Source organism: Pseudomonas sp. NBRC 111124, assembly GCF_001320245.1.
In the GTDB taxonomy this organism is placed as follows: domain Bacteria; phylum Pseudomonadota; class Gammaproteobacteria; order Pseudomonadales; family Pseudomonadaceae; genus Aquipseudomonas.
Window position 1 is genome coordinate 55,317 of sequence record NZ_BCBA01000053.1, and the last position, 57,671, is coordinate 112,987.

49 protein-coding genes (2 of these 49 cut by a window edge) are annotated in these 57,671 nt (G+C 61.6%); 21 read left to right on the plus strand and 28 right to left on the minus strand.

Features of this window, described 5'->3' with window-relative positions; translation table 11 throughout:
- Positions 1-2, minus strand: a 2-nt sliver of a protein-coding gene (locus APH28_RS20280; protein WP_060512310.1) for a LysR family transcriptional regulator. Its footprint begins 898 nt before the window's first position; just 2 of its 900 coding nucleotides fall inside the window; the start codon is cut by the window's left edge — 2 of its three bases fall inside, at positions 1-2; the stop codon falls past the left edge of the window.
- A gap of 118 nt (positions 3-120) precedes the next feature.
- On the opposite strand from APH28_RS20280, the gene APH28_RS20285 reads away from it, so the two are divergent.
- The 5 genes from APH28_RS20285 to APH28_RS20305 all read left to right on the plus strand — a co-directional run bounded on the left by APH28_RS20285 (position 121) and on the right by APH28_RS20305 (position 7,821).
- Positions 121-474: a hypothetical protein gene (locus APH28_RS20285; RefSeq protein ID WP_060512311.1), complete on the plus strand. Its 354-nt coding sequence runs from the start codon at positions 121-123 to the stop codon at positions 472-474.
- Positions 475-710: 236 nt separating this feature from the next.
- Positions 711-2,084: a hypothetical protein gene (locus APH28_RS20290; protein WP_156340930.1), complete on the plus strand. Its 1,374-nt coding sequence runs from the start codon at positions 711-713 to the stop codon at positions 2,082-2,084.
- Positions 2,085-2,365: 281 nt separating this feature from the next.
- Positions 2,366-4,783: a glucose/quinate/shikimate family membrane-bound PQQ-dependent dehydrogenase gene (locus APH28_RS20295; RefSeq protein WP_060512313.1), complete on the plus strand. Its 2,418-nt coding sequence runs from the start codon at positions 2,366-2,368 to the stop codon at positions 4,781-4,783.
- 127 nt (positions 4,784-4,910) lie between these two features.
- The gene (locus APH28_RS20300; protein ID WP_060512314.1) at positions 4,911-6,179 is read left to right on the plus strand and encodes a carbohydrate porin; all 1,269 of its coding nucleotides are present in this window, start codon (positions 4,911-4,913) and stop codon (positions 6,177-6,179) included.
- Between the two features lie 139 nt (positions 6,180-6,318).
- The gene (locus APH28_RS20305; RefSeq protein WP_060512315.1) at positions 6,319-7,821 is read left to right on the plus strand and encodes an amino acid permease; all 1,503 of its coding nucleotides are present in this window, start codon (positions 6,319-6,321) and stop codon (positions 7,819-7,821) included.
- A 53-nt stretch (positions 7,822-7,874) separates the two neighbouring features.
- Here the strand turns inward: APH28_RS20305 and argE are convergent, their stop codons facing one another.
- Positions 7,875-9,035 (minus strand): acetylornithine deacetylase, encoded by a 1,161-nt coding sequence (argE, locus tag APH28_RS20310; RefSeq protein ID WP_060512316.1) that lies wholly within the window; start codon positions 9,033-9,035, stop codon positions 7,875-7,877.
- Positions 9,028-9,705: a DUF1028 domain-containing protein gene (locus tag APH28_RS20315; RefSeq protein WP_060512317.1), complete on the minus strand. Its 678-nt coding sequence runs from the start codon at positions 9,703-9,705 to the stop codon at positions 9,028-9,030. Before APH28_RS20315 ends, argE begins: the two co-directional genes overlap by 8 nt.
- A 293-nt stretch (positions 9,706-9,998) precedes the next feature.
- Here APH28_RS20315 and APH28_RS20320 point away from each other — a divergent pair, with 293 nt between their 5' ends.
- On the plus strand, positions 9,999-11,318 hold the full coding sequence (locus APH28_RS20320; protein WP_060512318.1) for an NAD(P)/FAD-dependent oxidoreductase: 1,320 nt from the start codon (positions 9,999-10,001) through the stop codon (positions 11,316-11,318).
- Positions 11,318-11,734 carry a RidA family protein gene (locus tag APH28_RS20325; protein WP_016499337.1) on the plus strand — a complete coding sequence of 139 codons (417 nt, stop codon included), beginning with the start codon at positions 11,318-11,320 and terminating at the stop codon, positions 11,732-11,734. Before APH28_RS20320 ends, APH28_RS20325 begins: the two co-directional genes overlap by 1 nt.
- Before the next feature lie 105 nt (positions 11,735-11,839).
- On the opposite strand, the gene APH28_RS20330 is transcribed toward APH28_RS20325, so the two are convergent.
- Positions 11,840-12,745: a LysR family transcriptional regulator gene (locus APH28_RS20330; protein WP_060512319.1), complete on the minus strand. Its 906-nt coding sequence runs from the start codon at positions 12,743-12,745 to the stop codon at positions 11,840-11,842.
- 245 nt (positions 12,746-12,990) lie between these two features.
- On the opposite strand from APH28_RS20330, the gene APH28_RS20335 reads away from it, so the two are divergent.
- Together APH28_RS20335 and APH28_RS20340 are read left to right on the plus strand one after the other, a co-directional pair.
- On the plus strand, positions 12,991-13,377 hold the full coding sequence (locus APH28_RS20335) for a VOC family protein (RefSeq protein WP_060512320.1): 387 nt from the start codon (positions 12,991-12,993) through the stop codon (positions 13,375-13,377).
- Positions 13,378-13,452: 75 nt separating this feature from the next.
- Entirely contained in the window at positions 13,453-14,022 is a 570-nt protein-coding gene (locus tag APH28_RS20340) for a hypothetical protein (RefSeq protein ID WP_060512321.1), read from the plus strand.
- A 66-nt stretch (positions 14,023-14,088) separates the two neighbouring features.
- Here the strand turns inward: APH28_RS20340 and APH28_RS20345 are convergent, their stop codons facing one another.
- The 3 genes from APH28_RS20345 to APH28_RS20355 form a co-directional block, all read right to left on the minus strand.
- Positions 14,089-15,762, minus strand: coding sequence for an MFS transporter (locus tag APH28_RS20345; RefSeq protein WP_060512322.1), 1,674 nt, complete (start codon positions 15,760-15,762; stop codon positions 14,089-14,091).
- 278 nt (positions 15,763-16,040) lie between these two features.
- A complete protein-coding gene (locus tag APH28_RS20350) occupies positions 16,041-16,460 on the minus strand; it encodes a VOC family protein (protein ID WP_060512323.1) in 420 nt (139 codons plus the stop codon).
- Positions 16,461-16,522: 62 nt separating this feature from the next.
- Entirely contained in the window at positions 16,523-17,449 is a 927-nt protein-coding gene (locus APH28_RS20355) for an alpha/beta fold hydrolase (RefSeq protein ID WP_060512324.1), read from the minus strand.
- A gap of 176 nt (positions 17,450-17,625) precedes the next feature.
- Between APH28_RS20355 and APH28_RS20360 the strand changes: the two genes are divergently transcribed.
- Entirely contained in the window at positions 17,626-22,491 is a 4,866-nt protein-coding gene (locus APH28_RS20360) for an NEL-type E3 ubiquitin ligase domain-containing protein (protein WP_371263101.1), read from the plus strand.
- A 7-nt stretch (positions 22,492-22,498) separates the two neighbouring features.
- Here APH28_RS20360 and APH28_RS20365 read toward each other — a convergent pair whose 3' ends face one another.
- Positions 22,499-25,015, minus strand: a complete 2,517-nt coding sequence (locus tag APH28_RS20365) for a UvrD-helicase domain-containing protein (protein ID WP_060512325.1) — start codon at positions 25,013-25,015, stop codon at positions 22,499-22,501.
- A gap of 175 nt (positions 25,016-25,190) precedes the next feature.
- On the opposite strand from APH28_RS20365, the gene APH28_RS20370 reads away from it, so the two are divergent.
- Complete coding sequence (locus tag APH28_RS20370; RefSeq protein WP_060512326.1) at positions 25,191-25,889, plus strand: pirin family protein; 699 nt, start codon at positions 25,191-25,193, stop codon at positions 25,887-25,889.
- A 118-nt stretch (positions 25,890-26,007) separates the two neighbouring features.
- On the opposite strand, the gene pgm is transcribed toward APH28_RS20370, so the two are convergent.
- From pgm to APH28_RS20400, 6 genes are all read right to left on the minus strand, one after another.
- Positions 26,008-27,645, minus strand: a complete 1,638-nt coding sequence (gene pgm / locus APH28_RS20375; protein ID WP_060512327.1) for a phosphoglucomutase (alpha-D-glucose-1,6-bisphosphate-dependent) — start codon at positions 27,643-27,645, stop codon at positions 26,008-26,010.
- 86 nt (positions 27,646-27,731) lie between these two features.
- Positions 27,732-29,993 carry an ATP-dependent DNA helicase gene (locus APH28_RS20380; RefSeq protein WP_060512328.1) on the minus strand — a complete coding sequence of 754 codons (2,262 nt, stop codon included), beginning with the start codon at positions 29,991-29,993 and terminating at the stop codon, positions 27,732-27,734.
- Positions 29,990-31,639, minus strand: coding sequence for a VRR-NUC domain-containing protein (locus APH28_RS20385; RefSeq protein WP_060512329.1), 1,650 nt, complete (start codon positions 31,637-31,639; stop codon positions 29,990-29,992). The genes APH28_RS20380 and APH28_RS20385 overlap by 4 nt, the downstream gene beginning before the upstream one ends.
- Before the next feature lie 85 nt (positions 31,640-31,724).
- Positions 31,725-33,038: an aminotransferase class I/II-fold pyridoxal phosphate-dependent enzyme gene (locus tag APH28_RS20390; protein ID WP_060512330.1), complete on the minus strand. Its 1,314-nt coding sequence runs from the start codon at positions 33,036-33,038 to the stop codon at positions 31,725-31,727.
- Positions 33,038-34,402 carry a hypothetical protein gene (locus APH28_RS20395; RefSeq protein WP_060512331.1) on the minus strand — a complete coding sequence of 455 codons (1,365 nt, stop codon included), beginning with the start codon at positions 34,400-34,402 and terminating at the stop codon, positions 33,038-33,040. Before APH28_RS20395 ends, APH28_RS20390 begins: the two co-directional genes overlap by 1 nt.
- Positions 34,403-34,855: 453 nt before the next feature.
- On the minus strand, positions 34,856-35,878 hold the full coding sequence (locus APH28_RS20400) for a zinc-dependent alcohol dehydrogenase family protein (RefSeq protein WP_060512332.1): 1,023 nt from the start codon (positions 35,876-35,878) through the stop codon (positions 34,856-34,858).
- A gap of 206 nt (positions 35,879-36,084) precedes the next feature.
- Between APH28_RS20400 and APH28_RS20405 the strand changes: the two genes are divergently transcribed.
- On the plus strand, positions 36,085-36,999 hold the full coding sequence (locus APH28_RS20405) for a LysR family transcriptional regulator (RefSeq protein ID WP_060512333.1): 915 nt from the start codon (positions 36,085-36,087) through the stop codon (positions 36,997-36,999).
- 95 nt (positions 37,000-37,094) lie between these two features.
- On the opposite strand, the gene APH28_RS20410 is transcribed toward APH28_RS20405, so the two are convergent.
- Positions 37,095-37,808 (minus strand): DUF72 domain-containing protein, encoded by a 714-nt coding sequence (locus APH28_RS20410; RefSeq protein ID WP_060512334.1) that lies wholly within the window; start codon positions 37,806-37,808, stop codon positions 37,095-37,097.
- A 138-nt stretch (positions 37,809-37,946) separates the two neighbouring features.
- Positions 37,947-38,243 (minus strand): hypothetical protein, encoded by a 297-nt coding sequence (locus APH28_RS20415; RefSeq protein WP_060512335.1) that lies wholly within the window; start codon positions 38,241-38,243, stop codon positions 37,947-37,949.
- Positions 38,244-38,532: 289 nt separating this feature from the next.
- Between APH28_RS20415 and APH28_RS20420 the strand changes: the two genes are divergently transcribed.
- The gene (locus tag APH28_RS20420) at positions 38,533-39,372 is read left to right on the plus strand and encodes an MBL fold metallo-hydrolase (protein ID WP_060512336.1); all 840 of its coding nucleotides are present in this window, start codon (positions 38,533-38,535) and stop codon (positions 39,370-39,372) included.
- A 194-nt stretch (positions 39,373-39,566) separates the two neighbouring features.
- On the opposite strand, the gene APH28_RS28245 is transcribed toward APH28_RS20420, so the two are convergent.
- Positions 39,567-39,809, minus strand: a complete 243-nt coding sequence (locus APH28_RS28245; protein WP_082432353.1) for a hypothetical protein — start codon at positions 39,807-39,809, stop codon at positions 39,567-39,569.
- A gap of 555 nt (positions 39,810-40,364) precedes the next feature.
- Between APH28_RS28245 and APH28_RS20430 the strand changes: the two genes are divergently transcribed.
- Positions 40,365-40,718 (plus strand): general stress protein, encoded by a 354-nt coding sequence (locus APH28_RS20430; protein WP_060512338.1) that lies wholly within the window; start codon positions 40,365-40,367, stop codon positions 40,716-40,718.
- A 144-nt stretch (positions 40,719-40,862) separates the two neighbouring features.
- Positions 40,863-41,657 carry an OBAP family protein gene (locus tag APH28_RS20435; RefSeq protein ID WP_060512339.1) on the plus strand — a complete coding sequence of 265 codons (795 nt, stop codon included), beginning with the start codon at positions 40,863-40,865 and terminating at the stop codon, positions 41,655-41,657.
- 60 nt (positions 41,658-41,717) lie between these two features.
- On the opposite strand, the gene APH28_RS20440 is transcribed toward APH28_RS20435, so the two are convergent.
- The 3 genes from APH28_RS20440 to APH28_RS20455 all read right to left on the minus strand — a co-directional run bounded on the left by APH28_RS20440 (position 41,718) and on the right by APH28_RS20455 (position 48,290).
- On the minus strand, positions 41,718-42,110 hold the full coding sequence (locus tag APH28_RS20440) for an NUDIX domain-containing protein (RefSeq protein ID WP_060512340.1): 393 nt from the start codon (positions 42,108-42,110) through the stop codon (positions 41,718-41,720).
- Between the two features lie 726 nt (positions 42,111-42,836).
- On the minus strand, positions 42,837-46,979 hold the full coding sequence (locus tag APH28_RS20450) for a CheR family methyltransferase (RefSeq protein WP_060512342.1): 4,143 nt from the start codon (positions 46,977-46,979) through the stop codon (positions 42,837-42,839).
- A gap of 234 nt (positions 46,980-47,213) precedes the next feature.
- Complete coding sequence (locus APH28_RS20455; protein WP_060512343.1) at positions 47,214-48,290, minus strand: peptidase M42; 1,077 nt, start codon at positions 48,288-48,290, stop codon at positions 47,214-47,216.
- Between the two features lie 304 nt (positions 48,291-48,594).
- Here APH28_RS20455 and APH28_RS20460 point away from each other — a divergent pair, with 304 nt between their 5' ends.
- Positions 48,595-48,804, plus strand: coding sequence for a general stress protein (locus tag APH28_RS20460; RefSeq protein ID WP_060512344.1), 210 nt, complete (start codon positions 48,595-48,597; stop codon positions 48,802-48,804).
- Positions 48,805-48,904: 100 nt separating this feature from the next.
- On the opposite strand, the gene APH28_RS20465 is transcribed toward APH28_RS20460, so the two are convergent.
- The gene (locus APH28_RS20465) at positions 48,905-50,248 is read right to left on the minus strand and encodes a sodium:proton antiporter (protein WP_060512345.1); all 1,344 of its coding nucleotides are present in this window, start codon (positions 50,246-50,248) and stop codon (positions 48,905-48,907) included.
- 166 nt (positions 50,249-50,414) lie between these two features.
- Here APH28_RS20465 and APH28_RS20470 point away from each other — a divergent pair, with 166 nt between their 5' ends.
- Entirely contained in the window at positions 50,415-50,822 is a 408-nt protein-coding gene (locus APH28_RS20470) for a low affinity iron permease family protein (RefSeq protein ID WP_060512346.1), read from the plus strand.
- A gap of 75 nt (positions 50,823-50,897) precedes the next feature.
- Here the strand turns inward: APH28_RS20470 and APH28_RS20475 are convergent, their stop codons facing one another.
- The 3 genes from APH28_RS20475 to APH28_RS20480 are packed head-to-tail and all read right to left on the minus strand — an operon-like array spanning position 50,898 to position 51,628.
- Positions 50,898-51,122 (minus strand): DUF2188 domain-containing protein, encoded by a 225-nt coding sequence (locus APH28_RS20475; protein WP_060512347.1) that lies wholly within the window; start codon positions 51,120-51,122, stop codon positions 50,898-50,900.
- A 16-nt stretch (positions 51,123-51,138) separates the two neighbouring features.
- Complete coding sequence (locus APH28_RS28880; protein ID WP_177334281.1) at positions 51,139-51,297, minus strand: hypothetical protein; 159 nt, start codon at positions 51,295-51,297, stop codon at positions 51,139-51,141.
- A gap of 37 nt (positions 51,298-51,334) precedes the next feature.
- Positions 51,335-51,628: a DUF6555 family protein gene (locus APH28_RS20480; protein WP_060512417.1), complete on the minus strand. Its 294-nt coding sequence runs from the start codon at positions 51,626-51,628 to the stop codon at positions 51,335-51,337.
- Positions 51,629-51,847: 219 nt separating this feature from the next.
- Here APH28_RS20480 and APH28_RS20485 point away from each other — a divergent pair, with 219 nt between their 5' ends.
- A complete protein-coding gene (locus APH28_RS20485) occupies positions 51,848-52,387 on the plus strand; it encodes a type 1 glutamine amidotransferase domain-containing protein (protein ID WP_060512348.1) in 540 nt (179 codons plus the stop codon).
- A 60-nt stretch (positions 52,388-52,447) separates the two neighbouring features.
- Here the strand turns inward: APH28_RS20485 and APH28_RS20490 are convergent, their stop codons facing one another.
- Positions 52,448-52,972 carry a hypothetical protein gene (locus tag APH28_RS20490; RefSeq protein WP_060512349.1) on the minus strand — a complete coding sequence of 175 codons (525 nt, stop codon included), beginning with the start codon at positions 52,970-52,972 and terminating at the stop codon, positions 52,448-52,450.
- A gap of 194 nt (positions 52,973-53,166) precedes the next feature.
- Between APH28_RS20490 and APH28_RS20495 the strand changes: the two genes are divergently transcribed.
- Entirely contained in the window at positions 53,167-54,024 is an 858-nt protein-coding gene (locus APH28_RS20495) for an SDR family oxidoreductase (protein WP_060512350.1), read from the plus strand.
- Positions 54,025-54,081: 57 nt separating this feature from the next.
- On the opposite strand, the gene APH28_RS28885 is transcribed toward APH28_RS20495, so the two are convergent.
- Positions 54,082-54,243 (minus strand): hypothetical protein, encoded by a 162-nt coding sequence (locus APH28_RS28885; RefSeq protein ID WP_177334282.1) that lies wholly within the window; start codon positions 54,241-54,243, stop codon positions 54,082-54,084.
- A gap of 222 nt (positions 54,244-54,465) precedes the next feature.
- Between APH28_RS28885 and APH28_RS20500 the strand changes: the two genes are divergently transcribed.
- Positions 54,466-54,969 (plus strand): CinA family protein, encoded by a 504-nt coding sequence (locus APH28_RS20500; protein ID WP_060512351.1) that lies wholly within the window; start codon positions 54,466-54,468, stop codon positions 54,967-54,969.
- A 136-nt stretch (positions 54,970-55,105) separates the two neighbouring features.
- On the opposite strand, the gene APH28_RS28890 is transcribed toward APH28_RS20500, so the two are convergent.
- Positions 55,106-55,246, minus strand: coding sequence for a hypothetical protein (locus APH28_RS28890; RefSeq protein ID WP_177334283.1), 141 nt, complete (start codon positions 55,244-55,246; stop codon positions 55,106-55,108).
- Between the two features lie 283 nt (positions 55,247-55,529).
- Between APH28_RS28890 and APH28_RS20505 the strand changes: the two genes are divergently transcribed.
- Complete coding sequence (locus APH28_RS20505; protein ID WP_060512352.1) at positions 55,530-57,347, plus strand: glycoside hydrolase family 15 protein; 1,818 nt, start codon at positions 55,530-55,532, stop codon at positions 57,345-57,347.
- 56 nt (positions 57,348-57,403) lie between these two features.
- On the opposite strand, the gene APH28_RS20510 is transcribed toward APH28_RS20505, so the two are convergent.
- Positions 57,404-57,671 carry the 3' portion of a glutathione-independent formaldehyde dehydrogenase gene (locus APH28_RS20510; protein ID WP_060512353.1) on the minus strand. The gene runs 872 nt beyond the window's last position, so only the last 268 of its 1,140 coding nucleotides appear in the window; the start codon falls outside the window, past its right edge — the gene reads right to left on this strand; it ends in the stop codon at positions 57,404-57,406.

Below are 57,671 nucleotides of genomic sequence, written 5' to 3' on the forward strand. Positions count from 1 at the left end.
ATACGTACCCCGATTCTCAAATCTCGGAACAGTCCTACAAACGACGAGGCCGGTCAAGAAGCGCACAGCAGAGCGATCAGGTCCATAGTGGAAGCACCTTCACCCGAGCGAGAACTTCCAATGACGATTACCAATCTGCTCAATGCCCTGCCCCTCTGCGACCCAGCGGCTGCCGAGCGGGTCGATGAACTGCTGCAACGCCCTGGCCTGCGCATCGAACGCATCGTCTCCTGCGGCCAGGCCAGCCCGCCCGGCTACTGGTACGACCAGGCCGAAGGCGAATGGATCCTGTTGCTGACCGGCAGCGCCGGGCTGCGCCTTGAGCATGAGAACCACACCCGCTTGCTGGTGCCTGGCGACTGCCTGGACATTCCGGCGCATTGCCGGCATCGGGTGGAATGGACTGCCCACGGCACCTCAACCCTCTGGCTGGCCGTGTTCTACGACCGCAGCGCGCCATGGCCCACGTCCTGACATCCTGGCTCTTTCTTCACACCAGCCCGCTGCATTACTTGCAGCTACCTGGTATTTCTGCCAGTTGTCGGTCCCGAATCGCGCCTCAATACTGCGCCAGCGTGCCAAAAAGGCGCTTAGAACATGGCAAAAACATCCGCCTTCGCCAATTGCGCATGCCTTAACAGGCTTCGAGTGGGCAATGATTCAACTGCATGACTCAAGCCACACGCTGTGGATCGATTGAGGCATTGAACATGCGCATCGCAACACTATTATCTCTTCTACTGCTGTCATCGGGATGCATGCCCAGCCCCCCCAGTCATGACCGCAGCAACAGCGCCACGCCTACCCAACCGGCACAAGTACGCATCAGCCAGATCACCGGCCAGCCATGGCAGCTACCTGGGCAACTGGCGAGCAAAGGGCCGGCCGCGGCCCGTCAGCTGAAGGACTGGTACGACGCCACGCCAGCACAATGCGGTGGCCCCGACAAACCCGCACACCTGTGCAGCGGCATCATGTTGCGGGCCACCGATAGTAACCCGGATTTTCTACCCTGGGACCCCAGTCCCGGCGCGATTACCTTGGGCGGGGTTTCATTCTCCTGGTTACGCAGCGATCAAACCTTCACTTCGACCTGGGAAAACTGGAACGGCTTTATCCTGTATCCAAACCAGACCATTCCAGAAGACAAGATCCGAGACATCAAGGTTCTCTGCAGCTTCCCGACCAATGCCTTGACCTGGAACCGGCCCACCCTGCAAGGCTGTGGTCCGCTCACAGGTGTTGCCGACACCGATACCTGCCAGAACCTTGGCATCAACGATGCCCCAACCTGGCTGAACAAGTACCAGCAAGGCCCGATGGAAAACATCTGTGGCTGGGACGTGCGAGACGGTGCGGGCCCGACGGCGTCCTGGTTCAAGGCATCGATTGATGCTCACCAAGGCCGTACCGGTTCGGCCCGTGCAGTATTCAACGAGTTGATGCTTTCAACGTGGGAAATCGGTAAAGGCGCTACGCTGCCTATCCACTCCTTTTTCTATCCGACCAAAAACCTTCAGTCTCGGGCCAAAGCCAGATACGACCAGGCCCGCTACCACGAGCAATACGGGGAAGTACTGCCACTGATACGTCTGGCGCTGCCTCGCACTCCGGACTCAACGACCGTGATCAGTTACCTGGAAGGTGACCAGGCAGTCGGCCCGGGCATTGCCCATTACCGTGTGGACTTCGAAGACCTGCCAACCGGGCAACCCCTTGATGTGGTCTCTGGCGGGCTTGGCTTTTCTACCGCGCTGTCAAAGCACGTCGAAATCAGCAACGTCAGGCATGACACTGAGCAGGTTGCCGGCAATTATCTACTCGTCAACCTGGCCGTGGACATTCCTGTGGATGCCGTCGAAGGTTCGAGCGGCAAACGCAAGCTGGCGTTCTCCTGGGGTTGCGATGCGACATGCGCTGTAGTCGACCTGAACACCGGGCATGAGACCCAGCTGCTTGAAGACGATGACAGCGGCCCTCTGCGCTTCGGCCGCGTGGAGATCGAGGTGGATGCGCCTAGTATCCTTAGGGTCCAGGGAGGCTGGGGAGACCAGATCATCATTGACAACCTGACTATTGACTGAGGCCTGCAACCGGCATGGCAACTGGACTTGAGACTGCCAGCTGTGCAGGTACGTCCAAATGCCACGCCCGCCTCTTGGAACAAAAGTCGAAAATCGCAGGTAAATCCAAACAACGCTTAACCGCCTATTTACTGCAAATTTCCTAGCACGATCTAGGCTTATAGCCACGTTCCGGCAAGTTCGGCCCTGCGACAATCAGCCCCACAAAATTATGTACCAACTTGTTAATTAGCAAGCTAAGGGCTTAAACTGCGCGCATTCCACCTGCTGAGATCCCTGGCATGAACGAAACACCGCGCGCCTCTGGCGCCACAAACATCATCCTGGTCGGCCTGGGCGTCATCGTCGCTCTGCTTGGCCTCCTCCTGGCTGCTGGCGGCATCAAGCTCGCCGGCCTGGGCGGTTCCTGGTACTTCCTGATCGGCGGCCTGGCCATGGCCATCGCCGGTATTCTCATCGCCCGCCGCAAAAAAGCCGGCGCTTGGCTTTACGCCGCGTTCCTGCTCGGCACCGCCATCTGGGCACTGATCGACGCCGGCCTGGTGTTCTGGCCACTGTTCTCGCGCCTGTTCATGTTCGGCGCGATCGGCATGGTGGTGGCGCTGGTCTACCCGATGCTCGCCCGTGCCAACGGCGCCAGCGCCGGCCGCGGTGCCTATGGCATCGCCGGCGCGCTGGCCGTGGTGCTGGTGATCGCCGCCGGCAACATGTTCGTCGCCCACCCAAGCGTTGCCCCCACCGGCAAAGGCCCGGGCATGACCCCGGTCGAAGCCGGCAAGGAGCAGAAGGACTGGGCCCACTACGGCAACACCGAAGGTGGCAGCCGCTTCGCCGCGCTCGACCAGATCAACCGTGACAACGTCAACAAGCTCAAAGTAGCCTGGACCTACCACACCGGTGACGTCGCCATCAGTGACGGCAACGGCGCTGAAGACCAGTTGACCCCGCTGCAGGTCGGCAACAAGGTGTTCATCTGCACCCCGCACAACAACCTGATCGCCCTCGACGCCGACACCGGCAAAGAGCTGTGGAAGAACGAGATCAACGCCCAGTCCAAGGTCTGGCAGCGTTGCCGTGGCATGGCGTACTTCGACGCCACCGCCGCCATCGCCCAGCCGACCCAGCCGAACAGCTCGCCAATCACCGGCGGTAGCGTTGCAGCCGGTGCCAACTGCCAGCGTCGCCTGCTGACCAACACCATCGACGGCCGCCTGATTGCGGTCGACGCCGACAACGGCGAGTTCTGCCAGGGCTTTGGCAACAACGGCCAGGTCAACCTGATGGCTGGCCTGGGTGACGTGCCGGACTCCTTCTACCAGCTGTCCTCCGCACCATTGATGGCCGGCACCACCGTGGTGGTTGGCGGCCGCGTCGCCGACAACGTCCAGACCGACATGCCAGGCGGCGTGATCCGTGGTTTCGACGTGATCACCGGTGAAATGCGCTGGGCCTTCGACCCGGGCAACCCGGAAGACCGCAAGGCGCCAGCCGATGGCGGCACCTACGTGCGCAGCACCCCGAACAGCTGGGCACCGATGTCCTACGACCCGGCGATGAACACCGTGTTCCTGCCAATGGGCTCGTCATCCACCGACATCTATGGTGTTGAACGCAACAAGCTGGACCACACCTACGGCGCGTCCGTATTGGCCCTGGACGCCACCACCGGCAACCAGAAGTGGGTATTCCAGACCGTGCACAACGACCTCTGGGACTTCGACCTGCCGATGCAGCCGAGCCTGATCGACTTCACCAAGGACGACGGCAAGTCCGTGCCTGCGGTAGTGATCGGCACCAAGGCCGGGCAGATCTACGTGCTTGACCGCGCCACCGGCAAACCGCTGACCCAGGTCGACGAAGTGCCGGTCAAGCCAAGCAACATCCCTAACGAGCCGTACTCCCCGACTCAGCCAAAATCGGTAGGCATGCCACAGATCGGCGCGCAGACGCTGAGCGAATCGGACATGTGGGGTGCCACTCCGTATGACCAGCTGCTGTGCCGCATCGACTTCAAGAAAATGCGCTACGACGGCCTGTACACCGCGCCGGGCACCGACCTGTCGCTGAGCTTCCCAGGTTCGCTGGGTGGCATGAACTGGGGCAGCCTCTCCACCGACCCGGTGCATGGCTTCATCTTCGTCAACGACATGCGCCTGGGCCTGTGGATCCAGATGATCCCGTCGCAGAACAAGGGCGACGCAGCCTCCGGTGGTGAAGCACTGAACACCGGCATGGGCGCTGTACCGCTCAAGGGCACCCCCTATGCGGTGAACAAGAACCGCTTCCTGTCGGTGGCTGGCATTCCGTGCCAGGCTCCGCCATTCGGCACCCTGACCGCGATCGACATGAAGACCCGCCAGATCGCTTGGCAGGTACCGGTCGGCACCGTTGAGGACACCGGCCCGCTCGGCATCCGCATGCACCTGCCGATCAAGATCGGTCTGCCAACCCTCGGCGGTACCCTGTCGACCCAAGGCGGCTTGGTATTCATCGCTGGCACCCAGGACTTCTACCTGCGCGCCTACGACAGCAGCAACGGTAATGAAATCTGGAAAGCCCGCCTGCCTGTCGGCAGCCAGGGTGGCCCGATGACCTACGTTTCGCCGAAAACCGGCAAGCAGTACGTGGTGATCACCGCTGGCGGTGCGCGCCAGTCGACTGATCGTGGCGACTATGTGATTTCTTACGCCCTGCCGTAAGACCGCGTCGCTCCGTTCGCGGGTGAACCCGCTCCCACAGGACCTACGCTGCCCATGCTGATGGTGCAGCCCTTGTGGGAGCGGGTTCACCCGCGAATAGGCCCCAAAAACAACACGAGACACAGCAATGCCATCCGTTATCCGCATCACCCCAACCCTGCTGCTGGCCCTGGCCTGCACCCCTGCCCTGGCCGACGGCGACCTGCTCAACCGCAGCACCATGACCGGTGACTGGGGCGGCCTGCGTCATCAGCTCGAAGAAGACGGCGTCAAGATTACCGGCGACTACAGCGGTGAAACCGCCTACAACGCCCACGGCGGCCTGCACCGCTCGGCGCGCTACTCGCAGAACATCAAGCTCGGCGCGCAGTTCGACCTGTCGAAACTGTACGGGCTGGAAAACGGCGGCAAGGTCCAGCTGACCATCAACGACCGCCGCGGCAACAGCGCCTCGGAAGACCTGGTCGGCAACCGCCTGCCGATCCAGGAAAACTACGGTGGCCTGTACACCCGCCTGACCGAGCTGAGCTACGAGCGCACCCTGTTCACCCCGGCACTCAACGTGAAGCTCGGCTACATGGCCATGGGCAACGACCTCGGCGGCCTGGACAGCGGCATCCTTTGCAACTTCATGAACGCCGGTTTCTGCGGCCACCCGCTGAACATGTCCGGCGGCAGCGGCTGGACCAACTACCCCAACGCCCACCTCGGTTTGCGCGTGAAGTACGACCTGTCACCGTCCTGGCAGCTGCGCGTGGCGGCGTTCAACGTCGACCCCGAAAGCAACGGCAACTCCAGCCGTGCCTGGCACCTGGGCCCCAAGCACACCACCGGTACCGTGGTGCCCGTGGAACTGGTGTACAAGCTGCAGGGCGAACTGCCGGGCGAGTACAAGCTGGGTTACTACTACGACAGCTCCGACGTGAAGCGCGTCGACAGTGACAAGAAAGTGTCCGGTCGCGGTGGCCACTACCTGCTGGTCGATCAGGCCGTATGGAATGACGCCGGCTCGCCGGGCCGCAGTCTGCATGCCTTTGGCCAGTACTCGGCGTCGAGCGAGGCCGCCTCGCCGTTCACCAAGTGGTATGGCGCCGGCGTGGTGCTGTACAAGCCGTTCGAAGGCCGCCCGCGCGATACCGTGGCCCTGGGCTATGGCCGCGCCGTGCCGAACCCGCGTAGCCGCGATGTACAGGAGGATGCCGCCTTCAATGCCGGGCAGCCATTCCCCAACATCGACAATGCCGAGCAACTCATCGAACTGAGCTATGGCTACCAGGCCACGCCGTGGCTGAACCTGCGCCCGGATGTGCAATACATCATCGAACCGGGTGCGTTCTCCGGGAAGGACATCGACAACGCGCTGGTGGTTGGCCTGCAGGTCAAGGCCACTTTCTAACATTGCTGGGGGCCGCGCTGCGGCCCCTTCGCGTCGGTTCGACATCCCGATAATTCCGCACCTACAGCCCACGACCCGCTGGCACACCCTCTACCCTCGGTCTTTACTCAACCCTTCAGCGCAACGGAGGGCGAGCCCGATGACCACCGCAACAGAAGGCAAACTGAACGTTTGGGCGCTCACCGCCCTGGTCGTCGGCTCCATGATAGGTGCGGGCATCTTTTCCCTCCCGGCCACCTTCGGCCGTGCCACGGGCGGGCTGGGCGCAATCATCGCCTGGTGCATCGCCGGCTTCGGCATGCTGATGCTTGCCTTCGTGTTCCAGACCCTGGCCCGCCGCCGTCCCGACCTCGATTCGGGAATTTACGCCTATGCCAGCGCCGGCTTCGGTAGCTACCTGGGCTTTGCCTCGGCGTTCGGCTTCTGGGCCGGCACCTGCATTGGCAATGTTTCCTACTTCATCCTCATCAAATCCACCCTCGGCGCCTTTTTCCCGGTGTTCGGCGAAGGCAACACGGTGGCCGCCATCGCGGTCTCCTCGGTGCTGCTGTGGGCCTTCCACTTCCTGGTACTGCGCGGCGTACAGCAGGCTGCGGTGATCAACAGCATCGCCACGGTGGCGAAGATGATCCCGATTCTGGTGTTCCTCGTGGTGATCATTACCGCCTTCGATACCGAGCTGTTCACGCTGAATTTCTGGGGTACTGCAGGCGCAGGCCCGGCCGTAGACCTGGCTCACCTGGATGACTATGGCCGGGTCGGGCATGCCGCCGCCGAGATGCTCCCGCCAACGGAATCGCTGTTCGAGCAGGTGCGCAGCACCATGCTGGTCACCGTGTTCGTGTTTCTCGGCATCGAAGGCGCCAGCGTGTATTCGCGCTATGCACGCAATCGCCGTGATGTCGGCATCGCCACGGTGCTTGGCTTCATCGGCGTACTGTGCCTGCTGGTGCTGATCACTCTGCTCAGTTACGGCGTGATGCTGCGCCCGGAGCTGGCCGGCTTGCGCCAACCGTCGATGGCTGGTGTGCTGGAGGCCATCGTCGGGCGTTGGGGGGCGATCTTCATCAGCATCGGGCTGATCATTTCGGTGCTCGGTGCTTATCTTTCGTGGACGCTGCTGGCCGCCGAGGTGCTGTATAGCGCAGCCCACGACCAGGCCATGCCGGCCTTTCTCACCCGTGAGAACCCGCACCAGGTACCCTCGGCCGCGCTATGGCTGACCACCTTGTTCGTGCAGCTGTTCCTGTTGCTGACCTGGTTTACCGAGTATGCCTTCACCCTGGCGCTGGAGCTCACCAGCTCGCTGACGCTGATCCCGTATCTGCTGGTGGCGGCCTATGCGTTGAAGTTGGCGTCGAGCCGGGAGACCTATGAGAACGATGCACGGGAGCGTGGCAAGGATCTGCTGATCGCCGTGCTGGCGACGGCCTACGCGCTGTTGATGGTCTGGGCAGGAGGGATGAAGTATCTGCTGCTCTCGGCCGTGATCTATGGGCCGGGGACGCTGCTATACATCAAAGCGCGCAGGGAGCAGCAACGTCAGGTGTTCAACGGCTTCGAGCGGGCTGTGTTCGCGGTGGTAGTGCTGGGTGCCATCATCGCGGTGTATGGGTTGGTCAGCGGGGCGATTGAAATCTGACACTACCAGCTGAGGGCCTCTTCGCGGGCGTACCCGCGAAGAGGCAAGCACCCTCATGCCTGCCTGAGGTGATCCACCAACCTCAGCAACATCGCATCACAACCTTGCATTTGTTCGACACTGACGAACTCATCTGGCTTGTGCCCCTGGTCCATGCTGCCCGGCCCGCAAACCACGGTCGGAATGCCCGCCTGGTCGAACAGACCACCTTCGGTGCCAAACGCCACGGTGCCAAATTCATCGGAGCCACTGAGCAATGCCACCAAGCGCGCCGCCTCGCTATCGGCCGGCGTGGCCAGCCCCGGATACGCACTCAACGGTTGCAGGCGGATTGCACTGCCAGCGTTGACCTTGCGCATGCGTGGCAGCAACTCGGCCTCGGCGTAGGTCAGCAACTGGTCGGCCACTGCCTGGGCTTCGAACCCCGGCAGCGCACGCACTTCGAAATCGAACGCACATTCCTCCGGCACGATGTTCAGTGCCCTGCCCCCCTTGATCACCCCGGTCTGCACCGTGGAGAACGGCGGATCGAAGCGTTCGTCGTGGTGCGCCGGCGAGGCCAGGGTCTCACCGATCTCACCCAGCTTGCCGATCAGCTTCGCGGCGTATTCGATGGCATTCACCCCGTAAGGGGCGTACGCCGAGTGGCACGCCGCGCCATGCACTTCGCAGCGCATCGCCAACTTACCCTTGTGCCCAAGCACCGGTTTCAGTTCGGTAGGCTCGCCGATCAGGCACAGGCGCGGCTTGTGCGGGCGCTGCTCCAGTGCAGCCAGCATCGAGCGCACGCCCAGGCAGCCGACTTCCTCGTCATAGGAGAACGCCAGGTGCACCGGCATGCGCAGCGGTTGCGCGATGAACGCCGGCACGGCTGCCAGCACCGAGGCAATGAACCCCTTCATATCAGCGGTGCCACGGCCATACAGGCGCCCGTCGCGCTCGGTCAGGGCGAAGGGCGGCAGCGTCCAGGCCTGCCCGTCCACCGGCACTACATCGGTGTGCCCGGACAGCACGACGCCGCCGACATCCTTTGGGCCAATGGTGGCGAACAGGTTGGCCTTGGTGCCTTCCGGGTTATGGAACAGCTCGCATTCCACACCAAGCTTGGCCAGGTAGTCGCTAATGAACGCAATCAGCTCGAGGTTGGAGTCGCGGCTGACCGTGGCAAAGCCGATCAGCCGCTCCAGCAAGGCGCGGCTGCTGAACTCATTCATCGCCCGGCACCCCGTAGCTCGGCGCGGCGGTAGGGTCGAGGGCGCGGGTGACATAATCCTGCATCTGCGGGCGATAGGCCTGCCACAGGCCATCGAGTACACCGATCGGGTCTTCCTCCGCCCAGTCCACACGCAGGTCCACCAACGGCCAGGTCAGCTCACCAGCGACCTTGAGCGCCGCCGAATGCACCGGGCCGGCCTCGCCACCGGCGGCCATCGCCGCATGCATGGCCGCCAACAGGCGGTCAGCCAGATGCCCGCCGGCGTCTTCGAAAGCCTGCACCATGGCTTCGATCACCTGCAGCGAGGACAACAGGTTGCCAGCGGCGGCGCACTGCTCGCCCGCCACGGCGTTATGCACGCCTAGCGCCTCCTTGCCGGTGAACAGTGCCACCTGGCCCTGGCTGTCGATCACCGTGACCTGGCGATACTCGCTCCAGCCATTGGCGCTGAGCACCCGGTCCAGCGCGGCCGCGGGTGGCAACTGGCCCTGCTCCAGGGCATCGAGGATCTGCGGGCCGAGGGCCGGCAAGGTGATGTTCTGGGTGGACACGGCGCCGACGCCGGCACGCACCCACGGGCAGCGGGCGCCCACGGCGATGCTCGACGAGCTGATGGCAATACCGACCTGGCCGGTTTCCTGACAGCGACCGATGATGGAAAAGGTCATGGTGGAACTCCTGTTGTTCTGTGCGATGCCCAGCATTCTGGGCGGAACCTCAAGGGCCACGAAACCAACATTTTCCTGTGCCTTGAACAGGAAAAAACTAAGGCCGGCCAACACCGTACGAAAACCCTTGAAAACCCCGGTCTGGCCCAAGCAGATCGGGGCCTTCGCCGTTTTATCGGCAAGCCCCAGCTAAATACTATTTTCGCGATTTTCCAGGCATCCCTAGTCTGGCCCCAGGCAACGGCGGTCCTCGAAACCGACCTGACAAAAACCGCCTGAACAAGGGCTCGGACATGACACTGAACAACATCGAAATCGACACCCTCGTGGTTGGCGCCGGCCAGGCCGGCGTGGCCATGAGCGAACACCTGAACAAGCTCGGCGTACCGCACCTGGTGCTGGAGCGCAACCGTATCGCCGAGGCCTGGCGCACCGGCCGCTGGGATTCGCTGGTGGCCAACGGCCCGGTCTGGCACGACCGCTTCCCGGGCCTGGAATTCAACCTCGATGCCGACGCCTTCGCCGGCAAGGACCAGGTCGCCGACTACTTCGAGCAGTACGTGCGCAAGTACAACTTGCCGGTACGCACCGGCATCGAAGTGAAGAAGGTGGTGCGCAACGCCGACCGCCCCGGCTTCACCATCGAGACCAACGAAGGCGTGATCCGCGCCAACCGGGTGGTGGCCGCCACGGGCCCGTTCCAGAAACCGGTCATCCCGGCCATCGCGCCGAAAGACGCCAACCTGCACCAGATCCACTCCGCCGCCTACTACAACCCCGAGCAGCTGCCTGAAGGCGCCGTGCTGGTGGTAGGCGCCGGTTCCTCCGGTGTACAGATCGCCGAAGAGCTGATGCGCGCCGGGCGCCAGGTGTACCTGTCGGTCGGCGCCCACGACCGCCCGCCGCGGGCCTACCGCAACCGTGACTTCTGCTGGTGGCTGGGCGTACTGGGCGAGTGGGATGCAGAAATCGCCAAGCCAGGCCGTGAGCACGTGACCATCGCCGTCAGCGGCGCCCGTGGCGGCCACACCGTGGACTTCCGCGCCCTCGCCCACCAGGGCATGACCCTGGTCGGCCTGACCCAGTCGTTCGAAAACGGCGTGGCACGCTTCCAGGACAACCTGGTCGAAAACATCAAGCGCGGCGACGAAAACTACCTGGCCCTGCTGGATGCCGCCGATGCCTACATCGAGCGCAACGGCCTGGACTTGCCGCAAGAGCCCGAAGCGCGCAAGCGCCTGGCCGACCCGGATTGCATGGTCAACCCGCTGCAGCAACTGGACCTGGCCCAGGCCGGCGTCACCAGCATCATCTGGGCCACCGGGTATGGCGTGGACTTCAGCTGGCTGCAGGTCGACACCTTCGACGCCAACGGCAAGCCCCAGCACCAGCGCGGCGTCGCCCGCGAGCCGGGCGTGTACTTCCTCGGTCTGCCTTGGCTGTCGCGCCGTGGCTCCTCGTTCATCTGGGGCGTGTGGCACGACGCCAAGCACGTCGCCGGCCATATCGCCACGCAACGCACCTACCTGGCCTACCGCGATCGCGACCAGCGCGATGCGGATGAGCAACAAGTCAATTCGATCAGCAACGTCAGCACCCTCGGAGCCCTCTGATGCCTACTCATACTCGCATCCGCATGTTCAACACCAAGGAAACCTACCCCAACCAGACCCTGGACAACGACCTGTGCCAGGCCGTGCGGGCCGGCAACACCATCTACGTGCGCGGCCAGGTCGGCACCGACTTCGAAGGCAAGCTGGTCGGCCTGGGTAACCCGCAGGCGCAGACCGAGCAGGCGATGAAGAACGTCAAGCAACTGCTTGAAGAGGCCGGCTCCGACCTGTCGCACATCGTCAAGACCACCACCTACATCACCGACCCGCGCTTTCGCGAGCCGGTGTACAAGGAAGTCGGCAAGTGGCTGAAGGGGGTGTTCCCGATCTCCACCGGGCTGGTGGTGGCCGGTTTGGCCCAGGCCGAGTGGCTGATGGAAATCGACGTGATTGCGGTGGTACCGGATCAGCAGTGATCCGTTTGAGGTAGCTGGGGGCGCTCTGCGCCCCTTTCGCGGGTAAACCCGCTCCTGCAGGGCCTGCGTTGGGCCTGTAGGAGCGGGTTTACCCGCGAAGCTTTTTCAGAATTTGGCCAGTTCTTCGCGGCAGAACTCGACAAACAGCTGCGCAGGTTTTGTCAGCTGCACCCGCTTCAAATGAGCAGCCGCCAGCCCCGACAACGCCACCGGCTCGGCGATGTCGATGGTCACCAGCTTCTGCCCGTCATAGGTGCACGCCGAATGCGGCCGGGTCACCAGCAACGAAAACCCGAACCCTTGCCCCACCATCCCCCGCACCATCTCGATCGACGGCGAACTGAAGACGATGTTCGGCGTCAGGCCCATTTCGTTGAACAGGCTGACGAAGTAGGTCCGGCTTGGCGCCACGTCCAGCAGGATCATCGGCTCCGGGCACAGATCACGCAGTGACACCTGCGCCTGGCCGGCGAAACGGTGCTTCTCGGGCAGCAGCACGTAAGGCTTCTGCGGCGGCATCAAGGGCTCGGCCTCGATGGTGCCGTCCAGATCGTGGTCATACAGAAATGCCAGGTCGAAGGTACCGGCAGTCAGGCCCTGGATCAGGTCCTGCTGCTCACCGTCGCGCAGGCGGATATCGACGCCCGGATAGCGCTCGCGAAAGCCGGCGATCAGCCGCGGCAAGTACAGCGGCGCCACGGTTTCGAAGCAACCGATGTCGATCTGCCCCGCCACCGTGTCGTTGTCGGCCAGCGCGTTCTGCTCGAACTCGTGGGCCATCTGCAGCAACGACTTGGTCTTGGCATAGAAGCGCTTTCCACTGGGCGTCAGCGACACACCCTGGGCGTGGTGGCGGATGAACAGCTGCACACCGAAGCTTTCTTCCAGGCTCTTGATTGCCGTGGAAATCGACGGCTGGGCGATGTACAGCTGCCGCGAGGCCTCGGCGACGCTGCCGGCCTCGACGGTGGTGACGAAATACTTCAGTTGTCGCAGGGTGTAGGAAGCCACAGGCACCTCGTTGGCGCCGTTCGCGGGCGCCTTGATATTTTCCTGTCACTTTACCTTGTGGCCTGATTCAGCGGGCCGCCGGGTGATGAAGGATTTGCCTAAGGCTTGAGCATAATTTTTCTGTTGCCCGCGTCCACCCACATGGAACAGTCGCCCAATGCCCTTGGCAACAAGCCGCCTCGCTGGTGAATTGAGCCAGTGCGTCTTTACTGGTAGGTAACGACCCGCAGGAACGGTGTGCGCCTATGAAGATTGTTGTCACCAGCATCCTCGTCGACGACCAGGCCAAGGCCCTGGCTTTCTACCACTACGTGCTCGGCTTCATGCCCAAACACGATATCCCCATGGGCCAGCATCGCTGGCTGACGCTTACCTCGCCCAACGCCCCCGACGGCGTCGAATTGCTGCTGGAGCCTGACGTGCACCCGGCTGCAAAAGTCTACAAGCAAGCGCTGTGGCAGGACGGCATCCCGGCCACCTCGTTCGGCGTGCGCGATATCCAGGCCGAGTACGCCCGGCTATGCAGGGCCGGCGTAAAGTTCATCAAGGAGCCCACCGACCTGGGCCCGGTCACTGTCGCGGTGTTCGACGACACCTGTGGCAACCTGATCCAGATCGCCCAGAAACACTGAGCCGCGCCCATGGCAGCCGAGGCTGCCATTGGCTACATTGCAGCTGTATCCCGTGCGCCACAATAAGGAAAACAGATGCGCCACGAATTCAGCGAAGTGCTCAACGATCTGGTCGACTACTTCCTGCTGGGCGATATCCAGCTGCTCGATCGCTTCAAACACGACAATCACCTGTCCGACGACCTCGCCCGTGAGTTCACCAGCAACGACAGCGGTGACAAGGCCGTGGCCGAAGGCGTGGTGGTACCGCTGGCGGGGGTCGACAACCTGCCCTACCACATCATCTTCACCCTTGATGGTTACACACCGGCCCTGCTCGAAGCTGGCAGCCGCCTCAAGCACCGGCGCAACGGCTACGTGCTGCAGGTCCAGAACCGCGTGGTGATGCTCTACACCTGGCGCATCCTGCAGCACTTCACCAACAAGACGCTGGGTGACCTGCTGGCTCGCTATCAGGTGCCGGGCCGGCCGATGATCGAGCTTGACAACGGCTGGTACGACGTCGAGGTGCTGGCGGGGGCGCTGATCAGGGATGGGTTGTACGAGCCGGCGTTCGAGTTCGTACTGAAGAAGCGCTGGAGCCGGGGTGAGGCCAAGGGGGTGGATACCGCTTACGCCTACACCCTGCGCGGCTATTTCGACTGACTTGTACAAATGCCGGCCTCTTCGCGGCTGTAGGACTGGCTGCAGCCGCGAAGAGGCCAGACCTGCCTAGGTGATCTCCCGATCCTTGGTCTCAGGCAGGAAGAAGATCCCCAATACCGCCGTCATCACCGCGATCACGATCGGGTACCACAGCCCGTAGTAGATATCCCCGGTGGCCGCGACCATGGCGAATGCCACCGTCGGCAGGAAGCCGCCGAACCAGCCATTGCCAATGTGGTACGGCAGCGACATCGAGGTGTAGCGGATGCGCGCCGGGAACAGCTCCACCAGCCAGGCGGCGATCGGCCCGTAGACCATGGTCACGTAGATCACCAGGAGGGTCAGCAGCAACAACACCATCGGGTAGTGAATCTTCGCCGGGTCGGCCTTTTCCGGATAGCCCGCCTCTTTCAAGGCACCGCCCATGGTCGCGGTGAAGGCATCGCTCTGGGTTTTCAGGTCGGCGGCCGCCAGGCTGCTGCCATCGAAGCTCGGGATCACCCGTTCACCGATGCGCACCTGCGCTACGCTGCCAGGCTCGGCCGCCTGGTTGGTGTAAGGGATCGCCCGCTTGGCCAGCAGGCTCTTGGCGATGTCGCAGGAACTGGTGAATTTGGCCTTCCCCACCGGGTCGAACTGGAACGCGCACTGGCCAGGGTCGGCGACCACCACCACCGGGTTCTGCTCCTGGGCGACGAACACGTCCGGGTTGCCGTACTCGGTTAGTGCTTTGAAGATCGGGAAGTAGGTCAGTGCGGCAATGATGCAGCCGGCCATGACGATTTTCTTGCGGCCGATGCGGTCCGACAGGCTGCCGAAAAAGATGAAGAATGGCGTGCCGATCAGCAGTGAGCCGGCGATCAGCAGGTTGGCGGTCTGTGGGTCGATCTTGAGCATTTGCAGCAGGAAGAACAGCGCATAGAACTGCCCGGTGTACCACACCACCGCCTGCCCTGCAGTACCGCCAAGCAGCGACATGATCACCACCTTGAGGTTGTCCCAGCGGGCAAACGACTCGGTCAGCGGCGCCTTGCACGCTTTGCCTTCGGCCTTCATCTTCAGGAACACCGGCGATTCGTTGAGCTGCATGCGGATGTACACCGAAACCGCCAGCAGCAGGATCGACAGCAGGAACGGCACCCGCCAGCCCCAGGCCTCGAACACTTCGGTGCCCATGACGGTGCGGCAGGCCAGGATCACCAGCAGCGAGAGGAACAGGCCGAGCGTGGCGGTAGTCTGGATCCATGCCGTGAAGAAGCCACGCCGACCCTTGGGCGCGTGCTCGGCCACATAGGTCGCGGCACCACCGTATTCACCGCCCAATGCCAGGCCCTGGAGCAACCGCAAGGTGATCAGAATGATCGGTGCCGCCACGCCAATCGCCGCGTAGCTGGGCAACAGCCCGACCACCGCGGTGGACAGCCCCATGATGACAATGGTGATGAGGAAGGTGTGCTTGCGCCCGATCATGTCACCCAGGCGGCCAAACACAATGGCGCCGAACGGCCGCACGGCAAAGCCGGCGGCGAAGGCCAGCAAAGCGAAGATGAACGAGGTGGTTTCGTTGACGCCGGCGAAGAAGTGTTTGGCGATGATCGCCGCCAGCGAGCCGTATAGGTAGAAGTCGTACCATTCGAACACGGTGCCCAGCGAAGAAGCGAAGATGACCTTGCGCTCCTCCTTGGTAATGCCACGCTGGGGCGCGCTACTGCCCGTGGACGCGCTGTCGAGAACCGCCATGGGTTGCCTCCGTCATGTTGTCATCGCAGGCCGGAGTACCTCACACCCATTTCACCGTCGCACCCAGGCCCTAGGGCTAGCATTGGTTGCGCGAAGCACGACGAGGTCAGCCTCGGATCGCAGCAAGGTAACTGAAGCATAATCGGCTTTGCGGCAATATCCACTTGCCAGCAGCTCTAGATGCAATCACCCCAGAAACCGTTGCACTTCGGCCAGCACGACCTCCGCCTGTTCCCGCCCTAGGGGGCGCCAGTCATGGGCGAACCGCTTGACCTGCGTCATGCCGCCGCCTCGACCGGGCCCTTGAGTTCGACCTGATTGCCATCGGGGTCGAAGCAGTACAACGACAGCCCCTCGCCTTCGGCGCCATAGCGTTTCTCGGCGGCTTCTACCGTCACGCCAGCTGCCTGCAGGTAAGCCGTCAGTGCCTGTTCATCGAACGGTTCGATGCGCAGGCAGAAGTGGTGCAGGTTGCGCCCTTCTGCCCCCGGTGCCGCACCGCCGGGCCGGCCCAGCGGGCCATCGAGCGTTACCAGGTCGATCATCGCCGAGCCTGTCGCCAGGTGAACCATACCCAGGTCCGGGCGCTCGCGGCTGACCGTGCATCCCAGCAGGTCGCGGTAAAAGGCCACGCTGCGCTGCAGGTCAGTGACCCGCAACACCAGGTGGTCGATGTGCTTGATGGCGAACGGTCGCATATCGGGTCTCCTTGACGTTTCCGTCACCTTAGCTCAGGCGCCGTCAAGCTGACCATAACCCGCTATTCGTTCACCAGCCGCTGCAGCAGCCCCTCCTCATGACGGGCGAGGATGCGCAGGATCTGATCGACCAACGCGCGGTCCGGCGCCTCGAGGTGGAAATGGTGCCCACCCGGGTGCCAGGAGACCTTGGCCTGGCTTGGCAGTGCCGCCTGACGCTGCTCGATACCGTTGCCGCTAAATGCGCCCTGCCTGCCGAACATCAGGTACAACGGACAGCGGATTTCCCGCAGCAGGTCGCACGCCTCGCGCTCGGTCAGTGGCATCGGTTCGGGCAGCACCAGCCGTGGGTCGTGACGCCAGCAATAACCGTCGGCCAGCTGCAGCAGGTCGCGCAGGGCCAACAGCCGGGCGGCATCCTCGCTCAACTCGCCATCCAGGCGCTTGCGCCGTTGTTCGAGCGCGCATTCAAGGTTGTCGAACCGGCTGCCATCGGGTTCGCCGAAACCTTGCAACTGGCTGCGCTGGACCATCCGCTTGAGCCGATAGGCCCGCGCCAGGTGCTGAACGCGATCATCCTCGGCCACGGTGAACGGCGCACCGATGCCATCGAGGAAGATCATGCTGGCGATGCCGCTGGTCATGGCGGCCAGCAGCGAGGCGATACCGGTACCCATGCCATGGGCGAGTACGTGAAACTGCGACAGGCCCAGGCTGTCGGTAACCGCCAGCATGTCCTCGGCATGCTCCCACAGGTAATAGCCACTGTCGTGACGGCGGTGATCGGAACGGCCGTGGCCGACCAGGTCCGGTGCAACCACGAAGCAACCTTCAAGCAACGGCCCCAGGCGTTCGAAAGAGGCTGCGTTGTCGAGCCAGCCATGGAGGGCCAGCACCGGGATGCCATCTTCGGCCCCCCAGGTCCGTACTGCTATTTCAATGCCGTCGTGATCCAGCAAATGATCCTTGGGACTGCACAGCGAATGCATTGGAGTTCTCCCTGACAAGATGCCGTAGTCCACCATGTCGCAGTCCCATCACCCGCGCTGCTCTCCCCCCGACCCTCGCATGCACAGGACCGACCCTGCAGATTGACCTATGTACCACTCACAGATGGAGTGGGCGCTGTCAACTGATGCCTCCCTGTTACCCTAGGCGCTCAACCATGACGACATCCACGCCCTATCACCAGGCTCAGATCCTGCGCAACCTGCCCGCCTGGACCACCACCCTGCACCCCGATCACACCCGGCGCATCGTGCAAAGCCTGCGCAAGGACTACCTGGATGAAACGGGCTTGCCCTACAGTTGGTACGCCGCGGCCAGTGTAGAAGACCAGGCCTTCTTGCAACAACTCATGGGCTGCCGTGATGCCCGGTTCGCGGCGCTGCGCGACGCACTCCAGGGCTTCAAGCAGATCAGCGAATTCTGCAAGCCACTGCTCAAGGCGCGGCTGGGCCTGGGTGTCGACGTGGACCAGGCCCAATACGTTCATCAGCCGTACAAGGTGTTCACCACCCTGACGAACCCACCTGGCCTGGAAATTTCGCTGGGCGAAGAACCACCCCTGATCACACGCCCCGATGGGCCGCCAGAGAAGCGCTCTCTGCTGGAAGCAGCACTGCACAATTTCGAAGGGCCTGCCGAGTGTGGCCCGCTCGACACCCTGACTCGTGCCGCGAACGACGACACATCACTCTTCCCCTTGGAGCCAAGCGCGTTCATCGATCATTGTCGAACGCTAGACCTGGGCCAGCGCTATCAGGACCACCTGCAAACGGTTTATGAGGGGCCCAGGAAAGCCGAGATCGAACAACTGTGGATGGACGCAACACGCCAGGCACTCAAAACCGAGGCAATGATCGCGTACCTCAAAGGCCTGTTGACGATCAAGGGTGGGGCTGCTCTGACCCAACTCTGCAACGACGAACGTTCGCCACGCTATGATGAACAACCGCTTCATTGCTGGCATTTCAGCCTGTTCGGCATCCCGATACATGACGTCCTGCTGATTGGCCCCAACGCTGCCAATCGGATCAATCCCTGTATCCTCTACATTCCTCAGGATACCGAGCATCCGGTCCGGGAATACGCCTCCTTGCAAAAGGCCGGCGCACACTTGCGCCAACGCTTGGTGCAAACCCGGTTCCGCCGTCACCTGATCAGCTTCGCGGACAAGAGCAGGCAAGTCGAACTTACCCAAAAGCTGGAAAACGCCTTGTTCGATCAAAGCGCCTCTGCGCGCAAGCCCCGTGACAATCCTAATCTTCACTTCGCCCAGGTCAGGCTGGAAAGCCCCATCTGGCCAGCGCTCTACAGAGACCACATCAGACGCGTCAAGGCAGATGCCCGAACGATCGCGGTCCCTACCGCCGATGCTGATGCCAAGGCACGCAAAGCGCGCCTGGAGCATTGGCGCGATGCCGGAATGAACCTGCTCAATGTGGCCGCATTCTTCGTCCCAGGCCTGGATGCCGCCATGCTAGGCGTTTTTGCCTACGACATCATGAACTCGGTGTTTACCGGTTTCGAAGCCTGGGAAGAAGGCGATACCCATGAGGCATTGCAACAAGTGGAATCGTTGGCCATCAATGCCGCCACGATTGCCGGCTTCGCCGTCGGCGCCCAGCTGGTGAAAGCATCAGGATTTGTCGATGCGTTGAAGAGTGTCTGGAAGGGTGGCAGCGAGCGGCTCTGGCAACCCGACATGCGCCCCTATGCCAGCGAAGCGGTCTTGCCGGCAGATGCTCAGCCTGATGCGCAGGGGCTCTATTACATAGGCGGCAAAGCCCACGTGTCGCTGGAGGGCAGGCTGTATGAAGTGTTCGAAAGTGCTGACGGACAATGGCGTGTTCGCCACCCGGATACCGCCGATGCCTACAGCCCGCCCCTGCGCTACCTGGGTGACCAACGCTGGCAACTGGCCCACGAAGACCCACTGACGTGGAGCGACGCCCGGTTGCTGCGAGCGCTTGGGCCGTTCAGCCAGGGCTTGGACACCGGGGAACAACTCAGTGCCATGCGTATTACCGCAAACGATGCCGATACCCTGCGCCATGCCCAGATCAATGGCTCCCGTCCGCCTGCCTTGCTGGCCGATGCGTTGCTACGTCTGCGCCTGGACAACGACGTGCAGAGCACTATCACCCGGGTGCGCCATGGCTTGCCATTGGCGGCACACAAGAATTTCGCGCTGCCGGAACTGGTTAACCTGCCTGGCTGGCCGAAGAACTACAGGTTGAAGGTGTTCAGCGGTGCTGAAAAAGCGGGAGACGCTGTGTATTTCGGCGCCGAAGACGCTGCCAACCCAATGCTGATCGAAATCTCTCGCTCGGAACTTGATAATGGCCAGCTCAGCAAGGCCGTGCTGGATCAGCTGGATGAAGATGCGATCACGCATCTGCTCAAGGACATTGCACCCGGGCACCGCGAGCGGGCCCTGGACGAGCAGTTGGCCGCCCGCCTGGCCGCACGTCGCCACGAAATCTTCGCAAGCCTGCTCGAAGGTCACCAACCGGTGCCAAGCGTCGAGGCCCAGACCATCAAGCGCCAATTCCCTGGCTTGCCCGGCAGCGTGCTGGAAAGCCTCGTCAGGCATGCCGGCAGCAGCGAACGGCAACGCCTGGCGAGCGGGCGGGTGCCGCTGCGCATTGCCGAAGAAGCCCGTCTCTTGCAAGCACGAGCCCGTCTTGACCATGCCCTGCTCGGTCTCTACCGGCCCAGCCTGGCCAATGCCGACAGCCTGACGTTACGCCAAGCATTAACGGCCAGCCATCCGCAAGCCAGCGACGCCGAGCTGCTGGAAATCGCCTTGGGCGACCGCCCGGCCTGTGCCACGTTGCTAGGCCAGCAACCCATCAAGCCAGGCTGGCGCTCCCCCCTGCGCCTTGCCCATGGGCGCATCGGTTACCCGCTCAGCGGCCGAGGCAGTGCAGGAGCCGCCGATCTTCAACTCCGTACACTGTTCCCATCGCTCAACGCGACACAGCGCGCTGCCTTGCGAGCCGAGCTGAGCGAAACGAGTGACCTGGGTGCGGCGGTCAAGCAGTTGCAAGCGCAATGGCGCACGCTTGAACGCGACCTGAAGAGCTGGATCTGGAGCGCGACTGACGCGTTCGAGATGCAGGATCGACAAACCTGCGCCCAGCTGCTTAAAGAGGCCTGGCGGCGAGAAGGCGCGAGCAATCGGCATACGCTGGTGCTGGAACGTATGCGCCTACCCCGCATGCCCGCAGTGAACGCCCGCATGCCCCATATCCACGAGCTCAAGCTGACCGGGTTGGAGCTGGAGCAACTGGATGCTCAATTCCTCTCCTGCTTCCCTAATCTGCAAGTACTGGAAGTGACCGGCAACCCGGCTATCGATGCCCAAGTGCTGTTCGAAGCGCTGGCATCGGTGCCCCGCTTGCGCAGCCTGGACCTGACCAGCAATGCGCTTGCCAGTCTCACACCTACCGCGCAAAGGGCACTGGCAGCGATGCCCGACCTGCGCCGACTGAACCTGCGCCGCAATCGACTGACACTTGACGAAAGCACACTGAGCTTCCTCGCCCGCCGGCCACTGGACGAACTGAGACTTGGTAGCAACCGCATCACCCTTGATGAGAACCTCGCCAGGGGGTTTCAGGACCTTGTCCATCTGCAGCGACTGGACCTGGACTTCAACCCACTGCAGCGCGCGCCCGATGTCAGCTACATGGCCCGCCTGCGGCACCTGGATTTGAACAACGCTGAGCTGACATCATGGCCCGACGGCCTCACCACCTTGATGAGCCAGCCTCAGTATCAGTTGCGCTATCTGGATCTTTCATTCAACCGCATCCATCACGTCGACGGGCTGCCGACTATACTCCGCAGTCCGTATGCTCGGGATGTCAGCGCCCGCCTGCCCGAACGCCGCTGGCTGTTCAACTACAACAATTTGGAAGCCCAAACGCTCACTCGCCTGCGCACCCTTGGCGTCAACGTCTTCGAGCACACTGCCGAACGTCCCGAGTGGCAGGGGCTCTGGCGCGATTCGGCGAGTGCTCATCAAAACCAGCTGTGGGCCGATCTGTTCGAGCAGGACGAAAACGGTCACTTGCAAGCCGTGCTGGAACGCCTGACCTACTCGAAGGAAGCGCAACGCGATCCACGAGGACTGCGCGAACGGGTATGGTCGCTGCTAGAGCAAGCCCGTGAAGACACTGCGCTGCGCGAGCGCCTGAACGAAGTGGCAGAGTTGTACCCCCCTACCTGTGGTGACGCTGGCGCCGAAGCTTTCAGTGCCCTGGAAGTGGAACTGCTGGCCAACCGGGCAGCCGGCCAGGCACATGACACCGCCAAGCCGCTGTTCGACCTGTACCGCCAGCTGTATCGCCGGGAGAAGGTCAATGCACTGGCTGACCGCATCAGCTTCAAGCGCGGCCAGCGCAAGCAGGCACTGCTTGAGGATGTCATGGATGACGAATTGCCGGCCTATGACGAGCTGGATGTGCCTACCGCCTTCCCGGATGTAGACCTGGAAACGGGCTTGGTCGACGATATCGAAGTCCGCTTGGCCTTGCGCCAGTCCCTTGCAGAGACACTCGATTTTCCCGAGCCTAGCAGTGGCATGCTCTATCGTAGCCAGGCACGGATCAATCGGCAGATCATCGCCAACGTGGAAGCTGCTGTACGCACACTCGATGCCGACACCGCTGCCCGGCAGCAATGGATGGCGGAACAACCAGTCTGGCGTAAATACCTGAAGGACCGATATGCCAGCCAGTTCGAAGCCATTACCGACTTCTGGCGCCCAGGCCTCGACTATCTGTTCTATTGCTGGGATGCAGACAACGAGCCCATCATCCAGCTGGACAGCGCCATAACCCGTGCATTGACACCTGTCATGCCAGCCTCTGTGTTGGATGAACACGGCGTGTTACGCCGAGTTCCCCTCGAGCAGCCAGCGTTCGATCATGCCATGGAGACGTTGACGCGCGAGCAGCAGAAAGTGGAAGCCGGGCTGCTGCTGAGCCTTACCCGGCAATGGGAGGTCATCGACGCTTGAACGCGGCTCAATGACCGCGCAGGTCTTCGAAGAAGGCCTGCCGCCCGTCTACCTGGGCTGACGCGCGCGGCGCACTCGCCGCCTCGCCGTTGGCGGGCTCGACATGCCAATAGCAGTGCCTGACCGCACGGGTGACCGCGACGTAGGCCAGGCGCTGCACCTCTTCCTTCTGCGCCGTATCGAAAGGCTGGGCATCACCCGCCTTGCCCAGACCGGCCTGGCGGTACACCTGGTTCTTGTAGGGGGAGCTGGTCAGGTACTGGCAGTCGCCGAGCATGAACACCGCATCGGCTTGCAGGCCTTTGGCACTGTGGTAGGTCAGCTGGCGCAGGCGACGTTGTTCGGCAGGCAGCGCGGCTTCGGCATGCAGGACGGTCTGCAGATGCTCACTCATCAGGGCTTTGTCGCTGCCTTTGCGGTACAGCATCATCACCGATTCCCCGCGCTGGTAATGCTCGATCAACGTCTCGCCCAGCGCCGCCTCATCACGCTCGAAGACCCGTACCGGGGCGCCCGGCAGCTCGGCCGCCGGCCCACTGGCCCGCGCTTTCTTGCCGGGAATGGCCGGCGTGCCCTTGACCAGGTGCTCGGCGGCATCGATCACCTGCTGCTGGCAGCGGTAGTTGTCGACCAGCATCACCCGGGTGTTGGCTGGCGACAGGAAGGCCTTGGTGAACTCCATGAAGTACTTCGGCGAACTGCCGCGCCAGCCGTAGATGGACTGCCAGTCGTCACCCACGCACATGAGCGAGGAATGCTGGGCATTGCGACCGGTGTGCATGGCCGGGCCACGGCGGCGGATTTCCGCAAGGCAGGCGCGCAGCCAGCTGACGATCTGCGGCGAGACGTCCTGGAATTCGTCGATCATCAGGTGCGCCAATGGCCGCAGCAGCGGGTCGGGCAACAGCCGCAGATTCTCCGGGTTGTTCTCGCCGAACAGGGCGAACATGCGGTTGTAGCTCATCACCGGGGGCGACTGGTCGAGCAGGTGCGCTTCCAGCGCTTTCCAGTATAGGGCCAAGGCCTCGAAGAACAGCGCGTCGGGGTCGCCAGCCGGGAAGTTCATGGCCGCCACGGCCGGGTTAACCTCGAGGCCGAGGTTCTCGATGAAGTTGGCAGCGCCGACAAAGGCGTCGAGCAGCGGCGCCGGCGCCAGCTCGCCCTTGACCTTGTACTCGAAACCGGGCCCTGCCGCGGCATCGCCGGCCAAGGATGCGGCCAGGCGCCGGGCCATGGCGTAGTTGTCGAGCCAGATCAGCGGCTTGTCGCAGAACGCCTGCAACAAGGTGCGCTTGACCGCCCACTCGGCCCGCACTGCCAGCTTTGCGCCGGGGCGTTGATACTGGGCACTTTCCGCCGGGTCAAAGCCCAGCACCACCCAGGCATCGAGGCCCTCCAGGCGACCATGCACATGGAAGCGACTGCCACGGATCTCGACGGTTTCCCGACACGGCTCGATACCTTTGATCGGCCAGGCGCCGGCAGCGAACCACAGGTCTTCGATGACATCGCACAGTTCTTCATCACGCTGGGCGGCCAGCTGGGTGACCTGCACCCGCTTCTGCACATCCGGGTGATCCGGGTCCAGCGGCTTGAGTTGCAAGGCCTCGCGACGCAGGGTGGCGACAATCTCGGCGAAACGCGGGCTCTGGCCAAGCAACTGGCTGTAGCACTGGTTGAGCTGTTGGCGCTGGGCATCGTTCAGGCGCAGGTCGAACGGGTTGCTCTCGGCCTCTGCCTCGCGGCCGGCCGGCATCTCGTTGCCCAGGGTCTCGAACGCCCGCACCTGGCCAAAGCCCGGCAGGCTGCGCACCAGCGGCAGAATGCGCGAATGGAAGGTACGCACCAGTTCGCGCGCCCTGGCCGGTTGCAGGTCGAGCTGCCACAGCCCGAATACCTGCACCAGGCGCTTGATGAAGTCCTTGCGCGATTCGCGGGTGAAGGTAACCACCGTCATCGCGTCCAGCTCGTAGCCCAGGTAATGCCGCAGCAGCAGGATGCGCAGCACCAGCGAGGTCGATTTACCCGCCCCGGCACCCGCCACCACGCAGGTGGATGGCGTGTCGCTGAAAATCAGCTTCCACTGCGCCGCGCTGGGCTGGGCCTCGGCCGGCAGGCGCTGGGCAACGTCAGCCTTGAAGCGCTTTTTCAGCTCGGCGCTCAATGGCAGGCGCCAATCGTCGAACAGGTTGTCGTCCTGCCCGGGCACGGCGGCGCTGTCAGGTCGCGCATCGCGAATCACCAGCACCTGGCGCCCGGCCTCATAACCTTCCACCCGGCCACGTTCGAACCCTTCACGCAGGCCATCGGCGTGGCCGCTGCGCTGGCCGGTGGCATGGCCAAGGAACCAGGAGTCGCGGTGTTGCGCCTGCAGGCGGCTCAGGCCACCGCCCAGCAGGCGGGCAACAAGGCGACGCAACCAGGGCAGCTGGGCGGGTGGGGTCAGTTCGGCGGGGGCCTGGGGTTGCTCGTGGGCCACGGTCACTCCGTTGAAAATCAGTTCAGCGGGCCATGTTCGCCGCATCCGTCGAAAATCGCTAGCGAATGCTTGCAGATCAGTGCATTAGGCGATGAATCGCATAATCCACATTGCCACTATCAATCTATAAAACAGATGATAATAAGTCGATATTTACGCTTATTTTCGATCTATTTTTGGCGCATCATGGCTTCATTCCACTGATTCAAGGAGCACGACCATGCTGCAACTGCGACCCTTCGAAGGCCTCGGCCACGCCAACCACGGCTGGCTCGATGCTCACCACCATTTCTCGTTCGCCGAATACTACGACCCGGCGCGCATGCACTGGGGCAACCTGCGGGTCTGGAACGACGACCTGATCGCCGCCGGCAGCGGCTTCCCGCCGCACCCGCACCGCGACATGGAAATCATCACCTATGTCCGTGAAGGCGCCATTACCCACCAGGACAGCCTGGGCAACAAGGGCCGTACCGAGGCGGGTGACGTGCAGGTGATGAGTGCTGGCAGCGGCATCGTGCACAGCGAATACAACCTGGAAGAGGTCGATACCCGCATCTTCCAGATCTGGATCGTGCCGGAGAAGGTCGGTGATGCGCCGTCCTGGGGTGTCCGTCCATTCCCTAAAGGTGAACGTGGCGAAGGCTTCGTGACCCTGGCCAGCGGCCGTGCGGGCGATGAGGACAGCCTGCAGATCCGCGCCGATGCGCGCTTGCTGGCTGCAACCTTGCGAGCCGGTGAAAGCGCCGAGTACCGCTTCGAAGCCGGGCGCCGCGGTTATCTGGTGCCGGCCAAGGGGCTGGTGGAAGTCAATGGGCTGCGGGCCAAGGGCCGCGATGGCGTGGCGATCGAGCAGGAAGAAGTGCTGCGAGTGACTGCGATCGAGGACAGCGAGATCGTCTTGGTCGATGTCGCTTGAGTGAAGGGGGCTGCTTTGCAGCCCTTTCGCGACACAAGGCCGCTCCTACAGGAGATCGCGTTTCCTGTAGGAGCGGCCTTGTGTCGCGAAAGGGCCGCAAAGCGGCCCCAGAGATCAATCAGGCAATCGCCGCATCCACCAGCACCTGCGCCTCTTCCACCAGGCGTTTGAGGTGCGCCTCGTCGACAAAGCTCTCGGCGTAGATCTTGTAGATGTCTTCTGTACCCGAAGGCCGCGCGGCAAACCAGCCGTTGGCGGTCATCACCTTCAAACCACCGATCGCCTGACCGTTGCCCGGCGCATGGCTGAGGATCTGCACGATCGGCTCGCCGGCCAGTTCGGTCGACTTCACCTGCTCCGGTGCCAGCTTGCTCAGCGCGGCCTTTTGCCGTGCATCGGCCTTGGCTTCGACGCGGGTGGCGAACGGTTTGCCCAGCGCAGCAGTCAGGTCGTTGTAGGCCTGGCTTGGGTTGCGACCCGTGCGGGCGGTCATCTCGGCCGCCAGCAGCGCCGGGATCAGACCATCCTTGTCGGTGGCCCAGACCGTGCCGTCCTTGCGCAGGAACGAAGCACCGGCACTCTCCTCACCACCAAAGCCGAGCGAGCCTTCGAACAGGCCTTGGGCGAAGAACTTGAAGCCCACCGGCACTTCGTATAACTCACGGCCCAGACGCTCGGTGACGCGGTCGATCAGGCCGCTGGAAACCACAGTCTTGCCCACAGCGGCGTCGCTGCGCCATTGCGGACGGTTGCGGTACAGGTAGTCGATGGCCACCGCCAGGTAATTGTTCGGCTGCAGCAGGCCGTCAGCGGTGACGATGCCGTGGCGGTCGTGGTCCGGGTCACAGGCGAATGCCACGTCAAAGCGCTCGCGCAGGCCAATCAGCCCTTGCATGGCGTAAGGCGAGGACGGATCCATGCGGATCTGGCCGTCCCAGTCCACGCACATGAAGCGGAAAGTCGGGTCGACTTCGGTGTTTACCACTTCCAGGTTCAGCTGGTAGCGCTCGGCGATCGCCGACCAGTAGCGCACCCCTGCCCCACCCAGCGGATCGACGCCCAGGCGCAGGTTGGCGCCACGAATGACGTCGAAGTCGATGACGTTTTCCAGGTCGGCCACGTAGTGGGCCACGTAGTCGTGGCGCTGGGTAGTGGCGGCTTGCAGCGCCTGGGCATGTTCCATGCGCTTGACCCCGGCGAGGCCAGCGGCCAGCAGCTCATTAGCCTTGGCCTCGATCCACTTGGTCACATCACTGTCGGCCGGTCCGCCGTTGGGCGGGTTGTACTTGAAGCCACCGCTCTGTGGCGGGTTGTGCGACGGGGTGATGACGATGCCATCGGCCAGGCCTTGGCTGCGGCCACGGTTGTAGCAAAGGATGGCGTGGGACACCGCCGGCGTCGGGGTGTATTCGTCGTCCTTGGACAGCATCACCTGCACGCCGTTGGCGGCCAGCACTTCCAGCGCACTGGCTGCAGCCGGCGCGGACAGCGCGTGGGTGTCGGCGCCGATGAACAGCGGGCCGTCGATCCCTTTTTCCTGGCGGTACAGGCAGATGGCCTGGGTGATCGCCAGCACATGGTACTCGTTGAAGCTCAGGTCGAACGAGCTGCCCCGGTGCCCCGAGGTGCCGAAGGCCACGCGCTGGGCCGCCACGGCGGCGTCAGGGCGGCCGGTGTAGTAAGCGGTGAGCAGGCGGGGGATATCGACCAGCACGCTGGCCGGAGCCGGCTTGCCTGCCAAAGGACTGAGCGTCATGCAAAAACCTCGAGTTCAACGGATGTTGGTGTTGGAACACGCAGTGTACTGGGAGTTGCAATGCCGTGCGATGGGGCCGCCGAGGATTATTTAACAGCCACCTGCCACCACGCAGGGAACATCTGCTGCACCCGGTGCTCGGCGAAACGTTCGTCGATCAGCACCAGCACACCGCGGTCCTGGTCGCCACGAATCACTCGCCCGGCGGCCTGGATGACCTTGCGCACGCCGGGGTAGAGGTAGGCGTAGTCGAACCCGGCGCCAAACTGCCTGCCCAGGCGCTGCTTGAACTGTTCGTTGACCGGGTTGACCTGGGGCAGGCCAAGGGTGGCGACGAATGCGCCGATCAGACGCGTTCCCGGCAAGTCGACGCCCTCGCCGAACGCACCACCGAGCACGGCAAAGCCCACCCCTTGCCCGTCGGCCACGAAACGATCGAGAAAAGCCTGGCGCGCGGCTTCGTCCATGCCCGGCGCCTGGGCCCACAGCGGGATGCCAGGATCACGCTCGGCCAGCAAGCTGGCCACCTGCTGCAGGTATTCGAAACTGCTGAAGAACGCCAGATAGTTGCCTGGCTGGCGGTGATACTGATCGGCAATCAGCTCGGTGATCGGCGCCAGAGAAGCCTGGCGCTCGCGAAAGCGGGTCGATACCTGGCTGGCGATGCGCACCTCAAGCTGCTCGGCACGGAACGGCGCCGCCACTTCCAGCCAGGCCGTATCAGCCGGCATGCCCAACAGGTCGGTATAGAAAGGCCGCGGGCTCAAGGTCGCGGAAAACAGCGTCACACTGCGCGCCGCCTGCATCCGCGGGGCCAGCAACCGGGCCGGGGTTACGTTGCGCAGGCACAAGCTGGCCAGGCGCCGCTTGCGCGAGCCCTCGCGCAGGCTGACGTCGAACAGGAAATGCTCGTCGAACAGTTCCGCCACCCGGCTGAACTGCAGCGCCTGGTAGAAGAACTGCAGCACCTGGGCATCGACCTCGGCAGGCTTTTCATTCATGCGCTCCTGGATCAACCCGATGCATTGCTGCAGGGCACGCAGGAAGGCCTCGGGCAATTGGTCGCTGGCCTGGTACGGGGCGCGCTGCTCCTTGTACAGCGCGTTCCACTGCCGATTCAGCCGGTCCAGAGCACTGCCGAGCCCTTGCGGCTTGCTCTGGCGCAAGGTGAGCAGCTGGCCCTGATCGAGGCTGGCGCTGTACATGCCGCGGCCGCGCTCGACCAGGTTGTGCGCCTCGTCCACCAGCACCGCGACCCGCCACTGGTTGAGCTGGGTCAGGCTGAACAGCAGAGCGTGGGCATCGAAGTAGTAGTTGTAGTCGGCCACCAGCACGTCCACCCAGCGGGCCATTTCCTGGCCGAGGTAATACGGGCAGACCTGATGCGCCAACGCCACCTCGCGCAGGCCGGCGCGATCGAGCATGGGCCTGCCCGCTGCAGCCTCGCGTGCGGCAGGCAGGCGGTCGTAGAACCCTTGGGCCAACGGGCAGGACTCGCCATGGCAGGCCTTGTCCGGGTGTTCGCAGGCCTTGTCCCGGGCAATCAGTTCAAGGGTGCGCAGGGCTGGCTGCGGCGTGGCCGCGCTGATCTGGCCCAGCGCATCCAGCGCCAGCGCCCGGCCGGGCGTCTTGGCGGTGAGGAAAAACACCTTGTCCAGCTGCTGCGGGACCATGGCCTTGAGCAGCGGAAACAAGGTGCCCAGGGTCTTGCCGATGCCGGTACTGGCCTGGGCCATCAGGCAGCGTCCGGTACTGACGGCCTTGTACAAGGTTTCGGCCAGTTGCCGCTGGCCCTGGCGAAACTGCGGGTGAGGAAAGCCCAGAGCCTGCAAGCCTTGGTCGCGCTCGGCGAGGCGCTGTTGCTGGGCCTGGGCCCAGGCGAGAAACCGCTGGCACTGGGTTTCGAAGAAATGCTGCAGCGCATCGGCACGGTAGTGCTCGCTGATCAGCGTCTGGCTGTCGTTGTCGACATCCAGATAGACCAACGCCACCTCGATGGCCGGCAACTGCCGCGTCTGGCACAGCAGCCAGGCATAGACCTTGGCCTGGGCCCAGTGCAGCTGGCGGTGATTGGCTGGCTGGCGCGCCAGATCACCGCGGTAGGTCTTGATCTCTTCCAGGCGATTGGCGGCCGGGTCATAGCCGTCGGCGCGCCCGCGCACCAGCAGGCCCTGGTACTCGCCCTCGAGGGCGACTTCCGCCTCATAGCCCGCAGCACGCCGGGCGACCACCCGGCGATGCCCCTCGATTCCTTCCTGAGCGGTAGGTGATGGGGTGAAGCGCAGGTCCAGGTCACCGACCTTGGCGCTGAACTCGCACAACGCCCGCACCGCCACGCGATAACTCATGCGGGCTCGCTCCAGCGCACATGGCAGACCGCCACCGGCAAGCCGTGCTCGGCGCAGAACGCCAGCCAGCGCAGCTGATTGTCCTGCAGGCGGTCACCGGGGCCCTTGACCTCGACCATCCGGTAGCGCTGCTGCTCTGGCCAGAACTGGATCAGGTCCGGCATGCCGGCGCGGTTGTTGCGGATGTCCTGCAACAGGCGCAGGAAGCATTGCTTCAAGTGCGCGGCGGGCAGGCAGGTCAGCGCCTGATCGAGCAACGCTTCACTGAGCATGGGCCAGAACACGAACGGCGATTGCAGGCCATGCTTGGCTGTGTAGCAATCAAGGATGGCCTGGTGATGGGAGCCATCGTCCAGGCGGCCCAGGCAGGCAGTGAACTGTGCAGCGCGCCGTTGCTGGAAATCGCTGTCATGCAGGTCCTGGGGCGCCGCCTGGAACGGGTTGAAGAAGGCCCCCGGCACCGGGGCGAAAATCGCCTCCCAGCACAGCAGGCCGAACAGGCTGTTGAGCAGCGTGTTCTCCACGTAATGTGCCTGCCCACTCGCGTGCGCCAGGTACTGTCGCACGGCCTCTTCGACCCCCAGAGCAGCCTGCTCGCGCGGCAGTTCCAGCTCGATCAGTTCCAGGGGTGCCGCGCGCCGACGCTTCTGTACCGGCCCGCCGAGCTTGCGTGCCAGGCGCGGCAACAGGCGCTCCAGGGCTTGCACCTCCAGGGCGTTGGCCGGTGCGGCAGCCAGTTGCAGGGCCAATGCGTGGGCCTGCTCCCAGCGCTCGCTGCGCTCGAACACGCGAACCTGGCGGATACGCGCTTGCGCATGGCTGCTGCTGGCATACACCGCCAGCGCCTGGTCCCAGTTCCCCAGGCGCTCGCACTGCTGGCCCACGGCGAACAGCAGCCGGCCATGGCGCCGGGCCAGCCATGGGTTGTCGATACTCAAGCCGGCCAGTGTCGCCAGGATCGCGGCGGGCTCTTCACCCAGCTCCAGTCGTTCGGCACACTGGTGCAGCGCCATGGCTTGGTCGACCTCGCTGCGCTGCAGCAAGGCACGTGAATCGGGGCTGAAGGCGACCTGCTCGAAACGCAGCAGACCCAGGTCGGCCAGCACGAAATCCGACCAGTCCTGATAGAGGTTGCCGAAAAACAAAAGGCGCATGCGATCGCACAGTGGCTGCAGGCACCACTGCACGATCCCCACCGGGGCCTGGGCGAACCACTCGCGCAAGGGCCTGGGGGCCAGCGACAGGGGCCGCAACTGCTCAAGCAGGTCGCCCTTGGCCGCACGCGGGCGGGTCAACTGCCCGGCGAAGCCCACGGCGAGCTCGTCCTTGCGCAACAGTGCGAACAACTGCTCAAGGCTCAGGGCCTCAGGCTCGCGTACCCAGCCCAGCGCCAACAGCGGTTGCAAGGCTGCCGCACTGTCGCCGATTTCGGCATAGTCCAGGCGGTCGCAGCGAAACAGCTCGCCCTTGCGCATCACCATGCGCACCATCAGCGCCTGGGCCGGCTGCGCCAGCTCGGCAAAGGCATGAAGAAAAGCCAGCTCCTGCTCATCGAGCAGGTCGGCATAACGTGACTCGACCCAGCGCAGCACTTGGCGAAAATTGTGCAGATAGTACAGCGGGTCATCGACGGAGTGGGCGATCACAAGGCAGGGTCGGGCAGCAAGGATGAGCACTGTTTATACATACAGACCATGCTCACAGGCAAGCACCCTGGCGCATTCCGCCGGCCTACCGACGAATGGCGTCGAATGCCAGGGCCTGTGCCAGGCTTTCCAGCGCTTCTGCCAGCGCCTTGGGCTGCTCGCCCAACCAGGTCAGCGCAAGGCACTGGCGATGTCTACCGTGCAGACTGAACTGCTCTCCCTCCAGCACCTGCAATGCCGAATCCGCTGTCGCCGCCACGGCTTGAGCGCCCACCATTGTCGGCGCCAGGCGCACCCACACGGCACACCCGCCTTCAGGCATGTCGAAGTCCACCCGCCCTCCCAACACCAAACGCAGGTGCTGGCAGAGCTGCTCCATCCGCTCATGCAGTCCCGCCCGCATCCGCTCCATATGCGCGTCGATCTCGCCTGAGGTGATCATCTGCGCCAGCGCCTGCTGCCGCATCGGGGCAAGCTGGAAGGCGCGCTGGGCGAACGCTTCTGCCAAGGCCCCAGAGCGCCCTAACAAGTAGGCATAAGGTGCCTCCCCCCCCACTGTCGCCTCCAACGAGCCCAGCACCATCAGCCAGCGCGGGTCCACCCAGTCACGCAAGCGTGAGTTCGGTGGCGTGGAATAGCATTGTTCGCTGTCCAGATCGTTTTCCAGCAACCAGACCGGGTGCAGCGCCAACACGTCGGCGATCTGCTGCTGATCGCGCTGGGGTATCAGGCGCCCTGCGGGGGTACCCAGGCACGAAGGCATGATCACCATGCGCACCGGCTCACTACCCAACAGCCTGGACAGGCAGCCGATATCAGGGCTGCCGCCGACATCCAGCGGTACCTCGAGGACCCTCATGTCACAACGTTGCAAGGCCCGCAAGATCCGCCAGCAACACGGCGAAGCGACCAGCACGGTACTGCCACGCAGCGCCAGTGCCTGCAGCAGCGTTTCCAGCAACGCCTGCACATCGGGGCCCAGGTGCACATCTTCTGGTCCCCAGTACTGACGGGACGACCGGGTGTAGCGCTCTGCCAGGGCGTCACGCAGCCGTGGCCCGCCCAGCACGCGTGTGGCCCGTGCACGCTGCCGCCCCAGACGCCGCTCATGGGCGAACAGCGCCCGCTCCAGCAACGGTTGCGCGGGCAACACATGAGCCGCGTCAGCCCGGCCGGCCTGCAAGCCCACTTGGGCGAAGTAGCCGGACTTAGGCACCGACTGCACACGCCCTTCATGTTCAAGCAGGCTGTAGGCTGCCTGCACCGTGGCCAACGAAACGCACAAGCGCCTGGATAATGCCCGCAGTGAGGGCAAGCGTGGCTGCCCGCCTCGCTCGGCTTCGTCTATCAAGGCGACCAGATAGCGGTACACCGCCTGGTAGGCGAACTCACGCCCCATCAGGATGAAGCCTTGCGCGTTGCACTGCCCACAAACCGAAGCTGCACATCACGCCGCGCGAGGTTGGCCAGCAAAGACCGTACGCCCGGCCCCAGTCGCCCCTTGTAAACCATGCGCAATTGCGTCAGAGACAGGCCGCTGGTGTTCACGATCCAGTCCTTGACAGCATCAGGGCATGATTTGCCCTGCAAAGCCCGATGCAGGTAAGGCAAGGCGACCTGCATGTCGGCGTGACGACCTTGCAAAAACCGCTCAAGCCCGGCCCCCTGATTGGCAAACGGCCGGTACAGCATGCAGGCGAGCTGGGTCTGCTCAAGCCCGTAGGCCTTGGCGAAGCGCGCCTGCTCGAGTACCTGGGGTTTGCCTGAGGTATCCTGACCGACCAGGCGCAACGCTTGCCTGGGTTCAGCTGACGCCTTGCAGCGCGCGCCTGTCTCGTGCAACTGCGCCAGCGCCAGAGGGTCGACAAATGCCGCCAGCGACGCAACGTCACTCACCGGCTCCAGGCCCCATCCCACCATCAGATCGAGTGCGCCTTCAGTGAGCAACTGGGCAAGCAGGTCGTCGATCTGGATGACGCGCAGCGGCAACGCTCTTTCCAGCGTGCTGCACGGCGCACCGACCGCGCCGCCCGGGGAACCTGCAATCAGATGCAACTGGCCCAGCCACCTGGCCAGGTTGTCCACGCATTGATGCATGGCGTCCGGGCTGATGACACCCACCAGGCGCAGGATGCGCCGGGCCCAGGCCGCCAGGCGCCGCCGCTGGCTGGCCGGCATGGCGGTCACCAGCGCATCGGCCCCCGGGTACTCGGCCAGTGCCACGCGAACGGTATCGGCCAGCTCCAGATACGTGCGACTGCCCAGCAGTGCTTCCGGACGTGCATCGACAAGGTGGCCGAAAAACAGCAAGGCTTCGCGTGACCACGGCAAATGCCGGGCCGTGGCACCCGCCTGGCGACAGAACGGCACCACATTCGCCCCCTCGACCATCTGCAGATGTACCCGGGGATCATCGTGCATGAACAAGGCATTGAACGTGCGTTCATGCTGCTCCAGCAATGCGCTGCTGATTGCCGGCAAACAGGTCACGATCACCCGCAACTTGAAGGTGACCGGCGCTCGCAAGGCGATACTCAGCTGGGCAGCACGCAATACGGCCAATAATCGGGCGCTACGGCGGTCTCCCCCTTGGACCACCAGCACCCTGAACGTACCGATGTATTCCGGCCCACCAGCGGCCACCAGCAAACGCTGAATCAACAACTGCAGGGATGCGCGTTGTTCCTTGGACATATGACTCAACAGACGCTCCAGCACCTGCTGATAGATAAAGTGCATAGCCTGGTCGTGAACAATACTCACGGCGTTACCTCACAACTTCATTCAGCACAACAGCACGCCACTTGCGCGACGAAACTAATTTGAAGCACTTTCCTACAATGAATTAGGAAGCTTTGAAGTTGCACAACGCTGTCGCCACACCATTGAAAAATATGAGCCAACCCACGGGCTCCACACCGCTTTAAATCGCGCACCGCTGCGCCTGGTCTTCTCCACTGCACGCTCCTTGCGCCAACTATCAATGCGCCATTATCGAACGTTGATTTGGGATTAAAAGATACAGATCCTGATGAAAAAACCATTCAGAAACCGGCAAGAGCGCCCTTCACAAAGCGTGCGGAGCCCGATAAGGATCTCGCGGCCACCATCTAGCAACATAACTTTACAAAGTCGTAACTTAGATCTCAGAAAATATAGTCGGGCAAAAAACAAAAAACCGGGCATACGCCCGGTTTTTCGTTGCCAAACATGCCCTCAGCGCGGCGCCATATCGAGCACTACCCGCCCACCGCAGGGGCATTCGTCCATGTAGCGATGGGCCTCGACCACCTCGGCGAACGGATACACCTTGATGATCTGCGGCGTCAGCAGCTGATCGGCGGTGAACTGGTTGATATCGCGCAAGGCCCGTTGCAGCGCCACCTGGTCCTGGCTGATGCCAAGCTCCGGCTTGCCGGTGAAGTTGCCGATGCAGTGCACGTAGAACTGGATGTTCTTCTGGAACGCCGCACACGCCGGGAACGGTGTCTGGTTGCCGCCCTGCAGGCCATACAGCACCAGGCTGCCACGCGGTGCCAGCACATCGCCGAGCAGCGACATCTGCGGCCCGCCCAGGCCATCGAGGACCATGTCCACGCCGCGCCCATCGGTGTACTTGCCAACCTGCATGAGCAGGTCCTGCTCTTCGGTGACGATCACCCTGTCGGCGCCCAGGCCCAGCAGGTATTCACGCTGCTCGGGCTCCTTGGTCACGGCGAACACCTTGAGGCCGAGCGCCTTGCCCAGTTGCACGAAGGCCGGCCCTGCACAATGGCTGGCATCGGTGACCAGCGCGGTCTGCCCAGCCTTGGCACGGGCCAGGTCGACGAAGGCGAAATAGGCGATGAGCAGCGGCGTGTAGTGAACGCTGGCCTCGATCGGCGTGAGCACTTGCGGATAGCGGGTGATGGCGGTGCGCGGCAGCACGATGACATCGCCGTACACGGGGTGCTCGTTGGCGCTGGTGGCCGGGAAGCTGGCGACCCGGTCGCCCACGGTGATGTCATCGACGCCTTCGCCGACCGCCGTCACCACACCGGCCATCTCGTGGCCGATCCCTGCGGGCAGACGAGCCTGGGATGGCGCCAGGTTCTGCCGCCAGAGCACGTCATACCAACTCACGCCGATCGCCTCGACGCGGATCTGCACCTCGCCGAAGGCAGGTGACGGTTCGGCCTGCTCCTCGCAACGGAGCACATCGGCAGCGCCGAACTTGTGGAAACGGATCATGCGGGACATCGCATACCTCGCGTGTGTGAATCTCGTATTACCACGGACTTTATCCGGGCTTTTGCCGTTAGACCATCAGTGGCCATTAATAGTCGACATGCCTGTCATCGATTGGGCACCTGACTTTCCTGTGCATTGGCCCCCGGAAATCCGTGCAGGTTAACAGCCTTTGGCCTTAAGATTCACCCCTGCTCCACTTTAGGCGAAGCGCACCGATGAATCGAAACGACCTGCGTCGCGTAGACCTCAACCTGCTGATCGTATTCGAAACCCTCATGCATGAGCGCAGCGTGACCCGTGCTGCCGAAAAGCTGTTCCTCGGCCAGCCAGCGATCAGCGCGGCCCTGTCGCGCTTGCGCAACCTGTTCGACGACCCGCTGTTCGTGCGTACCGGCCGCAGCATGGAGCCGTCGGCACGGGCCCATGAAATCTTCGCCCTGCTGTCTCCGGCGCTGGATTCGATCTCCACCGCCGTCAGCCGCGCCGCCGAGTTCGACCCGGCGACCAGCAACGCGGTGTTTCGCATCGGCCTGTCGGACGACGCCGAATTCGCCCTGCTGCCCCAGCTGCTCAAACGCATCCGCGCCGAAGCCCCCGGCATCGTCCTGGTGGTGCGCCGGGTCAACTACCTGCTGATGCCGACGCTGCTGGCCTCGGGCGAAATTTCCGTGGGCGTCAGCTACACCAGTGAACTGCCTGCCAACGCCAAGCGCAAGGTGCTGCGGCGCAGCAAGCCCAAGCTGCTGCGCGCCGACAGTGTGCCGGGCAGCATCAGCCTCGACGACTTCTGCGCGCGGCCGCATGCGTTGGTGTCGTTTGCCGGTGACCTGTCGGGCTTTATCGACGAGGCGCTGGAAGAGATCGGCCGCAAGCGCCATGTGGTGCTGGCGGTGCCGCAGTTCAACGGTTTGGGGAGCCTGCTGGCGGGCACCGATATCGTCGCCACGGTGCCGGACTACACGGCCGATGTGCTGACCGCAGCCGGGGGGCTGCGCGCCGAAGACCTGCCGATGGAAGTGCGCACGTTCGAGCTGCACATGGCCTGGCGCGGGGCGCAGGACAATGACCCGGCGGAGCGGTGGCTGAGGTCGAGAATCCAGATGTTCTTCGGAGATCCCGATAGCCTGTGATCGAGTTTCATCAAGCATCCTGGTGCGCGAGCGCGGCCTCACCGCTATTCCCCCCCATGGCACGACTCCATCAGCGGCGACATTTCTTGCAGGCATCAGCGCAAATACCGCTCGAGCGCCAGCGCGTTGCCCAGTGCGGCGCCGGAGGCCGTGTTGTCGAATATGCACCAGGTAGCTGCACCTGCAGCGTGGCTGCGCTGCAGCCGCTCAGCCAGCTGTTGCAGGTACTGTTGCGAATAGGCGCTATGGTAGATCCGCGGCTCGCCGTGCAGGCGCCAGTAAACCAGCCCAGGCCAGCCAGCGGGTTGCGCATCGGCAGCGAAACGTGCGGGGCTCGCCGCCACCCGGGCAATACGCAAGTCGACCAACATCGCCTGCGCAGCCTGCCAACTGGCGTGTCTGGGCTCGACCGCTACCGGCCCGGCATGGCATTGGCGCAGGCGTTCAAAGAAGCGCCGGTCACGGCTGGCATCATGAGCGAGTGAGGGTGGCAACTGCACCAGCAGGCATCCCAGCTTATTGCCTAATTGCTGGCATTGGTGGAGAAACGCGTCAAGCTCAGCCTCACCGTTTTCCAAGCGCTGCTCGTGGGTGATGGTTCTGGGCAATTTGACTGAAAAGCGAAAATGCTCCGGGACTGACGAAGCCCAGCGGGCATAGGTCGCGGGCAGGTGCGGCCGATAGAACGAGCTGTTGATTTCTACGGCACCCAGCCGCGAGGCATAGCGCTGCAAGTGGCTGCCCGGCTGCAAGAACTCATCGGCGTACTGGCGGGCCAAACTCCAGCCCGCGCATCCCAAGTGGATCATCATGACACTCCATCAGCACGCCGTCGCTGCAATGGAGTCGCCAAAGGCCGTAGTTGTTCCATTGACGCAATCGGGTTGAACAGCACCACCACAGTGCGCCCAGGTTCTACCTGAGGAATACGTCGCCGGTTGGCCCGATCAATGGCTCGCCGGCTCGGCGCGGCTCGCTGTGCCTTCAACCGCCACTCGCCTGGCATACCCCACCCCCCACACCAACGCCCGGCTCATGCTCTCGCCGGCGCGCTGGGCGTAGGCCCGCTCACATAGCACCGTCCCATCAGGACGGTAAACGCCAATGAACAATTGCGTGGCACCGGTGCGCGACAAGCGCGTCTGCACCTCCAGGCAGGTACCGTCGTCGAGTTTTTCTTCGTGAGTCTGATGGTGCAGGATCGGGTCGCACCAATTTCTGTAGGTCTTGCCTCTTCGTTTCATGCCTCTGCCCTCGCCGATGTTGTGAAGGGTAGATCTGCGGATGCGCTCGTGCGGTCGAAATGAATCAGGGCGTTCAGACAGCCGGCCGACTGGTATGAAACGCGAAGTTTTCAACCACCGCGGGGGCTGCGTTCAGCGCCGTAATGCGCCCAGACGACGAATGAAAAACACAAGCGGCTCAGAGCCTTTGGCAAGCGCACCGAGGCGGCCGTTGATCGCGCAGAGGGAGCGTTGCCCTGCCCAACGCCGTCGACGGACAACAGGCTTGCTATGCCATAGGAGTGTCGTGATGAAGATCCATCATTTGAACTGCGGGTGCATGTGCCCGCTTGGCGGTGCGCTGTTTGACGGCTACAGCAAGGGGCTTACAGCACACGTACCTTGCCACTGCCTGCTGATTGAAACCGAGCGTGACGGCCTGGTGCTGGTGGACACCGGTTTCGGCCACAACGATATCCAGCACCCCGAGCGCCTGAGCCGGTTTTTTCGCGTGCTCAACAACATTCAGCTGGATCAACGCCTGACTGCGCTGGATCAGATACGACGGCTGGGGTTTGAACCGGCTGACGTTCGCCACATTGTCCTGACGCATCTCGACTTTGACCACGCGGGCGGGCTGGATGATTTCCCCCAAGCGCGAGTGCACCTGCTCGGCGATGAAATGCAACAGGCCAGCCAGGTCTGCGGCTGGGTCGAACCCCGGCGCTTTCGCGCTAGCCAGTGGCAAAGCCGCCTCAATTGGGAGTTCTACGAAGGCCAGGGCGAGCACTGGTTCGGCTTCGATTCCGTGCGTCCCCTGATCGACGTGCGCGAAGACATTCTGCTGGTGCCACTGGCTGGGCATACCTGCGGCCACGCGGGCATTGCCCTTGGCACCAAGCACGGCTGGCTACTGCATGCAGGTGATGCTTACTTTCACCACTGGGAGGTCCATGGCGCGCACCGCCGATGCCCGCTTGGCATGCGCCTCTATCAGCGGATGATGGACAGCGACCACCGATTGCGCATGACCAACCAGCGCCGCTTGCGGGAGTTGATCCTCGCGCACGGCGAAGAGGATCTGGAGGTGTTCTGCAGCCATGACCCTTGGGAGCTGGCGCAATCGAGCCGCCAGGGTGCGGCCCTGTAAAGACGTAAAAAAAGGCCCGCACTGGGCGGGCCGAAGACCTGATGTGGAGAGTCGAACGAACTCTACAACTGTTTTGATGAACGCCCTCGTCAATGGTTTTTTTGTATCTGCGCAAACCCCGACGGACGGATAACGCCTGTAAGTTGTTCCCTGCCAGGCCTCTTGTAGCTGCAGCCGGAGCGCATGACCGCGCTCTACTGATCATGACCGGCGATGGCTTTAAGGAAGCTTCTGTCTGCGAGCCTGCGCAGGTCTCGCCATTCACGCCAGTCCACCAGCCCAAGACGGTCCATCTCATCGGCTTGACGCAACAGTTCCTCGTGATAGGTGCTGGGGCAATCGCGTCTTTGCTGCACGTCGTCGTAAAGCCCAAACCACTTGTTTATCACGACGAGTCGGCGCTCTTCCTGGCCTATCTGTTCGCTGACCGCGTTCATGTCGATAACCCGTCAGGGTTGCTGGTAATGTCCTGGCGAGGTACCGGGCTCGTGATCATGCTCAAGACGCTGTACTTGCACATCGGTGAAAGATGACGCTTCGTTGCGATGCAAGCCCTGCAAATATTCGTGCGCAGCTTGGCGGGTGAGGTCCTCTTGGTCACTGCGGTACTCGCAAGTGCCGGGCTGGTTGTCACATATGTAGCTGATCAAATAAAGGTATCTGGCCATTTTGAAACTCCCTGGTTTGAGGCGCGTAGCTAGTGGGTTGAGCCTGACGCAGTTGCATACGTTCACCGCGAGTGACGATTGGTCGGTTTACATCGGTTCACTGCGCGCTACATGCCTTGATCATCAGCGCTATGGATTTCAGAGCTCCCGCTAACGGCGGTTACAAAACCCATCCACGAAGAGCCCTCGAGCCAAAATAGAGGCCGCCTTACATTAGGGCATTTCGTCCGTCTCTCGATAATTCCTTTGCACGATTGGGCGCTTGTCTACGGTCACTTAAGAACACAGATTTCCCTGTGTAACTACCGGCATGAGGTGTCAATCATGGCTAACAATCAGGACAAGGGCAGTAATCAAGGCGGCAACGCCAATACCAATCCAGGCAACTTCGCCAACGACCGGGAAAAAGCTTCCGAGGCCGGGCACAAAGGCGGCCAAATGTCAGGCGGCAACTTCAAGAACGATCCAGAGCGCGCGTCTGAAGCGGGACAAAAAGGTGGCCAGGCTTCGGGCGGTAATTTCAAGAACGACCCTGAGCGTGCCTCCGAGGCGGGACACAAAGGTGGCCAGGCTTCCGGGGGCAATTTCGCCAATGATCGCGAGAAAGCTTCAGAGGCCGGCCGTGTAGGCGGCCAGCATAGTCATGGCGGCGGTCGCAAGAGTGACGACAACCGCTAGTCATCCCTGAACGTGCAGCGGCAGCCTGGCTGCCCTGCACCCAGGAAGGCCCGGGCGGAATAACTACCAGACCATTCGTCCGTTGGGCTGTCGGCATTGAGCGTCTGCGCTGTCCTTTCAGAACACCCCGTCAGAGCCACTCACATGCGACCGCTATTTCATTCGATGACCCTTCCCCTCGCCTGCTCTCTGCTGTGGGCTTGTTCCGCTCCCGGAACGAAGTCGCCTGTGGAGATACCCGGCAGACCTGAGTCGGCAAAGACCCAGCTGTTGGAAGCGGGGGCAGCGACACTGCAGGCCAAGCCGCCCATTGAGGCTATCAACGCCTACTTGAATGGCTTCCACTTTTACAACGGCCATCCCAACGTGCAAATGGAGGCGCATCACTACTGCTCCATTCTCAACGAGGATGTCATTCAGTGCGTCATCTTCGACGGCAATACCAAGGAAGCGAAAATCATGGGTGTCGAGTACATCATTGACGAGCATCTTTTTGCTGGATTGTCGACCAAGGAAAAGGCGATGTGGCACAGCCATGGCTATGAAGTTGCTTCCGGGCAGTTGATCGCACCGGGAATACCCGCACCTGCTGAGCATGCCTTGATGAAAAGGCTGGCTCATACCTACGGCAAGACCTGGCACACGTGGCACACCGATCAGGGCAAAGCGCTTCCACTGGGTGTTCCGCAACTCATGATGGGCTTCACTGCCGACGGCCAGGCTGACACAGCGATGATCGACCAGCGCAACCGACGCTTGGGCCTGGATACGGCAAAAACCAAAGCTCAGCGAGCAGACATCCAAGTGCCTGCGGCTGATCCCGGGGCGGATGGTTGGCAGCACGGCAGGGTCATTCAGATCATGGACCCGACAGGCGCCCATTTGCATCTACCCGCTACACCGACGCCACCAGCAGCTAACAGCCGTTCAAGCAATTAGCTGTCTGTGGAGCGTGTCGGCATGCCCCGCTTGGCGCCACGGCAATTTCCGAATTGCCGATCACCCAAGAAGGGCCGGAAGTTGATTCGAAAGCAACGCCGCAGCCCAAGGCTTCAGCACCGTGGAGGGGAGCTTTTCCCGAGGGACCCATTTGCAAGCTACGATCTCATTGCTCGCCAGCGGTTTTTCTGCGTCGTCCAGCTGCGTGGTGAAAATATGATGGAGTGTACTGCCCACCCTCAGGGTACAAAGTGAGAGCAGACCATGCCCTTCAATGGAGGTTTCCTCCTGTAGCTCTCGTTCAGCAGCCACTGCTGGCGTCTCGTCAAACTCGACAGTACCGCCGGGGAAATGCCACTTACCTGATTTTTTCCGAACTAACAGGATTTTGCCGTTTCGCAAACAAATGATCGTTGCTCTGGATTTTAACGCGTGATTCTTTTCATCCCACATACTTACACCCACGTCGACATCAGGCTTATATCCGTCCCATTCAAAAGCGAAATGGCGTCTCTATCCTGATGACTCGAATTTTTAACAAACCGTTCAACTTAATCTGCACCTCGCTGATGCACGACGCGTACATAGACCGGCGGCCAGTGCTGGCCATTGTCGGCGAGCAGGCGCGCGCGGCGCTCGGCAAGCACTATCAGCAGGCGCTCCCGCCATGCCGACAATACCGTCTGTCGCTAAGTTGCTTGGAAAACCAGCAAGGTAATTGCCAAATGTTAGTGTCAACAGCTTAGAAGCCAACCCGCTCGGCCTCAGGAGGTTGCTGACATGACCAAGGTGGACTCAATTCGAATAAATGCGCAGCTGAATGCCTGCGCACAGGCTATGAGTTCGCTGCGAGCTTATGACAGGGGAGCAGCAGACAGCGGTTGTACGGAGCTTGAGAAACTGCGTATGCGAGCGGAGTTTCAATTCAATGCCCTTAAAGCGTTAGACGCCCCCAGGAGCGCAGTTGACCCCAGTGCCGCGAGATGGGCTTGGCTCCTGGAAAAAGCCGAGTGAAGTTGAAGCGGGTGTCGGATTGGAAGCAGGCAGTCGTCAAGCGACTTGCGCATGCCCAGGTCTGCCCCCCGAGTACCGAGAAGTCATCAGGAATGTGGCGCCTGACAACAAAAAGCTACCCCCTGCGCAATGACATCACCGCTGAGGGGGTTTGGCTTAACCGTGTCAGGAAGCACCAGTGTTACATATCGATTCGATAGCGCCCACGAGGTCATCGTACTGAACGGGCTTGGTCAGATGTCGATCAAACTGCATGTCTTTGCCCTTATGGGGATCAGTGGCCACCCCATACCCACTTAACGCAATGGCAGGCGTAAATTGATGAACTTTGCCCGCGCGCAAGGCACTGATCAGCTCGTGGCCATTCATCTCTGGCATCCCGATATCAATCAGAATGACATCGAACCGCTCCTGCAGTGAATGTTCGAGCGCCAGGGCAGGATCGCTGTAGCTCTTGACCTGCGCACTCTCCATTTCAAGCAGCATGCGCATGACTTCCAGGACTTCCGGCGAGTCATCCACCAGCAATACTTTAAGGCTCTTGAGCCGTCCTAGGGGCTCGGAGGTTGCATCCCCCTCCTCAGGCGCCTGGATCAGCTCCTGTGAAAGCGGCAGCGAGACACTGAACGTACAGCCGTGACCAATACCCGCTGACCGGGCAACCACCGATCCGCCATGCGCTTGAACCAACTGGCGAACCAACGAGAGACCAATACCCAAACCGTCTCGCTGATGGCTGCGATGTTTGGGTTTGGCCTGCTTGAACAGGTCGAACACGTTCTCAAGGTCGGCAGTCTGCAAGCCGACACCGTTGTCGATGATATCCACGTTGGCATGCTTGTCCGCCTTGCTCAGCACAATACGTACCTTGGCCGCTTCACCGCTGAACTTCAGTGCATTTTGCAGCAAGTTCCAGATCACCTGTTCCAGGCGCGTCGGGTCGCCCTCAATGATCATCGCAGGCACGTCCGCGCTCGGCTTCTCTAGCGAAATCTCTGCGTCGGGGTATTCGTCGATGATGACTGAGTGAATGTCAGTGAGCATGGCGCCGAGGTCGAGTAGCCGCGTCTTGAGCTTGAGCTTGCCCGTGCGAATGCGAGCCACATCGAGCAGGTCATCAATAATTCGCGCCTGGCTGGTAACCGCTTCGCCGATGGCGCTAACCGCCTTGCTGGCATTCTCGGTGTTACGAACGGCGGGGAGCCTTCGAAGAATCTCTGCGTTCAACTGGATCAGGTTGAGCGGGTGCTTGAGCTCGTGCGACATGACCGCGAAGAATTCATCCTTCATGAGGATGGTGCTTTGGGTCTCGGCAAGTTTTTTACTCTGCTCATCATGCAGCCGCTTATGGCCCGTCAGGTCACGCGCGATCTTCACGTAACCCAAAGCGCTCTCGGCACGAAGCAAGGTGATTTCGCCGCTGCAGAAGAACCGGCTACCGTCCTTGCGCACATGCCAGCGCTCATCCTCCCCACGCCCATGTTCGCGTGCATTACGCATCTCGGCCTGCGGGACACCCGCACTGCGATCCTCGGCGGAAAAGATCAGTTCGTAGGAAGAGCCCAAGACTTCTTCTGCGGTGTAACCGAAGATCAGCTGAGCGCCGGTGTTCCAGTCCGTGATCTTACCGTGTTCATCCAGGATGATGATGGCGAAGTCGTGGGTACTCTCGGCGACCAGGCGCATGCGCTCCTGCCCCAGGCGCAGGTCTTCCTCGGCTTCGCGACGCTTGGTGATGTCGATGAACGTCAGCACCGTACCATCGATATGGTCTTCGCTTGAGCGGTACGGCAAGAGCCGGGCAATGTACCAGCGGCCATCGGCGCTGCTGACTTCCCGCTCCAGCATGGTCAGCGATTCGTAAACGGACGAAGCGTCTTCGGCTAATTCCGGATAATTGAGGCGATGGGTGATATCCAGCAGCGAACGCCCGGTATCCACCGGCAACATGCTGAAAATTTCCTTAGACCGGGGCGTGAACCAGCGGATATGCATGTTGCGGTCAACGAATACCGTGGCGATATCCGTAGAGGCAATGAGGTTGGCCAGGTAGTCGTTGATCTTGTCGGTTTCTTCGACCTTGGTCTTGAGCTCGTAGTTGACGGTAAGCAGCTCTTCGTTGATCGACTGAAGTTCTTCCTTGCTGGTTTCCAGCTCTTCCGTCGCGGAGCGCAACTCCTCGTTGATGGCCTGCATTTCCTCGTTGGACGCCTTGAGCTCTTCGCTCGAGACTTCCGATTGCTCGATCGTTTCCTGCAGGTGGGTCTTGGTTCGCTGCAGCTCGTTCTCCAGGCTGGCCAGCACCTTGTTCTCGGTTTGCAAATCCAGGTCGAGCAGGTCGCTGCCAGGTTCAATGGAGGTGATGTTGAACACGATGGTCCGCACATCCTGATCGGTGGCCTCGTCTTTGAAAGGACGCGCCGTGATATCGACCAGGTAATCACCGTCAGGGTCGCTCACGCGGATCTTGCGGGACAGTGTGGCTTTACCGCTTTGCTGGGCTTGGTACAGCGTGGTGCGAAGCTCCAGGCGCAACTGCGGCATGATCAGCACCAGAACGTTTCGCCCAACTTCCCCGGTAACGTAACGCAGGAATTTGCCGGCACCCTCGTTCATGTGCAGGATGTCGCCATTGGGGTCGACAATCATGCTCGGCGGCATCTGCTCGGCCATCGCCCGCTGATGGATATCGGCATAGGAAAACTTGCGCGTGGGCGGCAGCATGGGTGGCGGCACGGCAAGGCTGGACAGCGCAAAGCCGCCACGGGGCATCGAAGGCGCACGGCGATTGATATTGGCGCCCGCTCGCGCACGGAAAATCCGGTTGCGCTTGTCGACCGGGGTGAACAGGTCAGGGCAGGCATCGGCAGACTCGGATGAGCCCATGAACAAATAACCGCCCGGTTTGAGGGCAAAGTGGAACATCTGCAGCATTTCCCGCTGGATGTCGCGATCCAGGTAGATCAGCAGGTTGCGGCAAACGATGAGGTCGATTTGTGAAAACGGCGGATCGGACAGCAGGCTGTGCTTGGCAAACAAGACCTTCTCGCGCACTTCCTTGCGCACGCGATAATGCTCACCCTCTTTGAGGAAATACTGCCGCAGACGCGTCGGTGGCACATCGGTAATGATCGCTTCCGGGTACGCGCCAGTGCGACCAACGGCGATGGCGCGTTCGTCGATATCCGTGGCAAACACCTGGACTTTGACCGGGTTGACCTCAAGCTTCTGATGCTCGGTGCAGAGGATGGTCAGGCTGTATGCCTCCTCCCCTGTCGAACATCCGGCAGACCAGATGCGCACTTCATCGGGGCGAGCTTTATCATCGCCTGTGGACATCAAAGGGCCCAGCACGTGACGCTCAAGTGCCTCGAAGGCCTCTCGGTCACGGAAGAAGTTGGTCACGCCGATCAGCATGTCCCCGAGCAACTGCTTGGCTTCGTCGGGCGTGCTTTCCAGGTACTGGTAGTACGAGGGCAGATCGGGCTGAGCCGTTACCTGAAGGCGCCGCTCGATACGCCGGAGCACCGTCGCTCGCTTGTAGTGCTTGAAATCATGCCCGGTGCGCGTTCTGAGCAGCAACAGGATATCCAGCAGAACCCGCTCGGCGACTTCACGCTCAAGTTCAGGAGAAGCAGACGCAACCTTCATGTCGTGCGGTGCAGGGATCTTGATGGTTTTGGTATTGCGCCAGATCTCGAGCAGCTTGTTCGGTATCTCAGCCAACGGCAGAACAGCGTCGACCATCCCGGTCGCGATTGCCGCCAGCGGCATCCCGTCGAATTCAGCATCATCCGGGCTCTGCACGATGGTAATGCCACCCTGCTCCTTGATACGCGACAGGCCAACGGCACCGTCGCTGCCCGTGCCGGTCAGTACCAGGCAGTAGGCAAATTCCTTGTGCACATCTGCCAGATCACGGAAAAACAGGTCGATTGCCACATGGCTACCGGCCGGGCGATTGGCGGCCGTCACCCTCAAGTAACCATCGTTCATGGCCAGTTGACTGGCGGGTGAGATCACATAAACGCTGTTCTGCTCTATGGGCGCGGTGTCGATGACCTGCATCACCGGCATCGACGTACACGCCTGGATAATCTTGTCGGCCACGCTTTCGTGGTCTGGCGACAAATGAAGAATGATCACAAACGCCATTCCGCTGTCAGCGGGCATTTCCTCGAAGAATGTCTTCAGCGCAGCCAGGCCGCCCGCCGATGCACCTATGCCGACCACCGGGAACCGCAGGTGACTGGGCAAGATGCCTTCTCGCTCCGGCAGCGAGGAAGGACGAGGTGTTGTCGGTTTCATCGTGAATTCCGAGTCAATTCATGAGTTGAGCGTTAGCGCTCCGACTCTTATGTCCAGATTTGCTGTGGCTCTACTGATGCCCAGCGCTACTGGCTGAGGGTGAAAGTTGAACTTCAGAGAGCGAGTTGAGGCACGCAGCGACGATTGCTAAACGCCATCACCTTGATCTGAAAGGACATGTTCCCAAAGTATAGTGCCAACAGCTTGCAACGTGGCGAATGGCGTTGAACGGGACTATTCCTTTTTCCCGTCCGGGGTGCCAGACCTCGGCGCTGTCAGGTACTCGACCAGCGTCGCGGCGCACGCCGAAATGCCCTCCAGAAGCACCATTTCGAAACCGTGGGTGTTCTCTGTAGGAATCGCAATACATCCCGCCTGGGCATCAATACCCGTGCTCAACACCGCGCTGGCGTCGGAGGCGAAATCTACCAGCAGTGCCGACTGAGGGGCGTAGCCTGCTCGCCGGCTCGCTGCGATCAACGCCTGCACGACAGTGCGGCTGTAGTAACCCTTCTGGTCGCCGGTATTGATGATCGGATTGACCGACAGCTCCGTACCATACTCTTCCAGCACCGGCCCCACCTCGACCGCAATGGTGGTTTCGCCTGGCAGCCTGGAAGCGGCGTACAAGGCACCGGCATTGGACTCCTCCTCCAACGTGGTCAGGACAAACCACACGTCTTGCTGCAGCGTTTTTCGTTTCGCATGCAGCATCCGTGCGCTGCATATTACCGCACTCAACGGCGCCCGATCGTCCAGAAAGTGAGCGGCTACACAATCCTGAACGTAGAAGGGTTTGCGCCAATGCTGGCTCAGTACCACCCGTGTACCGGGCCGCACGCCTACTGCCTCCAGTTCCAGCTTGGATTTGCGCGTAACGACGTAGACATCCTTCCACTGAACATTGCCGGCGAGCACGTCCCGCCCGTTCGAGGTCCCACCGCTGTTATGCATCGAGCCGTAAGACAGAACCCCTGGCAGGACCTTTTCGTCTCCCAGGATATCGACAGGACAAACACCGAAACTGATGGGCTGAGCCCCGCCCAGCGCCAAGACCTCCAAAGTCCCGTTATCGCGAACGTTCTTGACGATCATTGCGATCTCATCAAGGTGCGCCATGACCCGTATGGCTGCATCAGCGTCATTGCCGTTGTCCGCGCGAACGACGCCGATCACATTCCCGGCTCTGTCGATGTACGCGTCATCGCAGACGTCTTTCAGCTCACGCAGACTGATGGCCCGAACTTCATCTTCCTGGCCGCCTGGACCACGAGCGTTCAACAACTCAGTCAACAACGCATTAATACCCAATCGTCATCCTCCTTCCCCGATCACCAGCGGTGGACCGACGCTGGGCGCAACACGTTCAGTCGCATGGCCGCGTGAAGCGTTGAGGGCCGGTTCGAGCGAGCATTGTTAGTCCTACAAAAGCCGCGGCGCTGATGACATCAGGCGGAAGATACTTGGGTCAAAGGCTATGGGGCACAATTAGTGTCACACCTGTATTTTTCATGCGTTTCGTCCGGCAAATACGAATTAACGGGAGCGTTAGCCCCTCATCAAAGCGTCGGAATTGAACACAGACTTTCCTGTGTGACACATGAGGTGAAAGATCATGGCTAACAATCAAAGCAATCGTGGGCATCAAGGCGGTACCGCGCAGAACAACCCAGGCAATTTTGCCAACGACCGTGAGAAAGCCTCCGAAGCAGGTCGCAAGGGTGGCCAGTCTTCGGGTGGCAACTTTGCCAATGACCGTGAACGCGCATCCGAAGCGGGCCGTAAAGGCGGGCAAAACAGCCACGGCGGCGGTCGCAACAGCTAAGGTCGTTGACCTGTGCTGAATGTGCCGGGGCGACGGGTCGCCCCGGCATTTCTTTGAATGAACGTTTCTCAGAAGACCCCATATGTTGGGGAGCACGGCGTCACGAAGTACGCCCCTTCCACGCCTCGTAACGCGCAAGCAAGGGTTGCACGCTGAGGCCGTGCAACAAAATGCTCAGCGCCACGACCGACAGCACGAGGCTGGTCGTTTCCGCTGCTGCTCCTGGCAGCAGACCGTGATTAAGGGCATAGAAAAGGTAGTAGAAGCTACCGATGCCGCGGATGCCGAACCACCCTAGCAATCCACGCTGCCTTGCATCCAGCATTCCCTTGAGCGGCATCAGGAGGATGCTCAGCGGCCGAATCACCAGGAACAATGCTCCGGCAATGGCCAGAGCCCGCCAGTCCCAATGGGCGATCAGCACGACGCCGAGCAAGGTCACCAGAAAAACTTCCATCGCCCGCTCCACCAAGCTGCCGAATGCGAGCATATCGCCCAGCATGATCCCTGCAGCCACCTGGGAATCCTCCAGCCCTTCCACATCCCCTTTCACGGCCAGCTCGGGCGCCAGGTGCTGATGCCCCACCACCGGCTGTACCAAATGCTCTGCAGCAGGGTCATCCGGGCTGGTAGAGGTCTGCACTTCGGCCTGGCGCAGGCCCAACCCAGCGGCAAACACCGCCAGGAACCCGTAGGCCTGGATCGATTCGGCGATTACGTAGGCGAGTGCAATCAGTGCCAGCGCCAGGTAGTCGTTGGGCGACACGGTGCTGTCGTCATTGCGCAGGCGCAGAAACAACGTGAGCTTACCCAAGCCGCGCCCCATCCAGTAGCCGCAAAGCAGGCCTGCAGCCACTGCCCACAACATGTCCTTGAGTAGCCAATCGCTCAGCCAGGCCTGCCCTGTGTTCTGCTGCAGGAACAACCCAAGCATCACGAACGGGAAAGCCACGCCGTCATTCAGGCCAGCCTCGCCGGACAAACTGAAACGCACGGGATCATCGTCCTGTGCATCGACGACCTGAACGAGGGTCGCGAGGACAGGGTCGGTAGGCGCGAGAATGGCGCCGATCATCACTGATACCCCCCACCCCAGATTCAGGCCGTAGTGCGCCACCACTGCCACGCCAGCGATGCACATCACCATGACCGGCCCAGCCAGGCAGAAGGCGCTCCACCACCTGCGGTTACCCAACGGCAGGCGCAACTTCAGGCCGCTGAAGAACAGCGAAAACAACACGGCGACCTCGGTCAGGTGCTCCATCCAGCCACTCGACTGAGCGACATCCAGCTGCAGGAAGCCAAGCCCGGGCGAGCCCAGGGCAATGCCTAGGCCCAGGCAGACCACCGATGACGTCACAGGTATCCAGCGCAAATAGGAGGATGAGAGTGCAAGCAGCAACAGGACTGCACCCAGCATGGCGAACCAGACGATAAAGGTCATTTGTGCAGGGCCTGAATAATGGGATAGCGATTGAAGTTCGACGTTTGCTCGCTTCACGACGTTCCGCTGGGCTTGTTCCAGCCGCGCGATGAGCTGACGAAATGTAAAAAAGGATTTCTACGCTTCGCTGCAGTCAGAACTTGTAGACAGCAATGGAGATGTAAAAATGAAATTCGCGCAGTTTTGCCAATGGCTATCCAATCACGCGGGCAAGCCAAGTACGTTCCTGATCGCCGTGGTATTGATCGCCATGTGGGCAGCATCAGGGCCTTGGTTTCACTTCAATGATACGTGGCAGCTGATCGTCAACACCTCGACAACCATCATCACGTTCCTGATGGTTTTCCTCATTCAGAACACCCAGAATCGTGATAACGACATCATCCATGTCAAGCTGGACGAGCTCATCAGGGCTACCCAATCAGCACACCAATCGGTGCTGGATCTGGAAGATCTCGACAATCAGCAGATTCACAAGCTGCGCAAACAATACAGAGCCATGGGTAGCCAGTGCGAGGCGCAGCCCGAAAAGCCCGACGAGCAACCGGAAAACGATCCAGCACCAGACCGCTAGACCGATTGATGGGCATACTCACCAAGCCGTTAGTGCCCGCGACATCGATGCCGAGATCACGGGCACTAACCTCGTTCAACCCTTTGTACGACGCGGGTCGGCAGAACGTGGATAGGTACGCTCCTCTTCGATGCTCCCGTCGGCCTTGTGAATCTTTACCGATGCGGTTTTGCCCTCAAAGAATTCCCGCAACGCGCTCACCAGTTCCTGTTTGGTTGCAGCGCGCCTGGACGCGCGATCGGCGCCTGCTTTCTTCAATTCCCATCCATCAGAAGTCGGGCTGAGGTGATAACTGTCCATCACGTGCTCCTTTTACTCAAAGCGATTGACCATCGTCTTCGAAGTCTTCCTCAGCCTCTTCGGCATCGGTGGCATCCGCGTCATTGAGTGGCGGTGAGGTAGGTTTTTCCGGATCGTTGATGAAAGGCACACCACTGGGGCCGTGTTCTTCAAGACCTTCGGTTTTTGGTTGCATGGCAAAGCCTCCAGGCAATGGGGTGAGTCGCAGGCCGTTAACCACCCACACCCGTCCCCGAGAATTTTTCGACAGCGATAGGCTGCGCAATGAACTCCGGGCCATTTCCTGCCAACCGCCACCTCACGTTCGCGATCCCGTAGCGCTCGGCCATGGGGCGGCTGACCATTTTGATTTTCTGCTGACAAAATCTGGGAATGATCCCGACCCCTGCGTCGCAGCTCGCCCAATGCCAGGCCAGGGCATTGTCCATTTTTTCCAGGCGGATGATGAACGTTCGGATCTCGCCATGGAGCGTGTAGTCGATTACGTAAAGTTGCTGTCCAGCCACGTGAGCCTCTCCCTTTTTACTCATGCGTCTGTGAGGGGAGAAGGACAAGAAAAATTCAATTGAAAAGCCATACGGCAAAATACGACGCGAAAACTGCAAGCTGGGGCTGTTTGAATGGCCGGCCATTGGTCAGCCTTCTGCAATTCGGAGCATCCTCTTTGAACTTCGCGCTGGATGAATGGCCTGCCCTTACATGTCCCTCGAAAACGGAGATTCAACATGAACGCACAACTGAGCGGCAAGCGCGTGGCCTTTCTGGTCACCGACGGTTTTGAACAGATAGAGCTGACCGGCCCGCGTGAAGCCTTGGAAAAAAACGGCGCTGTGGTCGATATCCTGAGTGACAAGGAAGGGACCGTGCGCGGCTGGAACCATGACAAGCCCGCCGACGCATTCGCCGTGGATGCCACCTTCGACAGTGCCCACCTGGATCTCTACGACGCCCTTGTGCTACCTGGCGGCGTCCAGAATTCCGACACCATCCGGTTGATACCCGGCGCTCAGAAGCTGGTGAAAAGCCACCATTCAGCAAGCAAGCCATTGGCGGTCATCTGTCATGGCGCCTGGCTGCTGGTATCGACCGGCCTGACCCAGGGTAAGCGGATGACCAGCTACAAGTCGTTGCAGGACGATATTCGCAACGCTGGTGGTAACTGGGTTGATGAAGAGGTCGTGGTGGATGGCAACCTGATCACCAGCCGCAAGCCGGACGATATCCCTGCCTTCAATGAACAGTTGATCAGGGCGCTTGCTGGCTGACAGGTGCTGCATCGCTCGGCCCCCTTCCCGGGGGCCGTACTTTCGCCCCCTGCACGGCTATCACGCCAACTGGATGTACACCGAGTAGCTACCCAGCAGCACCCAGAACACCAGGAAAATCCACGGTGTGCGTAGCGAAAACAGCAACGACTTTCGATGGCCGGCGCGGGAGGTTTCAGCCTCGCAGAACAGCGGCGATTCATCGTAGGCCAACCCCATGATGGGTTCGCTCTGCAGCAAGTGACTTTGCTTCAGTTGCCAGTGATCGATGATGTTGTAGGCCGCCCGAATCCCAGGCCAGGCATTGAGCGAGCTGAGCACTCCTAGCAAGGCGAGGAACGCTGGCACGATCAGCGTGAACATTTCGCCCCATCCATCATTGAGGTTGCCCATGGAGGACACAAACGCGATGACCAAAAAGGACTGGGCTGCCAGGTAGGCGTCGGTGCGATTGGCCAGGATGCTGGTTTCGTACTGGATCTCACGCCGGTAAAAGTCCAGACGCTCCTTAGGGGAGCCGAACATCCTGGCGTTGTGTTCATTGATCACATGTTCGGGGGTCGCGGGGGTGATGATTCGAGGCACTTTTTTCTCCTGCAATGCGGCTCCCGACGAAAAAAGCGCAAGAAGCTCCCTGCGGTAGAACAAGCGATCCCAGCCGAAATTCAATTGGCTTTCATATCACGCCGCTCGTCGCACCACCTGCAGATTGAACCCAACGTACAGCAATCCAGTGTTTCGAAAGGGTATGTCCGTTCTCAACTGCAGGAGCTTCCACCATGCGAGATTTCCCTACTCCGCCCTTCCCGTCTCAGCCGCAAAGCGTCCCCGGATCGCAACGCGAGATGGAGCCACGTCCAGACTGTGGGGAGCAGTCTTATACCGGCCATAACCGACTGGAAGGCAAGATTGCGCTGATCACCGGTGCTGACAGTGGCATCGGGCGAGCCGTCGCCATCGCTTATGCCCGCGAGGGTGCCGACGTCGCCATCGCCTACCTCAATGAGCATGAGGATGCACAGGAAACCGCGCGCTGGGTCGAGGCTGCAGGTCGACAGTGCCTGCTGTTGCCCGGCGACCTGGCGCATAAACAACACTGCCATGACATCGTCGAAAAGACCGTCGAACAGTTCGGTCGCATCGATATCCTGGTCAATAATGCAGCCTTCCAGATGGCCCATGAGACCCTGGAAGAGATCGACGATGATGAATGGGTAAAAACCTTCGATACCAACATCACCGCCATCTTCCGCATCTGCAAGGCGGCGCTGCCTTCCATGCCCAAAGGCAGCTCGATCATCAACACGAGCTCCGTCAATTCCGACGATCCCTCGCCAAGCTTACTGGCCTATGCCGCGACCAAGGGCGCCATTGCCAACTTCACGGCGGGTTTGGCTCAGCTGCTGGGGAAGAAGGGAGTGCGCGTCAATTGCGTTGCGCCTGGCCCCATCTGGACACCCTTGATCCCCGCTACCATGCCCGATGAGGCAGTTAAAAACTTTGGCTCCAGCTACCCCATGGGACGCCCTGGGCAGCCCGTTGAGGTTGCGCCCATCTACGTCCTGCTCGGCTCCGATGAAGCCAGTTATATCAGTGGGTCACGGTACGCGGTGACCGGCGGTAAACCGATTCTTTGACAAAAAAAATGAGGCTCGCTTAAAAAAGCGAGCCTCACGCCTGAGCTCGGCGCAGTTTCAGCGTTTTCGCGGCTCATGTTCACGCGCTGTTTGTTGCGCCGTGGAATCATGAGGCGTTCCGGACGAACCATCCGGACGATGAGCATCGTTATCCCGCTCCTGTTCGCCGTTTGACTCCGTTTGTGAGCCTGGCTTGTGCTGGTGACCATCGTTTTTCATGCTGCCCTCCTGACCGTTGCTGTTTTCATGTGAAGTCGGCCCGCTTCGTCGTTTGTCATTCAGTTGACTGGCGACTGCCGCCTTACTTGTATTACGGAAGCCATGGCCCGGGCAAAGTTCACGCGTGCCCAGCCTGCCTGGGACGGGCGGGCAAAAAGATGTACTGAACCAATCACCGCTGGATTGCGTCCACCACTCAAGAACAAGCGAGTCGATTCTTCAATGGCAACCGAACCCTTACTGGCCGCGCTCGGCTACCTGAAAGACAACCACTTGATCCTGTCAACAGCGGAGTCGTGCACGGCAGGTAGCATGGTAGCGCTCTTGGCCACGGTGCCCGGTACCGGAGAGGTGCTGGAAAGTGGCTATGTGGTGTATTCCCCCAGCGCCAAGAAACGCTTGCTAGGTGTCAGCGACGAGACCATCGAGCGCTATGGCCTGACCAGCGAAGCAGTAGCGTGGGAAATGGCCTTGGGCGCATTGAGAGACAGCGATGCCAACGTGGTGATCGCTACCACAGGCGTGGCTGGGCCTGCGCCCGAATCGGGCATTCCCCCGGGCACCCTGTGTTTCGCCTGGGCATTTGCCGGCGAGCCAGTGGCCGTTTTCACCTGTACCCATCGGTTCTTCGGCGACCGGTCTGAGGTCATGCGGCAAGGGGCGCTGTTTGGGCTGACCCGACTTTCCCATTATCACCAACGCTGGCTGCGAGGTGAGCGGGCCTGAGGGCAATCAAAATGCCGGAAGACGAGCGGGTGTCCCTCATCGGGCACGCTACCTTGGTCGTTGAAAACGGGCACTTTCTGCATCACAAATTCGCCATTGTCGAGCGCAATGGCAAAATCTCGATCATTCCAGCCGATTAAAGCAGCAGTATCGCCTGGCCATGGTCAATGCTGGGAACGGCGATTACATCGCGGCGGGACATCAGCCATTCGCGCATCCGCTCGGCATCAAAAATCTGACCCTCTTCCATCATCAGCAGAATGAGCGATTGGGACATCCGGTAACAACCACACCGGGAGCAGCGCCGCTCTTCCCAACCGCGGGTGCATTCGACGGACTCAGCCTGTCCGGCGCAGATTAAACAACTCATGTAGGCCCCCTTTTGTTCTTGTTCAGTTGAGGGTGAGTAAAGGGATCTGGACGATCCTGTGCCTCTCGCTATACATGGGATTTCCATGCCAAGCCGAAATTCCTTCTATTTTCCCAGCGCCGTACTTCAGTCGAACCCGGCGCTCAACGGGTATGTCCCACACAGAACACGCTATGTTGGAGACATGCCGATGGAAAGAGAACCGGTTGATGGGACGCAGTACGCTGTTCCTCAGCGCGATGAAGGTGGCTGGCTACCCCTGGAGCAATACGGTGCACTGGGCGATGGACGCTCCGTTGCGCTCATCGGCCTGGACGGCTCCATCGATTGGTGGTGCGTCCCCCATATGGACTCACCACCGCTATTCGACAAACTGCTGGCCCCGCAAACGGGCGGTTGCTTCTCCATCACCCCCAGCGAGCCGTTCGTTGCCGAGCGCCGCTACCTGCCTGACAGCAATGTGCTGGAAACGACCTTCACCACCGACAAGGGTCGCGCTCGGCTCACAGAATCCCTGAACAGCGGCCCCGCTGGCCGGTTGCCTTGGGCCGAACTGGCCAGGCGCATCGAAGGTGTCGAGGGGCAGGTGGGTTTTCAGATCGCCATCGATTTCGGCACCCAGGCCGATACCGTCAGCCCCTACTTAGCCCCGAACGACAACGCCTGCGTCTTTCATGCTGGCCGCATACTCGGCATGTTCCTGCACGACGACCAAGTACAGATCGAGCGCAAGAACGACATGGGCGTGCGTGCCTCCCTTGGCGTTGCCGCCGGGCAGCGCGCAGTGGTCGCGATCATCGCAGGTCGTGATGAACCGCTGGTGGTGCCGCCCTTGGCCTTGATCGATGAACGTATCGATGGCTCACACCGGGAGTGGTGCCAATGGTCCAAGGGGCTGCTATACGACGGGCCCTACAAGAGCCAGGTCGTTCGGAACGCGTTGGCCCTGAAGCTGCTGCTGTCCTCTCCCAGTGGGTCGATCATGGCGGCAGCAACTTCATCGCTTCCTGAGCGAATCGGTGGCAACAAAAACTACGACTACCGATTCGCCTGGATTCGTGATGCCGGCTACACCATCGAAGCGTTTCTGAGCATCGGCGCGCAGCCAGAAGCCAAGGCCGCCTTCACCTGGTTGCTGCGTCGGTTGGATGAGCACGGGCCGCGGGTGTTTTATACCCTGGACGGCGCCATGGGTGATTGCGTGCGCCCGCTTGATCTCCCTGGCTACAAGCACTCGCCTCCGGTGGTCGGCAACGATGCCCGGGATCAGTTGCAGCATGGCGTGTTCGGCGACATTTTCGAAACCGCCCGCTGCTTCATCGACAGCGGCAACATTCTCGACTCGCCAAGCGCCATGATCCTCTCTGGCCTTGCCGACCAATGCGCCGACTGCTGGAGACAGGAAGACGCTGGCATCTGGGAACTGCCGGAAACGCGGCACTACACGATGTCCAAAATCAGTTGCTGGCAAGCCTTGAGCCGGGCTATCGAACTGGCCGATGGCGGTCACCTGCCCACCACATGCCGCGAACGCTGGGACCGCGAGCGGCAACGCGTTCAGAACTGGATTGAAGCCCACTGCTGGAGCGAGAAACACCAGGCCTACCTGTTCTACCCAGGCAGTGACCGACTGGATGCTTCGGTGGCACTGGCTGTGCGATTCGGTTACCCCAGCGTGGATCGGTTACGCAGCACGCTCGAGGCTGTGCAGAATGAGCTGGGGGCCGGCGCTTTCCACTATCGCTACAGCGGTGCTCAGGATGAAGAGGGTTGCTTTTTGGCCTGCACGTTCTGGCTGATCGAGGCATGGGCCATCCTCGGCCAGCAAGATCGAGCCGAAGCGGCCTACGCCGAATCGTTGGGAGCCCTGTCGCAGGGCGTAGGCATCTTCTCGGAGATGGTTGACCCCCAGAATGGACAGTACCTTGGCAACCTGCCGCAGGGCCTGACCCACTTGGCGGCTCTTCGGGCAGCGCTGGCCATCGGAGGCAGCCGCCCTGATCGATGATGCGACCCACGTGGGTGTTGCCCATGCTTGCGTGCCGGCAAGCATGGGCGAGCGAATCAGGCGGCTGGCTTGAGTACGACCTTCGTCCAGCCATCATCGCGCGCATCGAAGTGCTTGTAGGCATTCGGGCCTTCGGCCAGCTTCAAACGATGAGAGATGATCTGTGAAGGCTTGGCACGCCCATGATGGATGAGCGCTGCAAGACGGCGGTTATAGGCCTTCACGTTCGCCTGGCCTGTGCGGATCTGCTGGCCCTTGAACCAGAATGCGCCGAAATCGAAGACCATCTTGCCCTCTTTCGCCAAGTCGTTTTTCGCACCCGGG

Coding starts and splice junctions, on each gene's coding strand:
- APH28_RS20285 (WP_060512311.1), top strand. CDS start 121: ATGACGATTACCAATCTGCTCAATGCCCTGCCCCTCTGCGACCCAGCG.
- APH28_RS20290 (WP_156340930.1), top strand. CDS start 711: ATGCGCATCGCAACACTATTATCTCTTCTACTGCTGTCATCGGGATGC.
- APH28_RS20295 (WP_060512313.1), top strand. CDS start 2,366: ATGAACGAAACACCGCGCGCCTCTGGCGCCACAAACATCATCCTGGTC.
- APH28_RS20300 (WP_060512314.1), top strand. CDS start 4,911: ATGCCATCCGTTATCCGCATCACCCCAACCCTGCTGCTGGCCCTGGCC.
- APH28_RS20305 (WP_060512315.1), top strand. CDS start 6,319: ATGACCACCGCAACAGAAGGCAAACTGAACGTTTGGGCGCTCACCGCC.
- argE (WP_060512316.1), bottom strand. CDS start 9,035: ATGAATGAGTTCAGCAGCCGCGCCTTGCTGGAGCGGCTGATCGGCTTT.
- APH28_RS20315 (WP_060512317.1), bottom strand. CDS start 9,705: ATGACCTTTTCCATCATCGGTCGCTGTCAGGAAACCGGCCAGGTCGGT.
- APH28_RS20320 (WP_060512318.1), top strand. CDS start 9,999: ATGACACTGAACAACATCGAAATCGACACCCTCGTGGTTGGCGCCGGC.
- APH28_RS20325 (WP_016499337.1), top strand. CDS start 11,318: ATGCCTACTCATACTCGCATCCGCATGTTCAACACCAAGGAAACCTAC.
- APH28_RS20335 (WP_060512320.1), top strand. CDS start 12,991: ATGAAGATTGTTGTCACCAGCATCCTCGTCGACGACCAGGCCAAGGCC.
- APH28_RS20340 (WP_060512321.1), top strand. CDS start 13,453: ATGCGCCACGAATTCAGCGAAGTGCTCAACGATCTGGTCGACTACTTC.
- APH28_RS20345 (WP_060512322.1), bottom strand. CDS start 15,762: ATGGCGGTTCTCGACAGCGCGTCCACGGGCAGTAGCGCGCCCCAGCGT.
- APH28_RS20350 (WP_060512323.1), bottom strand. CDS start 16,460: ATGCGACCGTTCGCCATCAAGCACATCGACCACCTGGTGTTGCGGGTC.
- APH28_RS20355 (WP_060512324.1), bottom strand. CDS start 17,449: ATGCATTCGCTGTGCAGTCCCAAGGATCATTTGCTGGATCACGACGGC.
- APH28_RS20360 (WP_371263101.1), top strand. CDS start 17,626: ATGACGACATCCACGCCCTATCACCAGGCTCAGATCCTGCGCAACCTG.
- APH28_RS20365 (WP_060512325.1), bottom strand. CDS start 25,015: ATGCGGCGAACATGGCCCGCTGAACTGATTTTCAACGGAGTGACCGTG.
- APH28_RS20370 (WP_060512326.1), top strand. CDS start 25,191: ATGCTGCAACTGCGACCCTTCGAAGGCCTCGGCCACGCCAACCACGGC.
- pgm (WP_060512327.1), bottom strand. CDS start 27,645: ATGACGCTCAGTCCTTTGGCAGGCAAGCCGGCTCCGGCCAGCGTGCTG.
- APH28_RS20380 (WP_060512328.1), bottom strand. CDS start 29,993: ATGAGTTATCGCGTGGCGGTGCGGGCGTTGTGCGAGTTCAGCGCCAAG.
- APH28_RS20390 (WP_060512330.1), bottom strand. CDS start 33,038: ATGGGGCGTGAGTTCGCCTACCAGGCGGTGTACCGCTATCTGGTCGCC.
- APH28_RS20400 (WP_060512332.1), bottom strand. CDS start 35,878: ATGTCCCGCATGATCCGTTTCCACAAGTTCGGCGCTGCCGATGTGCTC.
- APH28_RS20405 (WP_060512333.1), top strand. CDS start 36,085: ATGAATCGAAACGACCTGCGTCGCGTAGACCTCAACCTGCTGATCGTA.
- APH28_RS20410 (WP_060512334.1), bottom strand. CDS start 37,808: ATGATCCACTTGGGATGCGCGGGCTGGAGTTTGGCCCGCCAGTACGCC.
- APH28_RS20415 (WP_060512335.1), bottom strand. CDS start 38,243: ATGAAACGAAGAGGCAAGACCTACAGAAATTGGTGCGACCCGATCCTG.
- APH28_RS20420 (WP_060512336.1), top strand. CDS start 38,533: ATGAAGATCCATCATTTGAACTGCGGGTGCATGTGCCCGCTTGGCGGT.
- APH28_RS28245 (WP_082432353.1), bottom strand. CDS start 39,809: ATGAACGCGGTCAGCGAACAGATAGGCCAGGAAGAGCGCCGACTCGTC.
- APH28_RS20430 (WP_060512338.1), top strand. CDS start 40,365: ATGGCTAACAATCAGGACAAGGGCAGTAATCAAGGCGGCAACGCCAAT.
- APH28_RS20435 (WP_060512339.1), top strand. CDS start 40,863: ATGCGACCGCTATTTCATTCGATGACCCTTCCCCTCGCCTGCTCTCTG.
- APH28_RS20440 (WP_060512340.1), bottom strand. CDS start 42,110: ATGTGGGATGAAAAGAATCACGCGTTAAAATCCAGAGCAACGATCATT.
- APH28_RS20450 (WP_060512342.1), bottom strand. CDS start 46,979: ATGAAACCGACAACACCTCGTCCTTCCTCGCTGCCGGAGCGAGAAGGC.
- APH28_RS20460 (WP_060512344.1), top strand. CDS start 48,595: ATGGCTAACAATCAAAGCAATCGTGGGCATCAAGGCGGTACCGCGCAG.
- APH28_RS20465 (WP_060512345.1), bottom strand. CDS start 50,248: ATGACCTTTATCGTCTGGTTCGCCATGCTGGGTGCAGTCCTGTTGCTG.
- APH28_RS20470 (WP_060512346.1), top strand. CDS start 50,415: ATGAAATTCGCGCAGTTTTGCCAATGGCTATCCAATCACGCGGGCAAG.
- APH28_RS20475 (WP_060512347.1), bottom strand. CDS start 51,122: ATGGACAGTTATCACCTCAGCCCGACTTCTGATGGATGGGAATTGAAG.
- APH28_RS28880 (WP_177334281.1), bottom strand. CDS start 51,297: ATGCAACCAAAAACCGAAGGTCTTGAAGAACACGGCCCCAGTGGTGTG.
- APH28_RS20485 (WP_060512348.1), top strand. CDS start 51,848: ATGAACGCACAACTGAGCGGCAAGCGCGTGGCCTTTCTGGTCACCGAC.
- APH28_RS20495 (WP_060512350.1), top strand. CDS start 53,167: ATGCGAGATTTCCCTACTCCGCCCTTCCCGTCTCAGCCGCAAAGCGTC.
- APH28_RS28885 (WP_177334282.1), bottom strand. CDS start 54,243: ATGAAAAACGATGGTCACCAGCACAAGCCAGGCTCACAAACGGAGTCA.
- APH28_RS20500 (WP_060512351.1), top strand. CDS start 54,466: ATGGCAACCGAACCCTTACTGGCCGCGCTCGGCTACCTGAAAGACAAC.
- APH28_RS28890 (WP_177334283.1), bottom strand. CDS start 55,246: ATGTCCCAATCGCTCATTCTGCTGATGATGGAAGAGGGTCAGATTTTT.
- APH28_RS20505 (WP_060512352.1), top strand. CDS start 55,530: ATGGAAAGAGAACCGGTTGATGGGACGCAGTACGCTGTTCCTCAGCGC.